This is a genomic window from Mycobacterium sp. 050134 (genome assembly GCF_036409085.1).
Taxonomy (GTDB): domain Bacteria; phylum Actinomycetota; class Actinomycetes; order Mycobacteriales; family Mycobacteriaceae; genus Mycobacterium.
The window spans coordinates 1-57,671 of sequence record NZ_JAZGLV010000021.1; the positions used below are offsets into that span (position 1 = coordinate 1).

At 66.9% G+C, this 57,671-nt stretch carries 49 protein-coding genes, 3 tRNA genes and 3 pseudogenes (1 of these 55 running past the window's edge); 26 read left to right on the forward strand and 29 right to left on the reverse strand.

From position 1 onward, the window contains the following. The 4 genes and pseudogenes from SKC42_RS21785 to SKC42_RS21800 form a co-directional block, all read right to left on the reverse strand. Positions 1-248 (reverse strand): annotated as a pseudogene (locus SKC42_RS21785) (transposase); the annotation flags it as partial. Between the two features lie 688 nt (positions 249-936). Continuing rightward, positions 937-2,493, reverse strand: a complete 1,557-nt coding sequence (locus tag SKC42_RS21790) for an ATP-dependent nuclease (RefSeq protein ID WP_330966341.1) — start codon at positions 2,491-2,493, stop codon at positions 937-939. Positions 2,494-2,663: 170 nt separating this feature from the next. After that, entirely contained in the window at positions 2,664-3,647 is a 984-nt protein-coding gene (locus SKC42_RS21795; RefSeq protein ID WP_330966342.1) for an abortive infection family protein, read from the reverse strand. A 188-nt stretch (positions 3,648-3,835) separates the two neighbouring features. Next, positions 3,836-3,918, reverse strand: a tRNA-Leu gene (locus SKC42_RS21800). A gap of 241 nt (positions 3,919-4,159) precedes the next feature. On the opposite strand from SKC42_RS21800, the gene SKC42_RS21805 reads away from it, so the two are divergent. The 7 genes from SKC42_RS21805 (at position 4,160) to pknB (ending at position 13,915) form a co-directional block, all read left to right on the forward strand. After that, positions 4,160-5,695 (forward strand): FhaA domain-containing protein, encoded by a 1,536-nt coding sequence (locus tag SKC42_RS21805; RefSeq protein ID WP_330966343.1) that lies wholly within the window; start codon positions 4,160-4,162, stop codon positions 5,693-5,695. A gap of 122 nt (positions 5,696-5,817) precedes the next feature. Next, a complete protein-coding gene (locus SKC42_RS21810; protein WP_330966344.1) occupies positions 5,818-6,285 on the forward strand; it encodes an FHA domain-containing protein FhaB/FipA in 468 nt (155 codons plus the stop codon). Then, positions 6,282-7,808 (forward strand): PP2C family protein-serine/threonine phosphatase, encoded by a 1,527-nt coding sequence (locus SKC42_RS21815; protein ID WP_330966345.1) that lies wholly within the window; start codon positions 6,282-6,284, stop codon positions 7,806-7,808. The genes SKC42_RS21810 and SKC42_RS21815 overlap by 4 nt, the downstream gene beginning before the upstream one ends. Beyond that, positions 7,805-9,214, forward strand: coding sequence for an FtsW/RodA/SpoVE family cell cycle protein (locus SKC42_RS21820; RefSeq protein WP_330966346.1), 1,410 nt, complete (start codon positions 7,805-7,807; stop codon positions 9,212-9,214). Before SKC42_RS21815 ends, SKC42_RS21820 begins: the two co-directional genes overlap by 4 nt. Continuing rightward, positions 9,211-10,689 (forward strand): D,D-transpeptidase PbpA, encoded by a 1,479-nt coding sequence (pbpA, locus tag SKC42_RS21825; RefSeq protein ID WP_330966347.1) that lies wholly within the window; start codon positions 9,211-9,213, stop codon positions 10,687-10,689. Before SKC42_RS21820 ends, pbpA begins: the two co-directional genes overlap by 4 nt. Then, complete coding sequence (locus SKC42_RS21830; protein WP_330966348.1) at positions 10,686-12,041, forward strand: serine/threonine-protein kinase; 1,356 nt, start codon at positions 10,686-10,688, stop codon at positions 12,039-12,041. Before pbpA ends, SKC42_RS21830 begins: the two co-directional genes overlap by 4 nt. Further along, entirely contained in the window at positions 12,038-13,915 is a 1,878-nt protein-coding gene (gene pknB / locus SKC42_RS21835) for a Stk1 family PASTA domain-containing Ser/Thr kinase (protein WP_330966349.1), read from the forward strand. Before SKC42_RS21830 ends, pknB begins: the two co-directional genes overlap by 4 nt. On the opposite strand, the gene SKC42_RS21840 is transcribed toward pknB, so the two are convergent. Next, entirely contained in the window at positions 13,893-14,579 is a 687-nt protein-coding gene (locus SKC42_RS21840; protein WP_330966350.1) for an aminodeoxychorismate/anthranilate synthase component II, read from the reverse strand. The two genes, pknB and SKC42_RS21840, sit on opposite strands and share 23 nt — an antisense overlap. 40 nt (positions 14,580-14,619) lie before the next feature. Next, positions 14,620-15,372, reverse strand: coding sequence for a DUF881 domain-containing protein (locus SKC42_RS21845; protein WP_330966351.1), 753 nt, complete (start codon positions 15,370-15,372; stop codon positions 14,620-14,622). A gap of 140 nt (positions 15,373-15,512) precedes the next feature. Here SKC42_RS21845 and crgA point away from each other — a divergent pair, with 140 nt between their 5' ends. Together crgA and SKC42_RS21855 are read left to right on the forward strand one after the other, a co-directional pair. Continuing rightward, positions 15,513-15,794: a cell division protein CrgA gene (gene crgA, locus SKC42_RS21850; RefSeq protein ID WP_085254179.1), complete on the forward strand. Its 282-nt coding sequence runs from the start codon at positions 15,513-15,515 to the stop codon at positions 15,792-15,794. Positions 15,795-15,949: 155 nt separating this feature from the next. Further along, on the forward strand, positions 15,950-16,375 hold the full coding sequence (locus tag SKC42_RS21855) for a PH domain-containing protein (RefSeq protein WP_330966352.1): 426 nt from the start codon (positions 15,950-15,952) through the stop codon (positions 16,373-16,375). Between the two features lie 7 nt (positions 16,376-16,382). Here the strand turns inward: SKC42_RS21855 and SKC42_RS21860 are convergent, their stop codons facing one another. Next, the gene (locus SKC42_RS21860) at positions 16,383-16,931 is read right to left on the reverse strand and encodes a peptidylprolyl isomerase (protein WP_330966353.1); all 549 of its coding nucleotides are present in this window, start codon (positions 16,929-16,931) and stop codon (positions 16,383-16,385) included. 135 nt (positions 16,932-17,066) lie between these two features. On the opposite strand from SKC42_RS21860, the gene cwsA reads away from it, so the two are divergent. The 6 genes from cwsA (at position 17,067) to SKC42_RS21890 (ending at position 21,889) form a co-directional block, all read left to right on the forward strand. After that, positions 17,067-17,501 (forward strand): cell wall synthesis protein CwsA, encoded by a 435-nt coding sequence (cwsA, locus tag SKC42_RS21865; protein ID WP_330966354.1) that lies wholly within the window; start codon positions 17,067-17,069, stop codon positions 17,499-17,501. Positions 17,502-18,606: 1,105 nt separating this feature from the next. Continuing rightward, on the forward strand, positions 18,607-19,359 hold the full coding sequence (locus tag SKC42_RS21870; protein ID WP_442932224.1) for an IS1634 family transposase: 753 nt from the start codon (positions 18,607-18,609) through the stop codon (positions 19,357-19,359). Then, on the forward strand, positions 19,316-19,723 hold the full coding sequence (locus SKC42_RS21875) for a hypothetical protein (protein WP_330966356.1): 408 nt from the start codon (positions 19,316-19,318) through the stop codon (positions 19,721-19,723). The genes SKC42_RS21870 and SKC42_RS21875 overlap by 44 nt, the downstream gene beginning before the upstream one ends. Next, complete coding sequence (locus SKC42_RS21880; RefSeq protein WP_330966357.1) at positions 19,624-20,184, forward strand: IS1634 family transposase; 561 nt, start codon at positions 19,624-19,626, stop codon at positions 20,182-20,184. Before SKC42_RS21875 ends, SKC42_RS21880 begins: the two co-directional genes overlap by 100 nt. A gap of 293 nt (positions 20,185-20,477) precedes the next feature. After that, positions 20,478-21,554: an EspA/EspE family type VII secretion system effector gene (locus tag SKC42_RS21885; protein ID WP_330966358.1), complete on the forward strand. Its 1,077-nt coding sequence runs from the start codon at positions 20,478-20,480 to the stop codon at positions 21,552-21,554. Positions 21,555-21,577: 23 nt separating this feature from the next. Beyond that, positions 21,578-21,889, forward strand: coding sequence for a type VII secretion target (locus SKC42_RS21890; RefSeq protein ID WP_330966359.1), 312 nt, complete (start codon positions 21,578-21,580; stop codon positions 21,887-21,889). A gap of 301 nt (positions 21,890-22,190) precedes the next feature. Here SKC42_RS21890 and SKC42_RS21900 read toward each other — a convergent pair. The 12 genes and pseudogenes from SKC42_RS21900 to dnaA form a co-directional block, all read right to left on the reverse strand. Further along, positions 22,191-22,295, reverse strand: a pseudogene (locus SKC42_RS21900) (reverse transcriptase domain-containing protein); the annotation flags it as partial. A 353-nt stretch (positions 22,296-22,648) separates the two neighbouring features. Beyond that, positions 22,649-23,032: a type II toxin-antitoxin system VapC family toxin gene (locus tag SKC42_RS21905; protein ID WP_330966360.1), complete on the reverse strand. Its 384-nt coding sequence runs from the start codon at positions 23,030-23,032 to the stop codon at positions 22,649-22,651. Further along, on the reverse strand, positions 23,029-23,169 hold the full coding sequence (locus tag SKC42_RS21910) for a hypothetical protein (protein WP_330966361.1): 141 nt from the start codon (positions 23,167-23,169) through the stop codon (positions 23,029-23,031). The genes SKC42_RS21905 and SKC42_RS21910 overlap by 4 nt, the downstream gene beginning before the upstream one ends. 1,052 nt (positions 23,170-24,221) lie before the next feature. Then, a tRNA-Ala gene (locus SKC42_RS21915) sits at positions 24,222-24,294 on the reverse strand. A 148-nt stretch (positions 24,295-24,442) separates the two neighbouring features. After that, a tRNA-Ile gene (locus tag SKC42_RS21920) sits at positions 24,443-24,516 on the reverse strand. 77 nt (positions 24,517-24,593) lie between these two features. Then, positions 24,594-25,445, reverse strand: a complete 852-nt coding sequence (locus SKC42_RS21925; RefSeq protein WP_330966362.1) for a DUF3566 domain-containing protein — start codon at positions 25,443-25,445, stop codon at positions 24,594-24,596. A 123-nt stretch (positions 25,446-25,568) separates the two neighbouring features. Continuing rightward, positions 25,569-28,088 (reverse strand): DNA gyrase subunit A, encoded by a 2,520-nt coding sequence (gene gyrA / locus SKC42_RS21930; protein ID WP_330966363.1) that lies wholly within the window; start codon positions 28,086-28,088, stop codon positions 25,569-25,571. 39 nt (positions 28,089-28,127) lie between these two features. Then, entirely contained in the window at positions 28,128-30,140 is a 2,013-nt protein-coding gene (gene gyrB, locus SKC42_RS21935; protein ID WP_330966364.1) for a DNA topoisomerase (ATP-hydrolyzing) subunit B, read from the reverse strand. Between the two features lie 246 nt (positions 30,141-30,386). Then, complete coding sequence (locus SKC42_RS21940) at positions 30,387-30,932, reverse strand: DUF721 family protein (RefSeq protein ID WP_330966365.1); 546 nt, start codon at positions 30,930-30,932, stop codon at positions 30,387-30,389. Next, positions 30,929-32,086, reverse strand: coding sequence for a DNA replication/repair protein RecF (gene recF, locus SKC42_RS21945; RefSeq protein WP_330966366.1), 1,158 nt, complete (start codon positions 32,084-32,086; stop codon positions 30,929-30,931). The genes SKC42_RS21940 and recF overlap by 4 nt, the downstream gene beginning before the upstream one ends. Then, on the reverse strand, positions 32,087-33,286 hold the full coding sequence (dnaN, locus tag SKC42_RS21950) for a DNA polymerase III subunit beta (RefSeq protein WP_330966367.1): 1,200 nt from the start codon (positions 33,284-33,286) through the stop codon (positions 32,087-32,089). Between the two features lie 475 nt (positions 33,287-33,761). Beyond that, positions 33,762-35,288 carry a chromosomal replication initiator protein DnaA gene (gene dnaA / locus SKC42_RS21955; RefSeq protein WP_330966368.1) on the reverse strand — a complete coding sequence of 509 codons (1,527 nt, stop codon included), beginning with the start codon at positions 35,286-35,288 and terminating at the stop codon, positions 33,762-33,764. A gap of 623 nt (positions 35,289-35,911) precedes the next feature. Here dnaA and rpmH point away from each other — a divergent pair. The 9 genes and pseudogenes from rpmH to SKC42_RS22000 all read left to right on the forward strand — a co-directional run bounded on the left by rpmH (position 35,912) and on the right by SKC42_RS22000 (position 42,272). After that, positions 35,912-36,055: a 50S ribosomal protein L34 gene (gene rpmH / locus SKC42_RS21960; RefSeq protein ID WP_085254171.1), complete on the forward strand. Its 144-nt coding sequence runs from the start codon at positions 35,912-35,914 to the stop codon at positions 36,053-36,055. A 20-nt stretch (positions 36,056-36,075) separates the two neighbouring features. Next, on the forward strand, positions 36,076-36,438 hold the full coding sequence (gene rnpA / locus SKC42_RS21965; RefSeq protein ID WP_330966369.1) for a ribonuclease P protein component: 363 nt from the start codon (positions 36,076-36,078) through the stop codon (positions 36,436-36,438). Between the two features lie 14 nt (positions 36,439-36,452). Next, positions 36,453-36,770, forward strand: a complete 318-nt coding sequence (yidD, locus tag SKC42_RS21970) for a membrane protein insertion efficiency factor YidD (RefSeq protein WP_442932221.1) — start codon at positions 36,453-36,455, stop codon at positions 36,768-36,770. Then, entirely contained in the window at positions 36,754-37,857 is a 1,104-nt protein-coding gene (gene yidC / locus SKC42_RS21975) for a membrane protein insertase YidC (RefSeq protein ID WP_330966370.1), read from the forward strand. The genes yidD and yidC overlap by 17 nt, the downstream gene beginning before the upstream one ends. A gap of 74 nt (positions 37,858-37,931) precedes the next feature. After that, positions 37,932-38,510, forward strand: coding sequence for a Jag family protein (locus SKC42_RS21980; protein ID WP_330966371.1), 579 nt, complete (start codon positions 37,932-37,934; stop codon positions 38,508-38,510). A 50-nt stretch (positions 38,511-38,560) separates the two neighbouring features. Continuing rightward, on the forward strand, positions 38,561-39,304 hold the full coding sequence (rsmG, locus tag SKC42_RS21985; RefSeq protein ID WP_330966372.1) for a 16S rRNA (guanine(527)-N(7))-methyltransferase RsmG: 744 nt from the start codon (positions 38,561-38,563) through the stop codon (positions 39,302-39,304). After that, positions 39,301-40,277 (forward strand): annotated as a pseudogene (locus tag SKC42_RS21990) (ParA family protein). Before rsmG ends, SKC42_RS21990 begins: the two are co-directional and overlap by 4 nt. Further along, positions 40,274-41,257: a ParB/RepB/Spo0J family partition protein gene (locus SKC42_RS21995; RefSeq protein ID WP_330966374.1), complete on the forward strand. Its 984-nt coding sequence runs from the start codon at positions 40,274-40,276 to the stop codon at positions 41,255-41,257. Before SKC42_RS21990 ends, SKC42_RS21995 begins: the two are co-directional and overlap by 4 nt. Before the next feature lie 265 nt (positions 41,258-41,522). After that, positions 41,523-42,272, forward strand: a complete 750-nt coding sequence (locus SKC42_RS22000; RefSeq protein WP_330966375.1) for an acetyltransferase — start codon at positions 41,523-41,525, stop codon at positions 42,270-42,272. On the opposite strand, the gene SKC42_RS22005 is transcribed toward SKC42_RS22000, so the two are convergent. From SKC42_RS22005 to SKC42_RS22040, 8 genes are all read right to left on the reverse strand, one after another. Further along, positions 42,269-43,489 (reverse strand): N-acetylmuramoyl-L-alanine amidase, encoded by a 1,221-nt coding sequence (locus tag SKC42_RS22005; protein WP_330966376.1) that lies wholly within the window; start codon positions 43,487-43,489, stop codon positions 42,269-42,271. The genes SKC42_RS22000 and SKC42_RS22005 overlap by 4 nt on opposite strands. Positions 43,490-43,622: 133 nt before the next feature. Then, positions 43,623-43,976 (reverse strand): thioredoxin, encoded by a 354-nt coding sequence (gene trxA, locus SKC42_RS22010; RefSeq protein WP_085254161.1) that lies wholly within the window; start codon positions 43,974-43,976, stop codon positions 43,623-43,625. Continuing rightward, the gene (trxB, locus tag SKC42_RS22015) at positions 43,973-44,983 is read right to left on the reverse strand and encodes a thioredoxin-disulfide reductase (RefSeq protein WP_330966377.1); all 1,011 of its coding nucleotides are present in this window, start codon (positions 44,981-44,983) and stop codon (positions 43,973-43,975) included. The genes trxA and trxB overlap by 4 nt, the downstream gene beginning before the upstream one ends. 81 nt (positions 44,984-45,064) lie before the next feature. Continuing rightward, positions 45,065-45,832, reverse strand: a complete 768-nt coding sequence (locus tag SKC42_RS22020) for a hypothetical protein (protein ID WP_330966378.1) — start codon at positions 45,830-45,832, stop codon at positions 45,065-45,067. Between the two features lie 44 nt (positions 45,833-45,876). Continuing rightward, entirely contained in the window at positions 45,877-46,449 is a 573-nt protein-coding gene (gene sigM, locus SKC42_RS22025; protein ID WP_330966379.1) for an RNA polymerase sigma factor SigM, read from the reverse strand. A 64-nt stretch (positions 46,450-46,513) separates the two neighbouring features. Next, positions 46,514-50,002, reverse strand: a complete 3,489-nt coding sequence (locus SKC42_RS22030; protein ID WP_442932225.1) for a lipid II flippase MurJ — start codon at positions 50,000-50,002, stop codon at positions 46,514-46,516. Between the two features lie 161 nt (positions 50,003-50,163). Beyond that, on the reverse strand, positions 50,164-52,575 hold the full coding sequence (locus SKC42_RS22035) for a hypothetical protein (RefSeq protein ID WP_330966381.1): 2,412 nt from the start codon (positions 52,573-52,575) through the stop codon (positions 50,164-50,166). Next, positions 52,572-53,303 (reverse strand): NUDIX hydrolase, encoded by a 732-nt coding sequence (locus SKC42_RS22040; RefSeq protein WP_330966382.1) that lies wholly within the window; start codon positions 53,301-53,303, stop codon positions 52,572-52,574. Before SKC42_RS22040 ends, SKC42_RS22035 begins: the two co-directional genes overlap by 4 nt. Positions 53,304-53,443: 140 nt before the next feature. On the opposite strand from SKC42_RS22040, the gene SKC42_RS22045 reads away from it, so the two are divergent. Next, positions 53,444-54,895 carry a CCA tRNA nucleotidyltransferase gene (locus tag SKC42_RS22045; protein ID WP_330966383.1) on the forward strand — a complete coding sequence of 484 codons (1,452 nt, stop codon included), beginning with the start codon at positions 53,444-53,446 and terminating at the stop codon, positions 54,893-54,895. 19 nt (positions 54,896-54,914) lie between these two features. Next, positions 54,915-55,421 (forward strand): pullulanase, encoded by a 507-nt coding sequence (locus tag SKC42_RS22050; RefSeq protein ID WP_330966384.1) that lies wholly within the window; start codon positions 54,915-54,917, stop codon positions 55,419-55,421. 8 nt (positions 55,422-55,429) lie between these two features. On the opposite strand, the gene SKC42_RS22055 is transcribed toward SKC42_RS22050, so the two are convergent. Together SKC42_RS22055 and SKC42_RS22060 are read right to left on the reverse strand one after the other, a co-directional pair. Beyond that, positions 55,430-57,292 (reverse strand): putative alpha/beta hydrolase, encoded by a 1,863-nt coding sequence (locus tag SKC42_RS22055; protein ID WP_330966385.1) that lies wholly within the window; start codon positions 57,290-57,292, stop codon positions 55,430-55,432. Positions 57,293-57,450: 158 nt separating this feature from the next. Next, positions 57,451-57,671, reverse strand: the 3' portion of a protein-coding gene (locus SKC42_RS22060; RefSeq protein WP_330966386.1) for a DUF2563 family protein. Its footprint extends 121 nt past the window's final position; the window shows 221 of its 342 coding nt (coding positions 122-342); the start codon falls outside the window, past its right edge; it ends in the stop codon at positions 57,451-57,453.

Genomic DNA, 57,671 nt, shown 5'->3' on the forward strand with positions numbered 1-57,671 from the left:
GTCGAGGGCCTGGTTGGCGACCAGCTTCTTGAGGCGGGCGTTCTCGGCTTCGAGGTCCTTGAGTCGTTTGGCGTCGTTGGCCTTCATGCCGCCGTACTGAGCTGCCAGCGATGCCAGGTTGATTCCGCGATCTCCAGGTGCCGGCACACCTCGGCGAGTTCCTGGCCGGTCCCGAGCAGCTTATTGCCCTCGGCCAGCTTGCGGATGATCTGATCCGGCGTATGCCGCCGGCGCTTGTTCGATGCCATGTCGTTGGTGATTCTTCCTGCCCGAACATCCGGGCAACAAAGTCCCACAACAACTGGACCACTCCAGAGGGCTCACCTCACTGGCAACGATCACAACGCAGAAACACCCCGTGCTCGGTTGCTGGGCGGACGATCCCCGCCCGATGCCAGATGCGCTGCCAAACGAGCTTCTCTATCGGGAAATGCTGGGATGGACCGAGTTTGGCTGATCTGCACAACACAAACGGTTCCACTCACTCGTGTACTCCCAGTGGTTCGCCTACATGCACGCGATTTGGACGAACAGTTTCAGAGATACGAGATTCCTTACGTCCACCGCAAGGCGTAGCCGACGAGACGACCGAGGAGAAGGCTTGGAGTGGAGCTTCAGGGTGTCGCCGAGACAACTACCTGCTAGCAGCCAGTGACGAGGTAGAGCAGATCGCGGCGGCTCGGGTCCACCCGTCCGACCGCAGTTAGCTCGGACCTTAGACCCGATGCGACGCCACAAGTCCAGCACCACCGCGGTGCCGGAGAGGCCTAATTCGCCCAAGACAAGCAACGATTGGGCTCAAATCTTTAGTTTTGAGACGTCCGCCACCAGAGCCAACTCTTCACCAATTTCTCTTCATTGGGTACTGGCGACGGCGCCCATACAGCGAGCGGAGTCACCGTCGAAGTGAGCCAATCGTTCGATCCGGACGCCCGATTACCCTGTCGCTTTCATAGGTAGCTGATCTTGAATTGGATCGAGGAGATCTCGTATCTCATCTTCCCGCAGCTGCGCCCATAGCCCGATAAATGCGTTCGCTACGACGAGCTCGGCAGTGAGGTCCAGGTCGTCTCCGATCTGCCGGAAGATAATGTGGCGATCGAGATTGGTCATCCCTCGCTCGCGCACGACCTTTTTCACACGTTCTTGTTCACTTGTGGGCAGGTTCAGCGCGGCGGTGAGCTTAGCCGCGACGCTGTCTAGGTCGCTAACAACCGCATCAAAAATGTGTGCTTCCGGATCGCCTGTCCCAGGGAACGCGTAGACGTGGGTGTCCGGATCGGCCTTTTCTGATTTATCTCCGTCGAGGAACGCGATGCTTTCATAGGTGCGTGTGGGATCAGAACGGCGTGCGTCGTGAACCTTCAGGACCTGTTCTGCGCCACCGATTCCGTATACCACGATCGCGCCGATATCCGCACCGTAGTGTCTCAATGCTCCCGTAATTGCATTCTTTGCAAACTCATCCTCGACAAACACTGCGACGCTTGCGGGCACCTCGCCGGTGATGGTACGGAGTGCCTCAATATTAAGTGCCCCTTGGAGAACATCTCCGTCAAATGCAGCCCATACAGCTTCGGTGGGCAGCGCTGCTATGGCTTCTGCCGAATGCGTTGTAAATATGATCTGGCACTTTTTGCGTATCGCGGTCTCAAGAAGGTAGTCAACGAGTCTGCGCACGGCGACCGGATGCAATCCATTTTCGACCTCTTCGATCAAAATCAAACTGTTTTCAGCCGCCTTTTCTATTCCGCTAACGATGCGTACGATACTTGCCTGGCCAGCTCCGAAATGGAATTCGGTGTAGCTGTTGGTCGAGCCAGTGTCCTTTGCCGTGTATAAGGTGGCGCGGGTAGTGACGTCGAGCTCCATGTAGCTATCAACCGGCTTGCCCAGAATCGACTGGACCGCACTCGTCACTTTGTCCGAAAGATTAACTTGGCTCAGGGCCTTAAATTTTGCTCCTCGTGCGATCTTCAGATCGGACCTCTCAGTCGCCGGCACTGTCCTTGTGACGCCGAATACCAGCACCTCCCTCTCAAATGGCCGGCGGTTCCATTTAGAACTGGGAAAGTTGGCACTTCTACGAACTTCAGATGCGGCGTCGAGCGCCTTGTCAATCACACCGTGTTCGATGGACCACCGGACCATACTGCTGTCGTACCGACCACTCTTTGCGAAGAATCGGCTCGGTTCTACGGACTTGTAGGCAAGAGCTGCTGCCCCGAGCACAGTTGTCTTGCCGCCGCCGTTGGGTCCTATTAGGGCAGTAACAGGGAAATCGAATCTGACTTCTTTATCGGTGAAACCCCTTACGTTTCTAAGAATAACCCTGCGGAGATACTTTCCGTAGTTGCTATTCGCCACTTTCTGGGCGAGGGCTCGCATTTCACTCGGACTTATTTCGGACATGATGCAAACCCTAACCAATAATCCCGGATCGGTAGCGCGGCGGATGGTGGAAATCTTTCGTGCAGCCCCGCGCGCTCTCACCGGTGATCAGGGTACGACCCCTTCAACTCGCTCGATTGATTTGAACCGAACTGTATATAGGCTGGCGCCGACAAGTGGCGAGCATCGCGCGAGGACAGCTCGCACCGCGCCACGCGACACGCAGTTCGAGGTCGTTCGCAGCGCACGAATGTCTCGGACGGCTTGCCGGTCTAGAACTGACCCGGATCGAAGAGACTGGTGATCTCAGTCCAGATCGGCTGCGCCGCAGGCGCGAATCGGGCCGTCAATGAGATAGCAGCGCTGTACAACCTCTGGTCGGCGCCCCAATCTAAGGTTGTGAACCTCTCGGTTCGAAGGAACTTCATCAGCTCGATCAGCTCTCCCGCTTGGCTCTCAACCGGTCCCAGCAGTACTGGAATCGTGGTTAGCGCCCATTCGTTAGTTCTCGCACATCCCGCCTCATCAAACAGAAGTCCGTAGACAACGCCCCGCCGATATCCACATGGCCATTGGTCCAGCGCGGACGACTCCGCGCATGCCTCTACCCCTTCGATGCGGACGTTGAATGTCTCACGCATCGCCCGAATTCCAACTGCACTTCCCAGCCTCTGCTGCATTGGTTCATCGAGTTCAGAGATGTTTGCGGCACGTAAGCGCTCGGCAAGCTGACCGCTGTAAAAGACTCCGCCACTAAGAAGTTCGTCGATGAGGGTCGTTGGTTGGCCGAAGATTAGCGGCCCGAGCCTCCGCAGGGCCCATCGTGTCCAGAGCATTGCCGCAGCCACCGCAACATCAACCATCTCTAGTTCGACCACCGGTTCACGCGCCCTGCCGTGGCCCGAGCCGTAAGAGTTGCGGATCTCGCGCAGACTTCGGACGATCTTCTTCGCCCCCTGTACGAGCGCTCGGAGCTCCGGATCCTGGCTGAGATCAGAACCGGGCTGACGTTCGAGGACACGATGTGCGCTTTCAATTGCCTCGCAGAAGTCCATGTTCGCCGGGGCGACATCGCCCCGCTCCGTGATGACTACCCGGGCGACCGACTCGGCGAGCTCTTTCGCCTGGCCGAGAATCAGCGACCGATCGCGGCCGTGGGCGAATGAGTCCTTCAGCCGGTCGCGGCGCGCCACGATCGCCTGCCACGCCCGCGCGTCGATCCCTACTGGTTGTGTCAGGTCGAAATCATCGGCCATATCGGGAGCATCGCACGAAACGGGCGCTGATCCGATCCAGGGTCCCACCAAGAGCCGGGACTTTGGACGGTAACTCCCCTGCATTGCCGTTCAAGAACCTGAACGAGCGCGCCGGCAACCAACACAAAGGTCACGACCTGTTTCGAGTTCGTGACCTTTAGCGCCGCAGTTCGTAGAACCGCTCAAAGTGGGCGAAGGGGGACTTGAACCCCCACGTCCCGAAGGACACTGGCACCTGAAGCCAGCGCGTCTGCCATTCCGCCACTCGCCCGGGGAAACAACCGAAGGACCATATCACTGTAATGGTCCCTTGGCCCAATCGCTCCAGGGGGGTCAGGGCCCGCTGGCCGAGGACCCGAAACCGCGTGAGCTGGGCATATGCGATTCTCAGAATTCCCGAGGTGCCGGTGGCTCGCGGTGTCCCGATACCATACTCAGGTGATACGACACGCCGTACGCCGTTTGCCTCGCGCCGGCCAGGCGGCGCGGTAAGTGCGGGCGAGCATTCACAGATGAGTAGCCAGCGGGGGATCGCCGCGCGCATCGAGCGCAGGCTCGAGGCGACGGTCGACAATGCGTTTGCCCGGGTGTTCGGCGGATCAGTCGTCCCACAAGAGATCGAAGGCCTGCTGCGCCGGGAAGCCGAGACGTGCGTCCGCTCACTGGGGAATCGCCTTTTGGCCCCCAACGAATACATCATTACCCTCGGTATGCACGACTTCGAGAAGGTGGGCGCCGACCCGGATCTCACGTCGGGCACTTTCGCCAGGTACTTGACTCACTACATCCGGGAACAGGGGTGGCAAACGTATGGTGAGGTGGTCGTCCGGTTCGAGCAGTCGTCGAACCTGCGCACCGGCCAGTACCGCACCCGTGGTGCTGTCAACCCCGATGTCCCGCCCCGCTCGTCGGCTGACGATTCCGTCCGGCCACAATCAATTCATGCGTTCGGCGCAGAACGAGGAGTAGCAATGACCGATAATCCGAGCTACCGCGGGGGTCCGGGGGCAGGACGGCCTGGCGACGAGTACTACGACGACCGCTACGGGCGCCCACAAGACGATCCGCGCGGCCAGGAGGCTCCCGGCGGGCCCGACCCTCGGGGTGGGTACACCCCCGAGCAGGGCGGCTACCCGCCGCAGCAAGGCTATCCGTCGCCCCGCCATCCCGAGCAGGGCGGTTATCCGGCTCCGGGCGGCTACCCCGAACAGCGCGGTTACCAGGAGGAGCCCGGCGGCTACCCGGCGCAGGGCGGCGGGTACCAGGACCAGCGCGGCTACTCCGAGCAGGCCCCCGGCGGCTACCCCCCGCCGTCCTACGAGCAGCGGCCCCCGGCGCCGGCCGGCTACGGCGGTCAGAGCGGCCAGGGCTATGACCCGAACTACCGCCCGGGCGGGGGCTACGGCCCGCCCGCCGGCGGTCAGCCCACTCCCCAGGGCTACGGCGGATACGGCGAATACGGCCGCGGTCCCGCCCGCCCGGACGAGGCCGGCTACGCACCCCCGGAACAGCGCCCCGCGTACCCCGAGCAGGGCGGCGGGTACGAGCAGGGCTACCAGCAGGGCGGCGACTACGGCCGTCAGGACTACGGCCAGGGCGACTACACCCAGTACGCCGAACCCGTCCCGGGCGGCTACGGCGCCCCCGGCGGGGGGTACCCCGAGCCGGGCAACCGTGACTACGAATACGGCCAGCCCGCGGATTACGGCCAGCCGGCCGGCGGCTACGGCGGGTACGGCCAGGGTGGGTACGGATCGGCCGGAACGACCGTCACCCTGCAGCTGGACGACGGCAGCGGCCGCACCTATCAGCTGCGCGACGGCTCCAACATCGTGGGCCGGGGGCAGGACGCGCAGTTCCGGTTGCCCGACACCGGGGTATCACGGCGTCACCTGGAGATCCGCTGGGACGGGCAGGTCGCGCTGCTCACCGACCTCAACTCGACGAACGGCACCACCGTCAACAACGCTCCCATCCAGGAATGGCAACTCGCCGACGGCGACGTTATCCGGTTGGGGCACTCGGAGATCATCGTCCGAATTCACTAAGGCCATGGGCTCGACGCTGCCGCGCTTCGCCCCGTGTCGACCGGCGTCAAAGTATCGTGACGTTGCTGATGTGCTCGGTGTCAGGAGCGCCACAGTGCATGCCAGGACGGAAAGGACGCCAGATGCAGGGACTAGTGCTGCAGCTGACGCGTGCCGGATTTTTAATGTTGCTATGGGTCTTCATCTGGTCGGTGCTGCGGATCTTGCGGACCGACATCTATGCGCCCACCGGGGCGGTGATGGTGCGCCGCGGCCTGACGTTGCGCAGCACGCTGCTGCCCTCACGCCAACGGAGACACGTCGCCCGGTATCTCGTGGTGACCGAGGGATCGCTGGCGGGCGCGCGCATCACGCTGAGCGGGCAGCCGGTGCTGATCGGGCGGGCTGACGACTCGACCCTGGTGCTGACCGACGACTACGCCTCGACGCGCCACGCCCGGCTGTCTCAGCGCGGGTCGGAATGGTACGTCGAGGATCTAGGATCGACCAACGGCACTTACCTCGACAGGGCGAAGGTGACGACCGCGGTACGAGTTCCGATAGGGACGCCGATTCGGATCGGCAAAACGGCGATCGAGTTGCGCCCGTGACGCTGGTCTTGCGATACGCCGCCCGCAGCGACCGCGGCCTCGTGCGCTCCAACAACGAGGACTCCGTGTACGCCGGCGCCCGCCTGCTCGCACTTGCCGACGGTATGGGCGGCCACGCCGCGGGCGAGGTGGCCTCCCAGCTGGTGATCGCCGCGCTGGCCCACCTCGACGACGACGAGCCCGGCGGCGACCTGCTCGGGAAGCTCGACTCGGCGGTTCGGTCCGGCAACGCAGCCATCGCCGCGCAGGTTGAGGCGGAGCCCGAACTCGAGGGCATGGGCACCACACTCACGGCAATCCTGTTCGCGGGCGACCGGATTGGTTTGGTGCACATCGGTGACTCGCGTGGCTATCTGCTGCGCGACGGCGAGCTCACCCAGATCACCAAGGACGACACGTTCGTCCAGACCCTGGTCGATGAAGGGCGAATCACCCGGGAAGAGGCCCACAGCCATCCCCAGCGGTCGCTGATCATGCGGGCCCTGACCGGTCACGAGGTCGAGCCGACGCTGACCATGCGGGAAGCCCGAGCGGGCGATCGCTACCTGCTCTGCTCGGACGGCCTGTCCGACCCCGTGAGCGACGAGACCATCCTCGAGGCCCTCCAGATCCCGGACGTCGCCGAAGCCGCCTACCGCCTCATCGAATTGGCGCTGCGCGGTGGCGGACCGGACAACGTCACCGTGGTGGTCGCCGACGTCGTCGACTACGACTACGGGCAAACCCAGCCGATCCTGGCCGGCGCCGTGTCGGGTGAGGACGACCAACTGACGCTGCCCAACACGTCGGCCGGCCGCGCGTCCGCTATCCGGCCCCGTGAAGAGGTCGCCAAACGCGTTCCGCCACAAGCCGAACCGCCGAGTCAGCCGCGATGGTCGGGGCGGCGGATGGCGGTCGTGGTCACGCTGGTGGTCCTGCTGGTGCTGGCGGGCCTCGCCATTGGCCGGGCGATCGTGCGCAGCAATTACTACGTCGCCGAATACAACGGCATGGTGTCGATCCTGCGCGGTATCCAGGGCTCCCTACTCGGGATGTCCTTGCACGACCCGTATTTGGTGGGCTGCCTCAACGCCGGCAACCAGCTGTCGACCATCAGTTACAAGGACACCGGGGCACCCCTCAATTGCCGGCTGATGCGACTGGAGGATCTCCGGCCCGCCGCGCGTGCCCAGGTGCAGGCGGGATTGCCCACCGGAAGCCTGGAAGATGCCATCAAGCAGCTGCATGAGCTCGCGGGCAGCAGCCTGTTGCCGCCCTGCCCACCGCCTCGCGCGACGTCGCCTCCGAGCCCGCCGGTCCCGGTAACCACCGGCGAGAAACCCGAGTCGACCCTCACCACGCCCCCGTCGTCCACCAATCCTCCCGCGGGCCCGCCCAACGTTTCCTCTCCGAGCGGAACCCCCTCCACCGCCAATGTGCCTGGCGCCCCGGGAACCATCACTTCGACCACGACCTCCACCTCGGTGCCCGGGCTGGCGCCCGCTCTGCCTCAGCCGGGCGTCGACTGCCGAGCGGTGGCATGACCACGCAGGTTCAGCCGCCGGTAGCGGTCACCCCCCCACTCCCGACTCGGCGCAACGCCGAACTGCTGCTGCTGTGCTTCGCCGCCCTGATCACCGTCGCCGCGCTGCTGATCGTGGAGGCCAACCAGGAACGTGATCTGAGCTGGAATCTGCCCAGCTACGGCCTGCTCTTCCTGGCCGCGTTCGCCGGCGCGCACCTGGCCATCCGGCGCTTCGCCCCCTACACCGACCCGCTGCTGCTGCCAATTGTGGCGTTGCTCAACGGACTTGGGCTGGTGATGATCCACCGGCTGGACCTCGTCACCAACCGCCTGAGCGGCCGCCACCACCCCAGTGCCACACAGCAGATGCTGTGGACCCTGGTCGGGGTCGCGGCGTTCGCGCTGGTGGTCACGTTTCTCAAAGATCACCGGCAACTGGCGCGCTACGGCTACATCTGTGGGGTCACCGGTCTGGTGCTGCTGGCGATTCCCGCGCTGCTGCCGGCCTCGATCTCCGAGCAGAACGGCGCCAAGATCTGGATCCGGTTGCCGGGCTTCTCGATTCAGCCGGCGGAGTTCTCGAAGATCCTGCTGCTGATCTTCTTCTCGGCGGTCCTGATCGCCAAGCGCCGGCTGTTCACCAGCGCTGGAAAACACGTTATGGGCATGACGCTGCCCCGCCCGCGAGACCTCGCGCCCCTGCTGGCGGCGTGGGCGATTTCGGTGGGCGTCATGGCTTTTGAGAAAGATCTCGGGACCTCGCTGCTGCTGTATGCGTCATTCCTCGTCGTCGTCTACCTCGCCACACAGCGATTCAGCTGGGTCGTCCTCGGTTTGGTGTTGTTTGCCGCGGGAAGCGTTGTCGCGTACTTCATTTTCGAGCACGTCCGGATCCGCGTGCAGACGTGGTGGGACCCGTTCGCCGATCCCGACGGCACCGGCTACCAGATGGTGCAATCGCTGTTCAGCTTCGCCACGGGCGGCATTTTCGGCACCGGGCTCGGCAACGGCCAGCCCGACACGGTACCGGCCGCGTCGACGGACTTCATCATCGCCGCGTTCGGTGAAGAGCTCGGACTGGTCGGGCTGGCCAGCATCCTGATGCTCTACACGATCGTCATCGTGCGCGGCATGCGCACGGCGATCGCGACGCGTGACAGCTTCGGCAAGCTGCTGGCCGCGGGCCTGGCGTCGACGCTGGCCATCCAGCTGTTCATCGTCGTCGGCGGCGTCACTCAGCTGATCCCGCTGACCGGCTTGACCACGCCGTGGATGTCCTACGGCGGATCGTCGTTGTTGGCCAACTACGTGCTGCTGGCCATCCTGGTGCGCATCTCGCACAGCGCCCGGCGGCCATTGCGCACCCGGGCCCGCGAGACGTCGCCGATCGCGGCGGCCAAGACCGAGGTGATCGAGCGGGTATGAACGCCTCCCTCCGCCGAATCTCGGTGACCGTGATGGCGTTGATTGTGCTGCTCCTGCTCAACGCCACGATGACGCAGGTGTTCGCGGCCGACGGGTTGCGGGCCGATCCCCGCAACCAGCGGGTGCTGCTCGACGAGTATTCGCGGCAGCGGGGCCAGATCGTCGCGGGCGGCCAGCTGCTGGCCTATTCGGTGGCGACCGACAACCGCTTTCGGTTTCTGCGGGTCTACCCCAACCCCGCCGTGTACGCCCCGGTCACGGGCTTCTATTCGCTGCGCTATTCCAGCTCCGGCCTCGAACGGGCGGAGGACCCGCTGCTGAACGGCTCCGACGAGCGGTTGTTCGGGCGCCGGTTGGCCGACTTCTTCACCGGGCGCGATCCGCGCGGCGGCAACGTCGACACCACGATCAACCCGCGGGTGCAGCAGGCCGCCTGGGACGCCATGCAGCAGGGCTGCGGCGGGCCGGCCTGCAAGGGTGCCGTGGTCGCCCTGGAGCCGTCCACCGGCAAGATCCTGGCGATGGTGTCCGCGCCCTCCTATGACCCCAACCTGCTCTCGTCGCACGACCCCGAGGTGCAGGCGCAGGCGTGGCAGCGGCTTCGCGACGACCCGGACAACCCGCTGACCAACCGCGCCATCTCGGAGACCTACCCGCCGGGGTCGACGTTCAAGGTGATCACCACCGCGGCGGCCCTGCAGGCCGGCGCCACCGATACCGAGCAGCTGACCTCCGCGGCGTCGATCCCGCTGCCCAATAGCACGGCAACGCTGGAGAACTACGGCGGAACCGCGTGCGGCAGCGAGCCGACGGTGTCGCTGAGGCAGGCGTTCGCCCTGTCGTGCAACACCGCTTTCGTCCAGCTGGGGCTGCTCACCGGGTCCGACGCGTTGCGCAACATGGCGCACTCGTTCGGCCTCGACAGCACACCCAGCGTGATTCCGCTGCAGGTCGCCGAATCGACCGTCGGCATCATCCCCGACGCCGCCGCCCTGGGGATGTCGAGTATCGGCCAGAAGGACGTCGCCCTGACGCCGCTGCAGAACGCTCAGATCGCCGCGACCATCGCCAATGGCGGGGTGACGATGCAGCCTTACCTCGTAAACAGCCTGAAGGGCCCAGACCTGGCAAATATCAGCACGACCGCTCCCTATCAGCAGCGCCGCGCGGTGTCGCCGCAGGTCGCCGCTAAGCTAACAGAGCTGATGGTCGGCGCCGAGAAGGTCGCGCAGCAGAAAGGGGCCATTCCCGGCGTGCAGATCGCATCCAAGACCGGTACCGCAGAGCATGGCACCGATCCGCGTAACACTCCGCCGCACGCGTGGTACATCGCGTTCGCACCCGCTAGCGCGCCGAAGGTTGCGGTGGCCGTGCTGGTGGAAAACGGGGGAGACCGCCTGTCCGCGACCGGCGGGGCGCTCGCCGCGCCGATCGGACGGGCCGTGATCGAGGCCGCGCTACAGGGAGGACCATGAGCCCGCGAGTTGGTGTGACGCTGTCAGGCAGGTATCGCCTGCAGCGCCTGATCGCCACCGGTGGCATGGGTCAAGTGTGGGAGGCCGTGGACAGCCGGCTGGGCCGGCGCGTCGCGGTCAAGGTGCTCAAGCAGGAGTTCTCGCAGGACCCGGAATTCATTGAACGGTTCCGCGCCGAGGCGCGCACCACCGCCATGCTCAACCACCCGGGGATAGCCCAGGTCCACGATTATGGCGAGAGCCAGCTGGACGGGGAGGGGCGCACCGCCTATCTCGTGATGGAGCTGGTCAACGGGGAGCCGCTGAACTCGGTGCTCAAGCGCACCGGACGTCTGTCCCTGCGGCACGCGCTGGACATGCTCGAGCAGACCGGGCGCGCGTTGCAGATCGCGCACACCGCCGGCCTCGTGCACCGCGACGTGAAGCCGGGAAACATCCTGATCACCCCCACCGGCCAGGTGAAGATCACCGACTTCGGTATCGCCAAGGCCGTCGACGCCGCCCCGGTCACCCAGACCGGCATGGTGATGGGGACCGCGCAGTACATCGCGCCCGAACAGGCGCTGGGGCACGAAGCCACCCCGGCGAGCGACGTCTATTCGTTGGGAGTCGTTGGCTACGAAGTGGTTTCGGGGCGTCGGCCGTTCACCGGTGACGGCGCGCTGACGGTGGCGATGAAGCACATCAAGGAGCCTCCGCCGCCGCTGCCCGCGGAGTTGCCGCCGAATGTGCGCGAACTCATCGAGATCACCCTGGTCAAGAACCCCGCCATGCGGTATCGCAGCGGCGGCCCCTTCGCCGATGCGGTGGCCGCCGTGCGCGCCGGCCGCCGCCCGCCGCGGCCCAGCCAGTCACCGCCCCCCGGCCGGGCGTCGCCGGCGGCCATTCCGTCCAGCCCGACCACCAGAGCGGCCGCCGTCCCCAGCACTCGCAGCGCGGCGCCGCGCCGGTCACGGCCATCCACCGGGGGCCATCGCCCACCCCCCGCGCGGCGCACGTTCTCGTCGGGCCAGCGCGCGCTGCTGTGGGCCGCCGGGGTGCTGGGGGCGCTGGCGATCATCATCGCCGTGCTCATCGTCATCAATTCCCGCGCCGACCAGCAACCGCAGCCCCCGACGGTCACCGACACCGGCGGCCCGCCGGCCTCGGCGCCACCCCCGACGAGCCGGACGCCAGCCGGATCGGCGCCGAGCTTGCGGCTGAATTGGACGGATCGGCCGGCGATGAGGGATTCTGGGCTTCACAGCGGGCCTTCCCAACTCGGCCCGAGAGACAACAGGGCCGTCGAACCTGTCTGGGCCGTTCCCGGGACGACCCACATGTCGTCGGCCCGACACGAGACACCGCCATGACCACCCCTCAGCACCTGTCCGACCGTTATGAACTGGGCGAAATCCTCGGCTTCGGGGGTATGTCCGAGGTTCATCTGGCCCGCGACCTCCGCTTGCACCGGGATGTCGCGGTGAAGGTGCTGCGCGCGGACCTGGCCCGCGACCCCAGCTTCTACCTGCGCTTCCGGCGCGAGGCGCAGAACGCCGCCGCGCTGAATCACCCGTCCATCGTGGCGGTGTACGACACCGGCGAGGCCGAAACACCCGCCGGTCCACTGCCTTACATCGTGATGGAGTACGTCGACGGCGTCACCTTGCGCGACATCGTGCACACCGACGGCCCGATGCCGCCCCGGCGGGCCATCGAAATCATTGCCGATGCCTGCCAAGCGCTGAACTTCAGCCACCAGAACGGCATCATCCATCGCGACGTCAAGCCGGCGAACATCATGATCAGCAGCACTAATGCGGTCAAGGTGATGGATTTCGGCATCGCCCGCGCGATCGCCGACAGCGGCAACAGCGTCACCCAGACCGCGGCCGTGATCGGCACCGCGCAGTACCTGTCACCCGAGCAGGCCCGCGGTGATTCGGTCGACGCCCGCTCGGACGTCTACTCGCTGGGCTGCGTGCTGTACGAAATCCTCACGGGCGAGCCGCCCTTCACGGGTGACTCGCCGGTGGCCGTCGCCTATCAACATGTGCGTGAAGACCCGGTGCCCCCGTCCACGCGGCACGCCGGCATCTCCGCGGACCTCGACGCCGTCGTCCTCAAGGCGCTGGCCAAGAATCCCGACAACCGCTACCAGACGGCCGCCGAGATGCGTGCCGATCTCGTGCGGGTGCACAACGGCGAGGCGCCCGAGGCACCGAAGGTCCTGACCGATGCCGAGCGCACGTCACTGCTGGCGTCCGGCCCGGGTCACGTGGGCCCGCGCGCCGACCCGCTGCCCCGTCAGGTCCTGAGCAGACCCGACGAGGATCGGGCCGGGGGATCGGTCGGGCGCTGGGTCGGTGTGGTCGCCGTGCTGGCGGTGCTGACGATCGTGGTCGTCATCGGGTTCAACACGTTCGGCGGTAGCACCCGGGACGTCCAGGTGCCGGACATGCGGGGTCAGGTTTCCGCTGACGCGATCGCCGCCCTGCAGAACCGGGGCTTCAAGACCCGGACGCTGCAGAAGCCCGACTCGGCGATCCCGCCGGACCACGTCATCAGCACTGACCCCGCCGCGAATTCGTCGGTGAGCGCGGGCGACGAGATCACCGTCAACGTCTCCACCGGCCCCGAGCAGCGCGAGGTGCCCGATGTGTCGTCGCTGAGTTACAGCGATGCGGTCAGCAAGCTCAAGGCTGCCGGGTTCAGTAAGTTCAAGCAGGCAACCTCGCCGTCCAGCCCGGAGTCGCTGGGCAAGGTGATCGGTACCAACCCGCCCGCCAATCAGACGTCGGCCATCACCAACGTGATCACCGTCATCGTCGGCTCCGGGCCCGAGACCAAGCAGGTCCCGGATGTGGCAGGGCAGACCGTCGACGTCGCCCAGAAGAACCTCGGCGTCTACGGCTTCAGCAAGATCAGTCAGGCGTCGGTGGACAGCACCCGCCCCGCCGGCGAGGTGATCGGCACCAACCCCCCCAAGGGGCAGACCGTTCCGGTGGACTCGGTCATCGAGATCCAGGTGTCCAAGGGCAACCAGTTCGTCATGCCGGACCTCACCGGTTCGTTCTGGACCGACGCCGAGCCTCGGTTGCGCGCGCTGGGCTGGACGGGAGTGCTGGACAAGGGCCCCGACGTCGATGCCGGCGGCTCCCAATCCCACCGGGTGGTGTATCAGAACCCGCCGGCCGGCGCCGGTTGCAACCGCGACGGGGTCATTACGCTGAAGTTCGGTCAGTAGCCGCCGGGTCGGCGGGGTAGTACGGCCGCACCGCGGCGCGGACCTCGTTTTCGAGACGGCGGATCAAAGTGTCGTCGCGGGCCCACCCGCAATACGTCAGCCAGTTCGCCAGCATCCGGTGCCCGCCCTCGGTCAGGATCGACTCGGGATGGAACTGGACGCCGTGAATCGGCAACTCGGAATGCCGCACGCCCATGATGACGCCGCTGCGGGTGCGCGCGGTGACCTCCAGCGCCGGCGGCAACGACTCCGGCAGGATGGTCAGGGAGTGGTAACGAGTCGCCGTGAACGGATCCGAAAGCCCTTGCAGCACACCGGTATTGGTGTGGAACACGCTGCTGGTCTTGCCGTGCAACAGCTCGGGCGCGCGGTCGACGGTGGCGCCGAACGCGACGCCGATCGCCTGGTGGCCGAGGCAGACGCCGAGCAGCGGGGTGCGCTCCGCCGCACACGCGCGGACCAGGCCGATCGAGGCGCCGGCGCGTTCCGGGGTGCCCGGGCCCGGACTCAACAGGACGCCGTCGAACTTCGCTGCGACGGCACGCTCATCGGCCAGGCGGGGGTCGTCGTTGCGCCAGACCTCGGCCTCGACGCCAAGCTGGCCGAGGTACTGCACCAGGTTGAACACGAAGCTGTCGTAGTTGTCGACGACCAGAATCCGCATCGTGCCAGGGTACCGCCCGAGCCGAGTGGGGCGATCGCGGTCAGTACCCAACCGGCCCCGACGGCTGCGCGTAGTGCATCCGGACGGGTTCGGTGTGACCGGTGATCTGCACGTCGGGCTTGACCTCTTCGCGGTAGCCGAGCCCGAACCGGACCACATACTGCTTGTAAAGGGTCACCAGGGGAGCGGCGGCCAGGGCGGCCTGCATGGCCGCGGCGTTGCCGATGGCGGTGATCGTGTACGGCGGGCTGTAGGTGCGGCCGTTCAGCAGCAGCGTGTTGCCAACGCAGCGCGGCACCGAGGTGGCGATGATCCGCTGGTCCTGCATCTGGATCGCCTCGGCCCCGGCGCTCCACAGCGCATTCAGGACGGCCTGGATGTCTTGCTGATGCACCACCAGGTCGTCGGGCGATGCATCGCGCGGGAAGCGCCCGTTGGCATCACGCTGGGCGTCCTCCAGGGTCACCACGAGGCCCGGGCCGTGGACGGGGTCCATGCCCGCGTCGCCGGCCAGCTCGGCCAACCGCCGCAGCATCGCCGTCAGCGTGGTGTCCGTGGAGCGGCCGTGCATGGTGTCGATCTTGTTGGCGAGCGCGTCGCGCTGGGCGTTGAGACGGTTCACCGCCGACTGCGCCTCGCGGACCAGGTCGACAAGGCGGGGCGCGTCGCTGCGGCGGATCTCCGACCCGCCCGACACTCCGTGCGTGGCGGCGAGCAGCAACCCCGCGAGGAGGCAGACCAGGGGGACACCGAAGCGCCACGGTGAGCGGCGGGTGCCGGCCGGTTGCCTCATCGGCTCTCCATTTCCTGGTCAGGGCGCCAGGTGGGTTAGTCTCGTAGCCAGGTTATTGCGTGCAACTGCAGCCGTTATCGTTGCACCCCGTCCCGCTGAGCGTGTTGTCGAGGCTTTTCCGAGATATCTCCGAGGTAATCATGCCGAAGTCCAAGGTCCGCAAGAAGAACGATTTCACCGCCGCCACCGTCAGCCGCACGCCGGTGAAGGTGAAGGTCGGGCCGTCGAGCGTGTGGTTCGTCGCGCTGTTCGTCGGGCTGATGCTGATCGGCCTCGTCTGGCTGATGGTGTTCCAGTTGGCCGCCGTCGGCACTCAAGCCCCGACGGCGCTGAACTGGATGGCCCAACTCGGCCCGTGGAACTACGCGATCGCGTTCGCTTTCATGATCACGGGATTGTTGCTCACGATGCGCTGGCACTGACCGCGGCCAGTGAGGTAATGAATTCATTTCTGCGCGCCACTTTTACTGGCCCAGCAACGTGCCGATATCGCAATCACACGCGTGTTATTTATCCCCACTGTTGATAGCGCTTGTGGATAACCGCATCGGCAGTGGTGGGGAGGGGTAGGGGACCCGTGCAGCAAACGCAGTGGCAGCCGCGAACGGCGGGTATCGCTGGTTGCGGGGTTGCGGGTCTGGCGATGGCTATCGCCTGTGTGACCGTCGTCACAGACCCGCCGGGCCGCATCCTGGCCGGGATTGCCGCGGGGGGTCTGCTGATGTTTGCGGGCGGCACATGGCGCGCTCGCCCGAAGCTGGCAATCACGCCGGACGGCCTCGCCCTGCGGGGGTGGTTCCGGACGCAGGTATTGCGGCGCTCCGACATCAAGATCATCCGAATCACCGAGTTCCGCCGCTACGCGCGCAAAGTCCGGCTGCTCGAGCTGGAGACGGTCGGCGGGGGACTGGTGCTGTTCTCCCGCTGGGACCTCGGGACGGACCCGCTGGAGGTGCTCGACGCGCTGACGGCCGCCGGCTATGCGGGCCGCAAACGCGACTGAGAGACGCTCAGGAGATCGTGATCGATTCGATGACGACCGGCTCGGTGGGACGGTCGTTACCGTCGGTCGCCGTCGTCGAGATGGCGTCGACCACCTTCTGCGACTCCGGGTCGGTGACTTCACCGAAGATCGTGTGGCGCCGGTTCAGGTGCGGCGTCTTGCCGACCGTGATGAAGAACTGCGATCCGTTGGTGCCCGGGCCCGCGTTCGCCATCGCCAGCAGGTACGGCTTGTCGAACTGCAACTCGGGGTGGAACTCGTCGGCGAACTTGTAGCCCGGGCCGCCCCGGCCGGTGCCGGTGGGGTCGCCGCCCTGGATCATGAAGCCCTCGATCACCCGGTGGAAGACCGCCCCGTCGTAGAACGGGCCCGACGAGCCGCCCGACGCGTTCTGCGTCGAGTATTCCTTCGTGCCCTGCGCCAGTCCAACGAAGTTGGCGACGGTCTTGGGCGCGTGGTTTCCGAACAGGGCGACTTTGATGTCGCCGCGGTTGGTGTGCAGCGTGGCGGTGGCGGTCTGGCTCGGGCTGTTGGTCACGACACGCAAGTCTGCCATCACTCGCGGGGCCGCCCGCACCGGGTGTCGGGCCGGCCGCCTCAGCTACCAAACACCGTGGGTGCGCGGGGGCCTCTAGGCTTCCCTGTCATGGCATTCTGATCGGCACTTGACGCGGGCACAGAAAGGCGACACATGAGCGCGATGAGCGAATCACGGTTGACCCCCCGACAGCGACTGGCCCGGGGCCTCGCTTACTCGGCCGTCGGACCCGTTGACATCACCCGGGGCGTGGTGGGCCTGGGCGTGAAGTCCGCGCAGTCGACCGCGGCGGAACTTCGCCGCCACTACCAAGAGGGGCGCCTGGCGCGCGAGATCGCCGCCGCACAAGAAGCGCTCGCGCAAGAACTTTCCGCCGCCCAAGAGGTCGTCGCCGGCCTGCCCCAGGCGTTGCAGGATGCCCGCCGGTCGCGGCGCCGCAGCAAGCGGCCGTGGGTGATCGCCGGGGCCGCCGTGGTCGTGCTCGGTGGCGGTGCGATTGCCTTCAGCGTCGTCCGGCGGTCGATGCGCCCCGAGCGTGAGGAGCAGTCCCCGCGCCCGCCCAGCGTCGAGGTGCAGCCCCGTCCCTGAGCGCCTCACTCCGCGTGGCTGACGATGTTGAGCACGTTGTTGTCTGGTGCCCGCTCGACAAAGCGGCAGACGCCCCGCGGTTCCGTCGCGTCGCGCGTCACGAACTGTAGCTGGGGCCGCGGCATCCGGGCTGGTGTAGTGCGCCACGCAGCCGAGGTTGGACTCCTCGGCGCTAAGCCCGAGGTAGTCGGTATAGGAGTGTGTGGCCGCGATGATGTCGGCTGCCCGTGGGTTGGCCGTGACCCGGATCGCGCGTATGGGGAGCCTTCTCGTGTTCAGTGGTGAGTGGGGGCGGATCAGGGCGGCGGCGAGCCGCGGTTGTCGCCGAAGGGTCACAGGTTGCCTTCGGGGTCTTATGTTGCGAATTTTGTTGCACGGTAATGAATTTGGGCAAGCTGGTGCACCGCGTCGGCGTCACGGCGTCACGCGCACGCCGCGCTCATAAAGGCGCCGCCGGATCTCCGGCCACGGTGTAGCCGCCGGCGGTGCCGGGCTCAGGGCGCGGCTGGGCGCCCGGCTTGTGGCTGCGCACCATGGTGCCGCCGCTGCCCTCGGGCCAGTGCCGTTTCGCATGGTCGATGGTGGCGGCCTCGCCTCGGTTAGATCTGTGTTCCTGAATGCGTCGGATCCTCGGCGCACGCATCGGAATTACCCACAGCCGTCGCTAATGCGGCGTCGACGGGGGCACGCTGGCCGCTCGACGTCCCGGCCGCCCCAAGGTGCCTGGACACCGGAACGCCGTCCCGAATGGAGGTTGTACGTGGGCCGCGCACCGGGGAACGCTCGCGCGAGGACGCCCCCGCTTCGCGACGGCCCACCGACTGCACCGACGGTCCTGGTCGGCTAACCACCCCGGTCCCCCTCACGTCAACGCGTGAGCTATCAAGCGCTGTCAACCCCGCGCTGCGCGGACCGGGCATTGAAGCTGTTGGCACGTCCGTGTCGACCTGAGTTAGGACACGTCTGTCGAGTTTCGGGGTCAGCAATGCTGTGAACTGCAGATTTACGTAACGCTGGCCTGGATTTGGCTTACTAACCGGGTGGGGTCCGGTGGGTGTTTGTGCGCAAGGTCCGCACCGCCTCGGGCGCGGTAGCAGTGCAGGTGATGCGCAAGTCGGGCCGCCGCGACGAGTTGGTCGAGCATGTCGGTTCAGCCCACACCGACGCCGAGCTGGGCGTTCTGCTCGAACAAGCCCGTCGGATCGCCACCGGCGATCAAGATGTCCTGGACTTCGAGGTGTCCGCCCGTGCTGCCCGTGTCGGTGATATCGCCGATTGGCGGACCGGCCCGCTGCGGTTGGCTGCCGGTGTGCCCAAAGGTGCCCCGGTGGCATCGGGGCGGACCGCGTCGACCAACTCGCGGCTGCTCTACGACGTGATCGGCGCGATCTACGACTGGGTCGGCTTCGACGTGATCGACGATGCGGTGTTCCGGGATTTGGTGATCGCGCGCATCGTCGAGCCGACCAGCAAGATCGATGCCCTGCGGGTGCTGGCCGATCTAGGCGCAGACACGGTGTCCTACAGGACGATTCAACGTCACCTCGCTAAGGTCAACACCGGTGACTACCGCTCGGTGATCGCCGCGAAGTGCTTCACCCACGCCGCGGACCGGGGCGGGCTGAGCTTATTGCTCTACGACGTGACGACCCTGTATGTCGAGGCCGAGAACGAAGACGACCTGCGCAAGGTGGGGTATTCTAAAGAACGACGCGTCGATCCTCAAATTGTGGTCGGGCTGCTGGTTGACCGTACTGGATTCCCTTTGGAGATCGGCTGTTTCGAGGGCAACACCGCCGAAACCCACCACTTTGGTGCCGATCATCACCGCCTTCGCCGCCCGCCACGACCTCACTGATACCCCGATGATCGTCGCCGCCGATGCCGGCATGCTCTGCGCATCGAATCTGAGTGCGCTCGATGAGGCCGGGTTGGGGTTCATCGTCGGCTCCCGCGCGGTGAAGGCACCGATCGACCTGGCCAGCCATTTCCATTGGAACGGCGACGTGTTCACCGACGGGCAGATCATCGACACCGTGACACGTCGGCACGCGAACACCAAGGTCAACGACACCACCAAGCGGGCCGAACCGGTCTGGAACGCCGGCGATCATGGCGGTGCGTGGCGGGCGATCTGGGCGTACTCGCCCCAAGAGGGCACGCCGCGACCAGAAGACCCTGCACGCCCAGCAGGCCCGCGCCAAAGCGGTCGTGGCCGGTGATCGGGCCGCGAAGTCGACCCGGTTCGTCAAGACCCACGCCGGTGACCGCGTTCTCGACGAGGCCGCCCTGGCCCGAGCGCAGTCCCTGGTCGGAGAAGGGCTACGTCACCAACCTCGACGTCACGGTCATGCCAGCTGCGGAAGTGATCACGAAGTACCACGACCTGTGGCACGTCGAACGGTCGTTTCGGATGTCGAAGACCGACCTCGAGGCCCGGCCGATGTTTCACCACACCCGCGAGGCCATCGAGGCACACCTAGCCATCGTGTTCACCGCGCTGGCCGTCGCACACTGCATCCAAGAACGCAGCGGCCTGGCCATCGCCAACGTCATCAAGAAGCTGCGTCCGCTGCGGTCGGCCACCATCACCATCAACGGCGCTACCCAGACCTTCCCGCCCGAAATTCCGCCAGCGCAAAGAGAAATCCTCACCGACCTCGGGATCAAGGTGGCTTACTAAGCCAAATGTCCTAACTCGATTCCGATGATAGGAAGTGAACGCGCTGGAACCTGGTAGCCGAACTTAGCCGCCAAGTCCGCGACATTCATAGACGTATTCAGACAATGTACGAGAACGCCAATAGCGGATACGACCGCCAAGTTGGCTACCACAATAGCCTCCAAGCAGCGCAACAGGCTCACTTGACACAGAGAGGCGCCGTAATTCACGCGGTTCCGATCGAGGGGCGGGTCGGCTACGCCGATGAAAGTCCTGCGCGAGAGGGGCGTTGCGGGGTGTTAGCGTCTTTAGCGATGACCGCACCTTCACCTTCACTTTTCAACCTACCTGATGGCTATCAGCTACCCGGCAGACTGCCGAGCGCGATCGTTCTCCTGGCTCTGACTACATTGGCAGGTCTCGATGAATTGGCCGGATTAGTGGCGCTCCCCGCCAACCTCGACCGGGTCAGTCCCCATGGAACAGTGCTTCCCGGTCCGTATAAGGGGGACTGTTTTGAGAAGAGATCGCAGCGCTTCACAGAAGTGGCTTCGCTGCTCAGCCATGCTGGTGTTCCGGGTTGGAGCGGTTCGGCAGCCAAGGCATATTCCGACATTTTGTTGCAAATGACCTACGCGGCACGCAACCTTGCGGCGTATGACGCCACGACGGCAGAGATCGTCAACGGGCAGGCCTCCATGGTCAATGTAGTTCACATCTTGATTGAAACCGAGGAAGATGCCTTGATCGTCCTCTTGGCCATGGTACTCGCTCTCGAATGTAGACCCGAGAGTATGCATTTGGCTTGGACTCTCGCTGTAACGTTTTCGGGGTTCGCGATAGCAGGTGCTGTTGGCGCTCTCATGGCTGCTTTAGAGCAATCTCGCCTTGCCGCGGATAGGGCGAATGCGCTGCAATACCGAGTTCCGGCGTGGTCGCTTCCTATCATCGGGGTTGAGTCCGCATCCTCTGCCGGTGTTCAGGCTGGTCGTGTTGGGGCGGGGTCTGATGGTGTCGCCGGCGATTCGGGCTTGGTTGTTGGTGGGGATGTGAGCACAGCAGCTTCGATGCCTGGTCCGGCCAGTGGGGGGTTGGCTGCGGTGGAAGGTTCAGACGTGGGTGCGGGGGGGACCGCGGTGGTGAGCCCGGCGTCCGGGCCGAGGCCGTCGGCGCAGTCGGCGAACCGTGCTGTGACGGGGACTTCGTTGCGGGACCGTTCTGCGGTGCGCGGCCCGCGTGTGGAGTCGGTGCGTGACGGGTCTGCTGGTTCCGCGCAGGTGGCGGGGGCGGCCGGGGCGTTGAGTGGTAAGCGCGCGCCATTGAATGCCGGGCTGGCCGAGGCTGCTGTGAGTGATGCCGATTCGCGCGCTGAGGATCTGGTGCACGCATGAACACAGACGTGAGGAGTGCGTTGATGACCGAAGTGACCGTCGAACCAGCCCAGCTCAAGGAAGCCGCTAAGTATTTGCGGCAAGCCGCCGAGCAGGCGGCTCAAGGGGTGAAGGCGACCGAAGAGGCCGACCTGCGGAGCACGCTGTACAAGACCCACGGTCCTATCAGTGGGTTGTCGAACGAGGCGGTCGCTGACCAGTCAAACGTGGGTGAGGATGCGGGTCGCGTTATCGAGAAGACCTGCCTGGCATTGGCCGCGGCCTTGGAGGCCGCCGCCGACCGCTACACCACGACCGACCACACCGCCAGCGCCGCGTTGAGCCAACCAAGCTAACCGCTGCCGGCGCGAACCTGTAAGGCCACGGGCGCGTGTTTCATCACGGCGCGCAATAAGTAGTGGGAGCGCATCGACTCTCTTGCGAAACGCCCGTTGCGGAAACCCCTCACACGGGCGAGAACGCCGACAAGTCATCAACGCTATGTGAGTGGTTTGTGAGTCCAGGCAGTTGGGTCGGCCTGGGGCCGCGGTACCCGGATTACTCGGGGTCCGTTTCCCCAGGCCGCCCGCCTAACCGGACGTGCGGCTCTCGCCGCGTCCGGCTCTCAACGGAATCTGCCGATGGCGTGGTTTGGGCAGCAGGCGCCCAAGGGACGGGGATCGCGTTGCCCCGGTAGCGGTAGCGTCTGATAGGCACGGCCGCGGAGTTGAATAGCGTGATCCCTTCGGCGCTGGTGGGGTGCAGTGGTTCAGCTGACATAATTAGATTCTATCGACGAAATCCTTTGCAGCACAAAGACTTCGAATCTGCAGCTCGGTAGGCATGGCGACCGCACCACCGCTTGGGAGCCTCAAATCATTCATAATCGGTTAAACGGTGTCGGCCCGGCGCGGGTCTGCGGAGCGTGAACGCGATCGCCTGCTCGATCAGCCCAAAAGATTAGAGCCCCACGCTTGCAGTCTGCGCCCGGTCCGCTAGCGTCCACGCCCCGCTGTCGAGCGCGGGCATGTTGTGGATCGCCGGATCCGGCGGATCAACCACGAAATCGACGCCGGAACTCGGGTTAAGCACCGACGGCATTTCGGTTCAGAGTCTCAGGTCAGGACCGGCACGCCACGTTTTGCAGCCTCCGCGGCCAGAGCCTTATCGAAGGTCGCAAGGCTTGCTCGATGCCGAATCGCCACGTCGAGGACGCAACAGTCCGGCAACTTCAGGCCGCTACTGGCGCGCAGCTCGGCGAGGCGTAGGGGTTCTTCGTGGTCGTGTGGCGCGACGGCGATGCCGGCGGCGCGAAGGTCGTCTCGCATCGATGCGCCCTGTCCTATCCGAACGCCGCCGACCAGCACTTCCGCCATGGTGATGGTGTGCGCGAGCATCTCGCCAGGTGCGCCGGCTAGGAGTACTTCGGTGGCCGCATGATGATGCGGATCGGCAGGATTCAAATGCGCAATGAGGACGCCCGCGTCCAGTGCGATCACGCGGGCCAGTCCGCTCTCAGTTCGGTGAGATAGTCAGGACTGAACGCTTGCGAGTAACGGCCGGCGCAGGCCAACACCGCGGCGCGGTGAGCCAGGTTCTCAGCGTGCTCGTCGTTCTCCAGCAGTTCGGCTCCCACCTCGACTAACCGCACAAGCAGCTTTGAGCGCGGCTCCCCGGGCCAGCGTTTCGCGGCCCGGTCCAAGGCGCGGGCAACGTCCGGTGTCTCTGTTACCTGATAGCGGGGACGCGTTGTTGGCACAGTTACAAGTGTACCACCGCTAGCAAGGTGATACACTTGTGTGCCTTGCTGTGGCGCGAGTCTTCCGCCGGCGGCTGCTGCCGCAGGGTGGGCGTCCTGCAGTTTTACATCAATGGCTGCGCGCCGCTGGTCCGGCGCAGTGTGTCATGCACCCCATGGGGCTCGGCGACGGCCGCCGGGTCGAACCCATCCGTGGCCCCGTTCCGCCCGGCAATCCGGGCGGTCGCGTGCTCGGATCACATCAGCATCCTTACCGTCTTGGGTGACCGGTCGACTTCCCTCCGGAACAAGGTGCTGAGGTGCCGGGCGCTAATCCGGGTCCGGTTGGCGACCGTCGCCCACTGAGGCGCGCCCGCGGCTAAGTTCGAGCAACCGCCAGCCATGCGGAACCTCGGGACGCACCGTCGCCCGGTCATGGCATTGGCGCGCGTCAGCGAAATGGTCGATGATCACAGCGATGGCGTTCGGCCAATCCGCGTTGCGGCCACCCGCTCGAGTAGCTCGATGGCGTGCCGCCGCAGTATGTCCTGGCGTCGAAGTTGGCTGTGACCAGTTCGGCTGCGGGTCTCCCGAGGAGAGTGTGCGCGGCGAGCGGATGCACCGCAAGCTGCACGCCGGACGGCCCTCGGTGCTGTCGGACGTGCGCCGCCGTTATCCGCAAGCCGCTGAGGAGCAGGGGAAGTGGGGTGGGCCGCGACCCGCGCCTGCGGGTTGGTGGCCGTCCGCACCCCGTCGTAGAGGCTCACGATGAAGGTGAGCTTGGCCGACGGCATGCCACGGTGCGCGCGGGCGGATCCGCCGGCGCGATATCCGACGATCGAGGCCACGCCCGCCGGGCGCATTGACGAGCTCGCAGATTTGCGGCGGTTCAGGGCTAACGACCATTTCATGCTAGGCGCGGAGCGTTCGGGGACGAAGAATTTGTCTTGTGGAGCCTAGGGGAATCGAACCCCTGACACCCGCCTTGCAAAGGCGGTGCTCTACCAACTGAGCTAAGGCCCCTCACGCTGTACAGATGGTTGACCGGGGGAGTCGTCCACCGCCACGTGCCAGACCTCGACCCCGCGTCGGGACACCACCAGCACCGCCACCGCAACCACGGCCAGTGGCACTGCAAGTCTCACGCAACGTCTTGACGGGCACATGGTTGTGGGCCTAGGAGGACTCGAACCTCCGACCTCTTCGTTATCAGCGAAGCGCTCTAACCGCCTGAGCTATAGGCCCGTAACGCGCATACGGCCGAGCGACGAGATTACCGCAACCGGCGCCCCATCCCCAAAACCGCTGTAGTTCACCCCAGCCTAGTCGCGATCGGCCAAGGTCACCTCGATGCCGCCGATGAGGTCGGTGGTGAGGTTGTAGACGAACGCGGCGATCGTCGCCATGGCGGTCAACAGGACAATATTGACCAAACCGATCAGGACCGCGCCACCGAAGATCGTCCCACTGGAAACCAGCTCGCCGCTGCTGCCGCTGGTGTTGTTCAGCAGGTCACCGACGTTGCTGTTCAACTTCGCCCACACACCCATGCCGCCGAGCACCAGGTAGAGAAACGCCACGGCGATCATCCACACGAAGAACAGCGCCACCGACAGCAGCAGCGACACCTTCAGCGTGCTCCACGGGTCGATCCGGCGGATCTGCATGCTCGCCCGGACCGGTCCGCGGGCCCGCCGAGACACGTTGAGGCGGCCTTCCCGAGGTTCGCGCGCCTCGGACCCCGTCGAGCGAGCCGATCCCGACGTGGCGGATGCCTCAGGGCTACGTTCCGGAGCGGTCTTGCGCTGCGCGGCCCGTGGAATCGGCCCGGATAGGTCCGGCAATTCGCTGGCGTAGGCCTCCGCGGGCGGGCCGTCGCCACGCGACGGCGTCACCTGGGTGGCCGGGGACGCCGAGCTCCCGGAGATGAAGCGGTTCAGCCGTGCGTCGGCGCCCGCGGGGCGCACGTCAGACTGCGGATCACCCGGCCGATGCGGGGCCTGGGATGCCCGCCCGCCCCCCCACTGCCGCTGCGACGACTCCGCGGCGTCCTGAGTCCGGCCCGCCTGGGGCGGCGTCGCGCGGTGCGCGCCCCCCCGATCGACCGAACCATCCCCGTTCCCATGAAAGCTGTCGCCCGTCTTGGGGGCGCCCGGCTCGTTCGGTGAGGTCACCCCGACTCCTTACATCTCCTGCGCGAACCTTGCCAAGGCCACAGCACTCCCGCGTCTGATCGGGCCGAGTCTAGTTGCACCGACTCCCGAGCGGCCCACCGCTTGCCCGCATCGTTACCGGGCCTAGCTGGTCGACTCCCCGGTCTCGTCGGTTTCACTAACGACCTCTTCCGCGCTTTCCTCGGCGTTACGAGCGATGGCCAGCAGCGTTACACCCTCGCCCAGGTTCATCAACCGAACGCCCTTGGTCTGCCTGCCCGCCTTGCGGACCTGGCGTGCTGCCGTGCGGATGACGCCTCCCCCGGAGGTGATGGCGTACAGCTCGCTGTCGTCGTCGACGATCAGCGCTCCGACGAGCCTGCCGCGCCGGCGGTCGTACATGACCGTCAGCACCCCCTTGCCGCCGCGGCCCTGCACCGGATACTCCTCGATCGCGGTCCGCTTGGCGTACCCGCCGGACGTCGCGACCAGCAGATAGGTGCCTTCCCGCACGACGTTCAGTGATAACAGCTGGTCGTCGGCGTTGAATCGCATGCCCTGCACGCCCGAGGTGGCCCGGCCCATCGGCCGCAGCGCCTCGTCGGTCGCCGAGAACCGGATGGACTGGCCGTTCGCCGAGACCAGCAGCAGGTCGTCCTCCGACGAACACAGCACCGCGCCGACGAGCTCGTCGTTGTCGCGCAGGTTGATCGCCACGATCCCCCCGGAGCGGTTCGAATCGAAGTCGGTCAGCCTGGACTTCTTGACCAGCCCGTTCTTGGTGGCCAGCACCAGATACGGCGCGTCTTCGTACCCGCGGATCTGGATGACCTGGGCGATGCGCTCCTCCGGCTGGAAGGCCAGCAGGTTCGCGACGTGCTGGCCGCGGGCCGTCCGCGAGGCCTCGGGCAGCTCGTAAGCCTTGGCCCGGTAGACCCGCCCCTGCGTGGTGAAAAACAGGATCCAGTCGTGGGTCGAGGACACGAAGAAGTGCGCAACGATGTCGTCCTGCTTGAGTCCGGCGCCTTGCACGCCCTTGCCGCCGCGCTTCTGGCTGCGATACAGGTCGGTCTTGGTGCGCTTGGCGTAGCCCGTTTCGGTGATGGTGACCACGACGTCCTCGCGGGCGATCAGGTCCTCGTCGTTGACCTCGCCGTCGGCCGCGATGATCCTGGTGCGACGGTCGTCGCCGTGCTTGTCGACGATCTCGCGCAGCTCGTCGCGCACGATGGCGCGCTGGCGCTCCGGCTTGGCGAGGATGTCCTCGAGGTCGGCGATCTCGGCCTCGATCTTCGCCAGGTCGTCGATGATGCGCTGCCGTTCCAGGGCCGCCAGGCGGCGCAGCTGCATGTCGAGGATCGCCTGCGCCTGAATCTCATCGATGTCGAGCAGCTCGATCAGGCCCGCACGGGCGATGTCGACGGTCTGCGACGCGCGGATCAAGGCGATGACCTCGTCCAGAGCGTCAAGCGCCTTGACTAGACCGCGCAAGATGTGCGCGCGCTCGTTCGCCTTGCGCAGCCGATAGGTGGTGCGGCGAACGATCACATCGAGTTGGTGCTCGACGTAGTAGCGGATCATCTGGTCGAGCCGCAGGGTGCGCGGCACCCCGTCGACGATCGACAGCATGTTCGCGCCGAAGCTGGTCTGCAGCTGGGTGTGCTTGTAGAGGTTGTTCAGCACCACCTTGGCCACCGCGTCTCGCTTGATCTCCACAACGATCCGCAGGCCGACTCGGTCGCTGCTCTGGTCCTCGATGTTGGAGATGCCGGCCAGCCGGCCGTCGCGGACCTGCTCGGCGATCGAGGTGATGAAGTTGTCGTGGTTGACCTGATACGGCAGCTCGGTGATCACCAGCGAGGTGCGTCCGCGCGAATCCTCTTCTACCTCAACGACTCCGCGCATCCGGATCGAGCCGCGGCCGGTGGTGTAGGCGTCGTGGATGCCTTGTGATCCGACGATCAGGCCGTGGGTCGGGAAGTCCGGGCCCTTGACGCGCTCACAGACGGCGGCCAGGGTGGCTTCCTCGTCGGCCTCGTGATTCTCCAGGCACCAGTACACCGCCTCGGCCAGTTCACGAAGGTTGTGCGGCGGGATGTTGGTGGCCATCCCGACCGCAATGCCACCCGAGCCGTTGGCCAGCAGGTTGGGGAACCGGCTGGGCAGCACCGTCGGCTCCTGAACGCGGCCGTCGTAGTTGGGGATGAAATCGACTGTCTCCTCGTCGATTTCACGCAGCATCTCCATGGCGAGCGGGGTGAGGCGCGCCTCCGTGTACCTCATCGCGGCTGGCGGGTCGTTACCCGGCGAGCCGAAGTTGCCCTGGCCGTCGACCAGCGGGTAACGCAACGACCACGGCTGCGCCATGCGCACCAAGGTGTCGTAGATCGAGGCATCGCCGTGCGGGTGGTAGTTGCCCATCGTCTCCGCGACCGACCGCGCCGACTTGGCGTGGCTGCGGTCCGGGCGGAAACCGGAGTCGTACATGGCGTACAACACCCGGCGGTGCACCGGCTTGAGCCCGTCGCGCACTTCCGGAAGCGCGCGGCCCACGATGACGCTCATCGCGTAATCGATGTAGCTGCGCTGCATCTCCTGCTGGATGTCGACCGGTTCGATGCGGTCGCCGGCTTCGTCGCCCGGAGGCAGCGTGGTGTCAGTCATGTATTCCTCGTTTGCATCGAGCTACGCGTGTCTGATCGATCAGACGTCCAGGAAGCGAACGTCCTTGGCATTGCGGGTGATGAAGCTTCGGCGGGCGTCGACGTCCTCGCCCATCAGGATGGAGAACAGTTCGTCGGCGGCAGCCGCGTCGTCCAGCGTGACCTGACGCAGCACCCGCACCGACGGGTCCATCGTGGTCTCCCACAATTCTTTTGCGTCCATCTCACCCAGACCCTTGTAGCGCTGGATGCCGTCTTCTTTGTTGATCTTCTTGCCGGCCTTGAGCCCCGCTTCCAGCAGCCCGTCCCGCTCGCGGTCGGAGTAGGCGAACTCGGGGTCGGTCCGCTGCCACTTCAGCTTGTACAGCGGCGGCTGCGCCAGGAACACGTGGCCGTTCTCGATCAACGGGCGCATGAACCGGAACAGCAGCGTCAGCAGCAGGGTCGAGATGTGCTGGCCATCCACGTCGGCGTCAGCCATCAACACGATCTTGTGGTAACGCAGCTTGGTCAGGTCGAACTCGTCGTGAATCCCGGTGCCCAGCGCGGTGATGATCGCCTGGACTTCGGTGTTCTTCAGCACCCGGTCGATACGGGCCTTCTCCACGTTGATGATCTTGCCGCGCAGCGGGAGAATGGCCTGGAACATCGAATCGCGACCACTCTTGGCCGAGCCACCGGCCGAATCACCCTCGACCACATACAGTTCCGACTTTCGGGGGTCGGTCGAGCGGCAGTCGGCGAGCTTGCCCGGCAACCCACCGAGGTCCGTCGCGCTCTTGCGCCGCACCAACTCACGCGCCTTGCGCGCGGCGATCCGTGCCTGCGCCGACGAAACCGCCTTGTTGACCACGACTTTCGCATCCGCGGGGTTAGCTTCGAACCAGTGTGTGAGTTGTTCATTGCAGACCCTCTGCACGAACGACTTGACTTCGGTGTTACCCAGCTTCGTCTTCGTCTGGCCCTCGAACTGAGGTTGCGAGACCTTGACGGAGATGACCGCGGCCAGACCCTCCCGGATGTCGTCACCGGTGAGGTTGGGATCCTTGTCCTTCAGCAACTTCTTGTCTTTGGCGTACTTGTTCACCACGGTCGTCAGGGCGCTACGAAATCCCTCTTCGTGGGTGCCACCCTCGTGGGTGTTGATGGTGTTGGCGAAGGTGTGCACGGATTCTGAGTATCCGCCGTTCCACTGCATCGCCACCTCGACCTCGTGGCCCTCGCCCCTGCCGTCGAAACCGATGATGCTCTGCTGGATCGGGCTCTTGGTGCGGTTGATGTGCTTGACGAAGTCCACCAGGCCGCCGGGGTAATGGAAGGTGCGGTGCTTCACCTTGTGCGGCGCAACCGTTTCCGCGGCCTTCTCTTCCGCGGACTTCGGGGCCTCGGCAGTATCGCTGACGACCTCGTCGACGACTTCCTCTTTGGTCACTCGCTCGTCGGTCAGCTCGATGGTGAGGCCCTTGTTCAGGAATGCCATCTCCTGCAGCCGACGGGCCACCGTCTCGAAGTCGTAGTCGGTGGTCTCGAAGATATTCGGATCGGCCCAGAAGCGGATGGTGGTGCCCGTCTTCTTCGTCTTCTCGCCTTGCTTGAGGACGCCGGGGACCGAGTTGGTGTACACCTGGGACCATTCGTATCCGTCTCGACTGATGTCGGCTTCGAGACGGGAGGACAGCGCGTTCACGACTGAGACACCCACGCCGTGCAGCCCACCGGACACCTGATAGGCGCCCTCTTCGAACTTGCCGCCCGCGTGCAGGACCGTCATCACCACGTCGACGGTCGGCACGCCCGTGGCGTGCATCTCCACCGGGATACCGCGACCGTCGTCGCCGACCTCGACGCCGCCGTCGTCGAGCAACCGGACCGTCACCTTGGTCGCGAAGCCCGCCATCGCTTCGTCGACCGCGTTGTCCACCACCTCCCAGACCAGATGGTGCAAACCCCGCTCACCGGTAGATCCGATATACATACCGGGGCGTTTGCGGACCGCCTCCAGCCCTTCGAGGACCTTGATTGAATCAGCGCCGTACTGGTTTTTGGCAGCCACGTTCGGAATGCTCTCCTTGGGGTTACGTGCAGCGGTCCGATCACCGCCTCGGTCGCACCCCAACACTCTACCGTGATCGAGGCTTGGCACCGATTTTCTGGGCGTGTTTCTGCCGGGCTAACCGCGCCGTGCGCACGATTTCTTTATTTAGGCCGTGTCCTGACGCTAGTCGGAGTCATCCGTTACCTTCTAGCGGCTCTCAGCGGCCTGTTAATGCAGGGCGCTCTGGGGATCGCCGACACGGGTTCAGCCGTAGGTGTCGCGGGGACCGCGCCCGGCGATGTGGCGCGGGCCTTTCCGCCACGACGGCGCCGTCGGGCCGGTGATTTTCAGCGAGGTCACCACCCCGTCGCCCACCGCCGCCGCAATCTTGGCCAACAGTTGCGCCTGGATCATCCGCAGCTGCGTGGCCCAGGCCGTCGACTCCGCCGCGACACTGAGTACCCCCTCGCTCAGGCCGGTCGGCGTGGCGTGGTCGGCGATTTGATGGCCCACCACCGTGGTCCACTGTCCGAGCACCGTCCCCTCGGCCACGCGGCCCGACCAGCCGCGTTTTTTCGCGATATCGCGCGTCAACCGGCCCAAGGGTTGGGGGTCACGGACATCCGGCCCGGGGCCCGACCAGCTTCTCCGCTGCCCCGCAACGCGGCGCGGAGCCGGCGCCACCGCTCGGCCGCGCCCGGCGTCCTTACCCTGCGCCCGCGCCGCCGCGCGCGCCTCCTCAAGCGTGCGCCGCACCAGATCAATGCCCTTGAGGCCGCTCGGCAGTGCGGTCTCTTCGCCGTCGGTCACGAACGCACCGTCGAAAGCGGGCCCGAGTTGTCGTCGCGCATTTCGATGTGGACCCGCCGCGCCGACCAACCCTCGGGAATGTCTTCTTCGACCGCCGCGGTCACCAGGACCTGCTCCGCCGATTCCGCCACGGTGGCCAGCGCGCGCCGCCGAGCGGCGTCGAGTTCGGCGAAGACGTCGTCCAGTAACAACACCGGCTCGCTGCCCTCCTCCCGTAACAACTCGTACGCCGCCAGCCGCAGCGCCACCGCGAATGACCACGATTCACCATGGCTGGCAAAGCCTTTCGCCGGTTGATCACCCAGGCGCAACTCCAAGTCGTCGCGGTGCGGACCCACCAGGCACATCCCGCGTTCCAATTCCGCCGCCCGGCGGGCCCCGAGCGCCGCAAGTAAGGAGGCTTCCAGAAATTCCCGGTCCGCACCCACGAGATCCGCCGGACCGTCGGCCCCGAGGCTGGACCGGTAGGCGATCGACGCCGGGCGGGATCCGGGAGCCAGGAGTTGGTAAGCCTTTTCGACGTCGGGCGCGAGCTCTTTCACCAAATCCATGCGCGCGGCCATCAGCTGGGCGCCGTGCTCGGCCAGCCGGCTGTCCCATACGTCCAGCGTGTCGAGGGCGCCGGGGTCGGCGCGGTGCCGTACCCCGGAGATGGACTTCAACAGCGCGGTGCGCTGCCGCAGCACCTTGTCGTAATCGGCCCGCACCCCAGCGACCGACGGTCGGCGCACCGTCGCCAAGTCATCGAGGTACCGCCGGCGATCCGCCGGATCACCTCGAACCAGGGCCAAATCCTCCGGGGCGAACAACACGGCGCGCAGCACCCCGACCACCTCGCGGGTGCTGCGCACCGGCGACCGGTTCAACCTCGCCTTGTTGGCCCGGCCGGCTGCAATTTCCAAATCGACTGCGCATTCCCGGCCCTCGTTTACCACGATCGTCGAAACGATCGCCCTGTCGGCACCGGCCCGGATGAGTGGCACGTCGTTCCCCACCCGATGCGACGACAAAGTTGTCGAATACCACAAGGCCTCAACAAGATTCGTTTTCCCGAAGCCGTTGGGGCCGACGAAGACCGTCCGGCCCGGCTCCAATTCGAGGTCGGCGTGCGCCCAGGACCGAAAATCACGCAGTCCCAAATGCCGGAGGTACACCTAGCCAGGCAACCGGACGGGCATCAGCAGGTAAACGTAGTCGGTCGGCGAAGCCGCGAACGGGCCGCTGCCCGCCGGCGGCGCGTCATCGTCGGACGCCGGACGCAGCAAGGCCGGCTTGCCGGGAGTGGTGAAACCGAACGACACCCGCTCGGAGCGCACCGAGGCCAGGCCGTCGGTCAAATACGTCGGGTTGAACGCAATCGTCAGCGGTTCGCCGACGAAATCGACCGCAAGGTCCTCCTCGGCCCGGCCCACATCGTCGGCGCCGGCGGACAACCGCAGCGTGCCGTCGGCGAATTCCATCCGAACCTGGGCACCACGGTCGGCGACCAGCGCGACCAGCTTGATGGCCTCGGCGAGTTCCGCCACGTTGATCGTGGCGACCGCGGTGTGCTCGGCTGGCAGCAACTGCCGAAACTTCGGAAACTCTGCGTCCAGCAACCGGGTGGTGCTCCGCTTACCATTGCCACTGATGCCTAGCAGGCCCTCCTTGCCCACCCCGCTACCCGCACCCAGAGCCAGCCGGACGTCTGAGCCGTCGGTACCGGTCCGCGCGGCTTCAGCCAGCGTCTTTGCCGGTACCAGCACCGCGGCCTCGATGTCCGGCGATGACGCCGACCATGTAAGTTCGCGAACCGCCAACCGGAATCGGTCCGTAGCCGCCAAAACGACAGTGTTACCGGAAATCTCGACCCTGATCCCCGTCAGCATAGGAAGGGTGTCATCCCGGCCCGCCGCCACAGCGACCTGGCTGATCGCTTCGGCGAACAGGTCCGCCGGTAGGGTGCCGGTCTCCTCTGGCAGCGAGGGCAGCGTCGGGTAATCCTCGACCGCCATCGTCGGGAGTGAAAACCGGGCACTCCCACAGGTCAAGGCGACGCGGTTGCCGTCGACGTGAAAGTCGACGGGCTTGTTCGGCAGCGCCCGCGTGATGTCGGACAACAGCCGACCCGATACCAAAACGCTTCCCGGAGAAGCGATTTCGGCCGCAACCTGCGCCTCGGCGGAAACCTCGTAGTCGAAGCCGGAGATGGTCAGACCCTCGTCCGAGCCGGACAACAAAACTCCGGACAGGACGGGAACCGCCGGCCTCGTCGGGAGGTTTCGCGCCACCCACGACACCGCGTCGGCGAAGGACTCGCGCACCAACCGAAACTTCAAGTCGGTGAGACCAGCTGTTGTCGTCGCCGCGTCCATAACGTCCCTTCACCTGCCCAGAGCGTTCACCGATTCGGTGACCAGTCCCCCGCGTCAGTGCGGGGAGTCGAAGAACAACCGTAGAGCTTTGGAGCCCATCTTGAAAGCTAATCGAGAACGCCGACAACCCGGGTCTGAGAGGGGTTGCTTGCGCTGTGTGCACCAAGGTTCCCCAGGGCCGTTCTTCGAAGAGAAACCCATGGAGAGATCTCAGTAATAGTAATAAGGACTGTGGACGCTGGGGACAACGCCGCCCCGGTGCAGCTAGGGGACTCCGCGCGCTGTGGATGACGCCGTGGACAACTATGTGCCGTCCGGTTGGCGGCTGGGGATGAGCGCGGGCTGTGTGCGCAACGGCCGATGATGCACCGACATTTGGTTGCGTTGTACACAGCGCTGCACACAGGGTCCGGCTGTGACTGGTGTGACATAGGTGTCGGAAGTTTTTCGAAAAGAGTTGGCAGGAGCCTTGGAATCAGCGCTTAGAACGCTGACGAATGCGAGTGGTGAGTTCCTTGACGTGATCGAACACCTCACGCCGCTCGGCCATCTCGGACAGGATCTTGCGCTGCGCGTACATCACGGTGGTGTGGTCGCGGCCGAACGCTTGGCCGATCTTGGGCAACGACAGATCGGTGAGCTCGCGACACAGATACATTGCGATCTGGCGCGACTGAGCCAATGCCCGGGTCTTGCCGGGCCCGCGTAGTTCTTCGACGGTGGTGTCGAAGTACTCAGCCGTCGCGGCCATGATGGTCGCCGAACTGATCTGCATCGTGCTGGCATCGGCGATCAGGTCGCGGAGCACGATCTCGGCGAGCGCCTTGTCGATCGGAGCCTTATTGAGCGAGGCGAAGGCGGTAACCCGGATGAGCGCGCCTTCGAGCTCGCGGATGTTGCGTTCGATGCTGCTGGCGATCAGCTCGAGGACATCGTCGGGCACGGCAAGCCGCTCCATCTGTGCCTTCTTGCGCAGGATGGCGATGCGGGTCTCCAGCTCGGGTGGCTGGACATCGGTGATCAGGCCCCATTCGAATCGTGTTCTGAGCCGGTCCTCGAGTGTGGCGAGCTGCTTGGGCGGGCGATCCGAGGAGATGACGATCTGCTTGTTGGCGTTGTGCAAGGTGTTGAAGGTATGGAAGAACTCCTCCTGGATACCTTCTTTGCCCTCGATGAATTGGATGTCGTCCACCAGGAGCACGTCGACGTCGCGGTAGCTCCGCTTGAACGCGACCTTCCGATCGTCACGAAGTGAGTTGATGAAGTCGTTGGTGAATTCCTCGGTCGACACGTACTTGACCCGCATGCCGGGAAACAGTCGTTGCGCGTAGTTGCCGGCGGCGTGCAACAGGTGCGTCTTGCCGAGGCCGGACTCACCCCAGATGAAGAGGGGGTTGTAGGCGCGGGCGGGGGCTTCGGCGATGGCCAGGGCGGCGGCGTGGGCGAACCGGTTGGATGCGCCGATCACGAACGTGTCGAAGGTGTACCGGCGATTGAGGCTGGCTTCGGCGGTGACGACGGGGTCGGCATTGCGCGCGCGTTCGGTGAAGTAATGGGGCCAACTGTGTTCGGGCCCCGCAGCTTCCCCGTTCTCCTCGGCGTCGTCGTGTTCCATCGCGGGGTCGTCGGGCGTCGCCTCCGGTTGCGGGTAAACCTCGGCGGCGGGGAAGGATGCGTCGTCAGCGTCCTCGGCGGGTGGCGCGATCCGGACTCCCAGCTGGATCTGCTGGCCGAGCCGGCGACTCAGCGCGTCGGTGATGGGCGCTCGCAGATGCCGTTCGATTTCGTTCTGCACGAAGCTGCTCGGAACCGAGAGCAAAGCGAAGCCCTCGACGATGGTCAGAGGCTGAACGAGATTCAGCCAGGCGCGCTGCTGTGGTGTGAGCGGGGTAATGAGGGTAGTGCGGTTGGCGGAGGCGCTGTCCGCGGTGGCGTCGCCGTTGAGCTCGGATACGACGGCGTTCCACACAGTGGTGAAACCTGAACCGGGGTCATCGGTCAACGACGCATCTCCCTGGTTCTCACACATCTCGGGTCGTCATACGAACAAATATCAAACGACGCTAGGTCGACGAAGCAACTGTCCACATAGTTATGCACAGATGTGGACAGGATGATGGTAAGCGAACCGCAGCCTATCGGCGACGGCACGCAATCTCCTTGCTGAAGAAAAACCATGGAGGTGGTCTACGCAGCTAGTGGACCCGCCATCCTCACTTCGTTGTCGAGCGCCGTTCCAGTCTAAAACGACCTTGGCAGAAGCTAACAGTTTTCCGTGCGGCTGCCAACCGTTCCGTTGCATTCCAACCGAGTTGTTTAGGGTCAGGTGGGCCTGGTTCGGCTCACTCGGAAGCGGGGTGTGCGGACGCTCACGATACACCGCGTGACGCGAACAGGGTATTCGAGTGGGGGCGTTGGCACAGGCCAGGTTTGACCAAGCCAACGCGCGTCAGTACCCTCAAACAGTCGCCCGAACGTCGGCGATACGGCTGCGACCCGGGGTGACGTGCCCGGGGACCGCGCCGGCCAGCGAGCGGGAACCACTCCCGACCGATCTGCAGACTACATGTCTGAGCGGTCGGGTGGCTGGGACTACTTGATGCGAGACACAACGAGGAGAACGTCGTGGCCAAGGGCAAGCGGACCTTCCAGCCGAACAACCGGCGCCGAGCCCGCGTGCACGGTTTCCGCCTGCGGATGCGGACCCGCGCGGGGCGTGCGATCGTGTCGACGCGGCGCCGCAAGGGCCGCCGCTCTCTTACTGCCTGATCGCCATACCGGGTTCTGCCGTGCTTCGCGCACGCAACCGTATGAGGCGGTCAACTGAGTTTGACGCGACGGTGAAGTATGGGCTGCGCGCTGCGCAGCCCGACTTGGTGCTCCACTTTCGTCGTGCCGGCGACGGTGCCGAGGTCGACGCGCCCCACGTGGGATTGATCATCGCCAAGCCGGTGGGTACCGCGGTGGAACGGCACCGGGTGGCCCGTCGGTTGCGGCACGTGGCCCGGCCCATGCTCGGGGAGCTCGACCGATCCGATCGACTGGTGATCCGGGCGCTGCCGAGTAGTCGCAATGTGTCGTCGGCGCAATTGGAGCATCAGCTGCGTCGCGCGTTGCGGCGGGTGCTCCGGTCGGCGGGAACGGATCGGTGACCGCGCCGACGGGAGTGAGTGCGGCAGTCGAGACCGCGGGCACCGCGACGGCGCGGGTAGTGGTCTACCTCATCCAGCTCTACCGGCATATGGTGTCGCCTTTGCGACCGGCGACATGCCGCTTCGTTCCGACGTGTAGCCAGTACGCCGTCGATGCGTTGACCGAGTACGGCTTGGTCCGGGGGAGCTGCCTGGCGGCGGCCCGCCTTGCGAAGTGCGGACCGTGGCACCGGGGAGGGTGGGACCCGATACCGGATCGCGACAACTGTGACCACATGAACGGCGCCCGGGCCTTGCCGGGGGTCCGAGGGGAGAGTGAATCCGTTGTTTGATTTTTTCAGTCTTGACTTCGTCTACTACCCGGTGTCGTGGATCATGTGGGCCTGGTACAAGCTCTTCGCGGCCGTGCTCGGACCGTCGAATTTCTTCGCGTGGGCGCTGGCGGTGATGTTCCTCGTCTTCACTCTGCGGGCGCTGTTGTACAAGCCGTTCGTGCGGCAGATTCGGACGACGCGCCAGATGCAGGAGCTGCAACCGCAGATCAAGGCGCTGCAAAAGAAGTACGGCAAGGACCGGCAGCGGATGGCGCTCGAGATGCAGAAGCTGCAGCGCGAGCACGGCTTCAACCCCATCCTGGGCTGCCTGCCGATGCTCGCGCAGATCCCGGTGTTCCTCGGCCTCTATCACGTGCTTCGGTCGTTCAACCGCACCACAGGTGGGTTCGGTCAGCCGCACCTGTCGGTGGCCCAGAACCGCGCGACCGGTAACTACGTCTTCACGCCAGCCGACGTCGGCCACTTCTTGGACGCCAACCTTTTCGGTGCGCCCATCGGTGCGTCGATGACACAGCATGCCGGGCTCGACGCCTTCACTGTTTACAGTCTCCCGGCGGTGATCGCGGTGGGAGCGCCGGTGATGATCATGGCCGGCATCGCGACGTACTTCAACAGCCGCGCGTCGGTGGCACGGCAGAGTCCCGAGGCGGCGGCCAACCCTCAAACCGCGATGATGAATAAGCTCGCCCTATACGTTTTCCCGCTGGGTGTCGTTGTTGGCGGGCCGTTCCTCCCGCTCGCGATCATCCTGTACTGGTTCTCGAACAACATCTGGACCTTCGGTCAGCAGCATTACGTGTTCGGGATGATCGAGAAAGAGGAAGAGGCAAAGAAGCAAGAAGTGATCGCGCGGCGGGCGGCCAATGCGCCGGCACCTGGCGCCAAGCCGAAGCGCGAACCGAAGGCAACCGCGCCGGGTGGGAACGGCGCGAAAGCCGACGATGGTGACGCGGCGGACGCTGCGAACACGTCCGAGGCCGAAGCCGTGGAAACGGAAACGACGGCTCGGCCGGAGGGGCCTGGCGGCGCGGCGGTGAACCGGTCCCCGCGCCCCGGCGCGCGGCCAAGACGGCGCAAACGCTGATTAGGCCGAAATTCTTTGGGCCGCTGGCATAGGCGGCCCCAGTAGGGCAGAGACCCGTGGAGGGAGAAATAGACATGACAGACGCCGACACCACCGAGCGCGACTACGACGCGGACCTCGACTCCGCTGAGTCGGCCGAGCAGGCCGAAGTTGCGGGTGCCGAGGATGGCGCCGACGGCTTCGACGACGCCGAGGAGCGCCTGGTCGCCGAGGGGGAGATCGCCGGCGACTACCTCGAAGAGTTGTTGGACCTGTTGGATTTCGACGGCGACATCGATCTGGATGTTGAGGGCAACCGCGCGGTCGTGAGCATCGACGGGAGCGACGACCTGAACAAGTTGGTGGGCCGGGGTGGCGAGGTGCTGGACGCCTTGCAGGAACTGACCCGGTTGGCGGTGCACCAGAAGACCGGTGTGCGCAGCCGACTGATGCTCGACATCGCGAGCTGGCGGCGCCGGCGTCGGGAGGAGCTCGCGGCGCTGGGCGACAAGGTGGCCCGCCGTGTGCTGCAGACGGGGGAGCGCGAGGAGCTGAGGCCGATGACGCCGTTCGAGCGGAAGATCGTCCACGACGCGGTGGCGGCGGTTTCGGGAGTGCACAGCGAAAGCGAGGGCGTCGAACCGTCGCGCCGGGTCGTTGTGCTGCACGACTAGAGGCGGCGAGTTACAGACGTGTAGTTCACCATCGGCGTGGACGGGCGGGAATGTTTCACGTGAAACATAGCGAGCCGGACGAGCGTGGAGAGGCGGCCGCGTTCGTGGGCCCCGCACCCGGCGCGGCCACTATTCTGTTCGGTCCGCGGCTGGACATCGCCGAACGCTACGCCGAGCTCCTTGCCGGCGCCGGTGTCGAGCGTGGGCTGCTGGGTCCGCGCGAAGTCCCCCGCCTGTGGGAGCGCCACGTACTCAATAGCGCCGCGATCGAGGCGATCCTCGAATCGGGGGAGCGCATCGTCGACATCGGCAGCGGAGCAGGGCTCCCCGGCATTCCGCTGGCGATCGCGCGTCCCGACCTGAAGGTCGCCCTGCTCGAACCACTCCTGCGGCGAAGCGAATTTCTCAAGGAGGTCGTCGCCGAACTAGGGTTAGCCGTCGAGGTGGTGCGTGGACGGGCGGAGGAGCCTTGGGTCCGCGAGCAGCTGGGTGAGAGGGATGCGGCGGTGTCTCGAGCGGTGGCGGCGTTGGACAAGCTGACGAAGTGGAGCATGCCGTTGATACTGCCGGGCGGGCGAATGATCGCACTGAAAGGCGACCGCGCCCCCGAGGAACTGGAACAGCATCGGCGTGTGATGGCGGCGGCGGGCGCGGTTGATGCCAGGGTGGTCAGATGTGGCGCGGAATATTTGCAGCCCCCCGCAACCGTAGTTGTGGCCCGGCGCGGACGGCCGGAGCGCCGGGCATCGGCACGCCGGGCATCGGCACGGACAGCGAAGGGCAGAAAGCTATGAGCGCGCCAAAAGACCGACCCATCGGGCAGACCCCGACGCCGACTGTCACGCCAGAACCCGGCCCAGCCGATGTTTCACGTGAAACATCGCAGGAGTTCGACACCCCGATCGGGGCCGCCGCCGAACGGGCGATGCGGGTGCTGCACACCACCTACGAGCCCCTGCGCAGGCCGGGACACCGACGGACGTTCACGATCGCGAACCAGAAAGGTGGAGTCGGTAAAACCACCACCGCGGTCAACCTTGCCGCGGCGCTTGCCGTGCAAGGACTCAAGACCCTCGTCATCGACCTCGATCCTCAGGGCAATGCAAGCACGGCGCTCGGCATCGCGGACCGGCAGTCGGGCACCCCGTCGTCGTATGAAGTCCTCATCGGTGAGGTATCCCTCAGGGACGCGATCAGACCCAGCCCGCACAGCCAACGGCTGTTCTGCGTCCCGGCGACCATCGATCTCGCCGGCGCCGAGATCGAGTTGGTCAGCATGGTGGCCCGGGAGAACCGGCTCCGCACGGCGCTCTCCGAGCTCGACGATCTCGACTTCGACTACGTCTTCATCGACTGCCCGCCATCGCTTGGGTTGTTGACGATCAACGCCCTCGTCGCGGCCCCGGAAGTACTGATCCCGATTCAGTGCGAGTACTACGCGCTCGAGGGCGTGTCGCAGCTGATGCGCAATATCGAAATGGTGAAGGCCCACCTCAATCCGCAGCTGGAAGTTAGCACCGTCGTGCTCACCATGTACGACGGTCGCACGAAGCTCGCCGATCAAGTTGCCGAAGAAGTGCGCCGCTACTTCGGGACCAAGGTGCTGCGAACCGTGATTCCGCGCAGCGTCAAGGTCTCAGAGGCGCCGGGCTACAGCATGACGATCATCGACTATGACCCTGGCTCGCGGGGGGCGATGAGCTACCTGGACGCGAGCCGCGAGCTCGCCGAGCGCGATCACCACCATTCCTGAAGGGACGATCATGACGCAGCCGTTACGCAAGAAGGGCGGCCTTGGCCGCGGTCTCGCTTCGCTGATCCCAACCGGCCCGGCGGATAGCGACTCCGGGCCGGCGACGCTGGGCCCGCGGATGGGGGACGCGGCGGCCGACGTGCTCATCGGGGGAGCGGTCCAGCAGGCGGCGGACGTCGGCGCGGTGTACCGGGAGATCGCGCCGGCTGACATCGAACGGAACCCGCGACAGCCAAGGCAGGTCTTCGACGAAGAAGCGCTGTCCGAGCTGGTCCACTCGATTCGGGAGTTCGGCCTGTTGCAGCCGATCGTGGTGCGCGCCGTGACGGCCGCCCCGGGCGGCGCCCGCTATCAAATCGTGATGGGGGAGCGGCGCTGGCGGGCGGCCCAGGAGGCCGGACTGACTACGATTCCCGCCATCGTCCGCGAAACCGGCGATGACAACTTGCTGCGCGACGCCCTGCTCGAGAACATCCACCGCGTACAGCTGAACCCGTTGGAAGAGGCGGCCGCATACCAGCAACTGCTGGACGAGTTCGATGTCACCCACGACGAACTGGCGTCGCGCATCGGCCGGTCTCGGCCGCTGATCACGAACATGATCCGCTTGCTCAAGCTGCCGATCCCGGTGCAGCGTCGCGTGGCCGCCGGTGTCTTGTCCGCCGGCCACGCCCGTGCGCTGCTGTCGCTGGAAGCGGGTCCGGAGGCGCAGGAGGAACTGGCGAGCCGCATCGTGGCGGAGGGATTGTCGGTGCGGGCCACGGAGGAGGCCGTCACTTTGGCCAACCGCGGCGGCTCACCCAGCCCGGCTCCGCAGCGGCGCAAGCCGATTCAGATGCCGGGCCTGCAGGACGTCGCGGAGCGGTTGTCCAACGCCTACGACACCCGGGTGACGGTCAGCCTCGGCAAGCGCAAGGGCAGGATCGTGGTCGAGTTCGGCTCCGTCGACGACCTCCAGCGAATCGTGGACATGATGGCCGCGCCCGACGCCTGAACCACCACATGGTGTAATTACGTCACTGTGACGCCCGGGGCTCCCGGGATGTCGGCGATCGCCGGGCCTGATGGCTCGGGGGCGGAAAGTGGTGCGAGGCAATCGTTTTCAATCTGGCCGCCAATCATCGGCTTGGCGGCCGCCGCAGACGGGGGATTGGCCCAAGTCACCCCGCAAAAGCTGGCCTCAGTCGGATCAACTCTCCTATCCTGGAGGGGTTGCTGGTTGCAATCGGCTGCAGTACCGCTCGGAGGCCAGGAGGCTAGTGTCCGCTCGAATCATGCCGCTGCGGCTCGAGGATTTCGAGCAGCTTCCCAAGCACGCACGCCGGTGCGTCTTCTGGGAGGTTGATCCGGCGACGCTCGGAAACCAGGACCACCTTGCCGACCCGGAATTCGAAAAGGAAGCCTGGCTGTCCATGGTCATGCTGGAGTGGGGTTCGTGTGGTCAGGTCGCGACCGCGGTTCCCGACGAGCGCACGCAGGCCGAGCCGCCCTGCCTCGGCTACATCCTCTACGCGCCGCCGCGTGCGGTGCCGCGCGCGCAACGGTTCCCCACGGCGCCGGTGTCGGCGGATGCGGTGTTGCTGACGTCGATGGGCGTCGAGCCCGGGCAAGCCGCCGACGATCTGCCGCACGGGCTCATCGCCCGAGTCATCGACGAGTTGGTCCGCCGCGGTGTCCGGGCGCTCGAGGCCTTCGGCCGTACCCCGGCGGCCTCGGAATTACTCGACCTCCGCGCCGCGGATCCGGACGTGCGGCCCGTCCTGGAGGCGCTCAACGACTGCTCGGTGGATCACTGTGTGATCGACGCCGAGTTCTTGCAGGACGCGGGCTTCGTCGTGGTGGCTCCGCACGCCTATTTCCCGCGGCTTCGGCTGGAACTGGACAAGGGCCTCGGCTGGAAGGCGGAGGTCGAGGCCGCCCTCGAACGCCTGTTGGAAAACGCTCAGCTGCAGCAGCCGGTCGGCGCGGGGTCCGCGACCGCAACGGTGAAGACCACTCAGGACGGTTAAGAACCGCCGAGCCGGCCGGATCGTTCCACGGACAGTTCGTGAGCCAGTAACTCCGCGAAGGTGAAAGTGCCTGTGGGCCGGTCGTTCTTGCCCAGCAGGTACAGGCGCTTGACCGCGGCGAGGATGCCTTCGGCGATCGCATCACGCGCTTGCGTCGAGATCAGCATGGCGCGGTCGCGTGGATTGGTGATGTAGCCGACATCCACTTGGACCGTTGGCATTCGAGTCAGCCGCAGCAGATCCCACGTGCGGCCATGGGTCCGGCAGTCACTCAATCCCGTGCGGGCCACGACTTCCCGTTGAATGAAGTCGGCCAGGTTGCGTCCGATAGTGGACACCGACCCGTGCGAGTTGCCGAAATGAAACGAGGCAACGCCGTTCGCCGCGGGACTCGCCTGATTCTCGCAGCGGAGGCTGATCATGAGGTCGGCGCCGACGTTGTTGGCGGTCGCTGCGCGCTCGGCGTCCGAGGGGCTGCGGTTGGCCGGCCGGGACAGGAAGGTCTCCATCCCGATGGCGGTCATCCGACCTTCGAGGCGGCTGGCCAAGTCCCACAACACATCCGCTTCGCTGATCGGGCCGTGCGGACCCTGCGCGATCAGACCATGGTCCGTGCCGCCGCGACCCGGATCGATGATGATGCGCTTGCCCGACAGCTTGGGGCCGGAGCGGCGAACCAGCTCCTCTTCGCGGATCGCGTGGGGGGAGCCGCCTGACACCCGCGAACTCAGAAAATACAAGGAGCGCAACGTTTCCGGGCCGCAGATGCCGTCGGCGGCAAGCCCGTACTCGCGCTGATACGACATCAGGGCGTTGTGGGTCTGCAGGCCGAAGTAGCCGTCGACCAGGCCGGTGTAGAAACCGAGATCCTGTAGCCGGGCCTGCAGCGTGGCGACATCGTCACCGTAGAGCGGTGCTCCGAATTGGTGATAAAGCGTGCGCGCGCCGAGCCGGTAGGAGGCTTCCTTCAAGGCGCGGTAGGTGGCCTCACCGACGAGCCCGTCGACCAGCAGACCGCGGTGCTGCTGGAAGGCCCGCACCGCCTGGTCGAGTTCGGTGTCGAACAGTTCGGCGGCTACATGCTGGCCAGTCGCCAGGCCCTCGTCGGGGCTCTCGAGCATCCCCAGCGTGGCCAGCGTTGCCCGGATCTCGGTCACGGCAGCGCTGCGGTCACCACAGCGCAGCGCGTCGCCGCGTTCACGGCGCGGACTCGACATACCAAGGGCCCTCCGGGACAAACTGACCAGCTGACATCCTGGCGCCAGCTAACCGTTATTGTCGCAGACGCTTCTCAATTTCGGGAAAACCCCAGGCCAACCGCGGGGCGTGGTGCGTCGACGCGAACGTGGTTCAGGTGAGGTTCGGAACCGCGTCGGAGAGTTCGCGCAGCAGCGCCGCCTTGCCCTTGGCGCCGACGATCCGCTTCACGGGCTGGCCGTCCTTGAAGAGGATCATCGTGGGGATCGACACCACCTGAAAGTCGCGCGCCGTCTCGGGGTTTGCATCCACGTCGAGCTTGGCGACCGTGAGCTGGCCGGCCCGCTCGCTGGCGATTTCCTCGAGGACCGGCGCCACCATCTTGCACGGTCCACACCACGTCGCCCAGAAGTCAACCAGCACAGGCGTATTGCTCGATAGCACCTCGGTAGAGAACGATGCGTCGGAGACTTCTATTGTCGCGCCGGACTTTTCGCCGTCCGTCATTGTGGTGCTCCAATCAATGTGTCGGTACTGCCGGGAAATTCGGTTGCGTCGCCCTGCGCGGCCGCGCTGGCCGACTCGTGTTCCGCCAGCCAGCGCTCCGCGTCGATGGCCGCGGCGCAGCCGCTGCCCGCCGCGGTGATCGCCTGGCGATAGGTGTGGTCGACCAGGTCGCCGGCGGCGAAAACACCGTCCAGCGAAGTGCTAGTGGTGCGGCCCTGTACCAGGACGTAGCCCTCCGGGTCGACGTCGAGGACGTCACGCACCAGCCCCGAACGGGGCTCGTGGCCGATGGCGACGAATACGCCGGTCACGGGGATGGTGGTCTCCTCACCAGTGACGGTGTGGCGCAACCGCAGTCCGGTCACGGTTTCCTGCCCCTCGACCGACGTGACGGCCTGGTTGGTGAGGAACGTGATCTTGTCGTTGGCGCGGGCACGGTCGAGCATGATCTTCGACGCCCGGAACTCATCGCGGCGGTGCACCAGCGTCACGCTGCGGGCAAACCGGGTCAGGAACAAGGCTTCTTCCATGGCCGAGTCGCCACCCCCCACCACGGCGATGTCCTGCTCGCGGAAGAAGAACCCGTCGCAGGTGGCACAGGAGCTCACGCCGCGTCCCAGCAACTCCTGTTCACCGGCGACGCCGAGATAGCGGGCTGCGGCACCCATCGCCAGGATGACCGCCCGGGCGCGGTGGGTCTCCCCGTCGGCGGTCACCACGGACTTGACCGCACCCTCGAGCGAGACGGACTCGATGTCCTCCATCCGCAAGTCGGCGCCGAAACGCAGCGCCTGCTCGCGCATCTGGTCCATCAGCTCCGGACCCGTGATGCCGTCGCGGAAGCCAGGAAAATTCTCCACCTCGGTGGTGGTCATCAGCGCGCCGCCGAAAGCGGTCCCCTCGAAGACGAGAGGCGCCAGCTGGGCGCGGGCGGTGTACAGAGCCGCGGTGTATCCGGCGGGACCCGAACCGATGATGATCACGTCGTGAACAGTGTCGCCAGTCATACGAGCCTTTCGGAAGAATGATCTTCGGATTCGTGTAAACGTCAGCGTAGGCGCGGGTGTTCCCGCGCGCGCCGCGCCACCCTAGGACCGGGGTACCTGAGTGTTGGCCAGCAGGCCGGTGTCGGCCGCGCTGCAGTTCGACGCGACCGCGAATACCGACAGGGTGTCGGGCGTGTCGCCCGGCAGGATCAGCAGCTCGCCGGGACGGGCGTTGATCTCGATCGGCCGGGCGCCCAGGACGCGGGTGGACGCCGGGTAGCCCAGCCCGCTGAGGCAGGACGCACGGTGGGCCGGGTCGGCGAGCGGGCCGTAGTCCGGGGCCCGCCCGATCAGCGCCGCGATCTCGGCCTGCGACAGCGGGATCACCATCGGCGGAGTCGATACCGTGATGTGCTCGGCCGTCGTGGGGGTACTCGGCGCGGGCGCCGGCTCGTCGAGCAGGGCCGCCGTCCCGAACCCGACGGCGGCCAGGACCGCGCAGAGACCGGCCGCGACCGCGGCGAGTCGGGCGGGCCGTATGTGCGGGCGGGCGGAATGGGTGACGGTGGCGACGCCGGTTCCCGGGTGGGCCGCCAGGGCGGCCGTGATCTTGGTCGCAACCTCCGGCGAGACGTCGGGTGCGGCCGCCGGGTCCGCGCCGGCATCGGCGACGTCGCGGCGCACCTGGTCCAGGGCACGCAGCACGCTCTTGGCTTGCGGGTCGGCCCGGACCCGCCGGCGGACCCGTGCGGCGGACTCGTCGTCGAGCAGTCCGGCCTGCAGGTCGGCGAGCAACTCGACCGTCAACCCCGGCTCCGCTCCGGCGTTGCCGGGGTTCGGGTCGTCATCGGCGGCGTCGTTTGCACCCATCCGCCCCAGTGTCCGATATGCGCCGGGGGTTGGCGAGGGCGGTGTCAGCTCAGATCGGTGGGATGGCCGGCGTCGAGATAGCCGAGCAATTCGGCGAGCCTGACCCGGGCGCGGGCGCACCGGCTCTTCACGGTGCCCTCGGCGACGCCCAGCAGCGCGGCGGTGTCCGCCACCGAGTAGCCCTGCATGTCGACGGCGACCACCGCGGCGCGTTGCTCGACGGGCAGGCGCATGAGCGCGCGGTGCACGAGGATCGCGGTGTCCACCTGGGCCGTCCGGTCGGCGACCGTGTGGACGTCTTCGAGCGGTGCCGTCGGGTGGGTCCGCGCGCGGCGGAGCCGGTCGAGGCAAGCGTTGACCACGATGCGGTGCAGCCAGCTGCCGACCGCGGCGTCGTGCCGGAAGGAGCCCGCGCCGCGGTGCGCCGACAGCATCGCGTCCTGCAGGGCGTCTTCGGCGTCCTCGGGGGAGCGGGTGGTCAGCCTGGCCAGCCGGTGCAGCTGGCGCTGGTGGCGGTGAAACAGCTCGCCGAACGCGTACCGGTCGCCGGCGACATGGGCCGCCAGCAGTTCGGCGTCGCTGCGTTCCCGCTGGAAGACGTGTCGCCCGAGACCCACGGCCGGACAGTAACCAACCGGGTGTCGCGCGGCACTTCACCGCCGCCCCCGCCTGTGAGCGTTGTCAGGACGCGGCCTGAACGGTGATTTCCGAAATGGCGGCCTTGCTCTTGCCGTCGGTGGTGCCCAGGGTGGCGATCCACACCAGCAGGTTGGAGGTCGGGGCCGCGGACTTGACCGCGATGGTGTTGTGGCCCGGCTTGAGCGTCGTGGCCGGCGCCAGCACGGTGGTGTCCTCCAGTCGCGACGGCGTCGGGGTGGAGGACGAGCGGATCTCGACCTTGGTGCCGGTGCTGGAGATGTCAATGTTCACCGCCCCGACCACGGTGGGGGTGGGCAGTTGCAGCATCAGGCCCTCGCCGGTTTTGAAGCTGGGGAACGGGACCGGATCGGTGTAGGTGTCGCTTTCCCAGGAGGTGGTCGGGTTGCCGTCGATCGCCTGCCCCGCCTGGCCCGGATTGTCGGCCTCACCGTCGGGGGAGAAGACGGTGGCCTTCGTCGGTTTGACGGTGCTGCCGGCGCGGGCCGAACCGACGGCCGAGGACGTCGTCGAGGACGACGGGCCGTTCAATCCGAGCTCGTCCTTATTGAGGCCGCCGCCGAGGTTGCCGAAGATCTTGCTCACCACCGAGGCGAGCACCAGCAGCGCGACCACGATCACGACCAGCCCGGCGCCAAGGCCGATCAGCAGGTTGCGGCGGCGCCGGGCATAGGCCGCACTGTCGCGCGCGGGCGTCGTCCGCGGCGATGGCGGCGGCGCAGAATCGTCGATCGGGCCGAGCACCTCGGTGCGGTCGGCCACCGCGGTCGCCTGCTGCAGCAGGTTCAAAAGCGTTGACGCGCTGCGTATTCCGCCGTCTTCCTGGACCGCGCGTACGGCGACGGCGGAGATCTGGAACGGGACGTCGCGGTCGACGGCCATGGGTTCGACGGGGTTGCCGGTGGCGTCCCGCTCGGCCGGCGCCAACCCGCTGCGCACCCCGGACTCGGGCAGGGGCCACCGGTTGACCAGCAGGGCGTAGAGCGCGGCGCCGATCCCGCGGATGTCGTCCTGCGGGTTGGCGTCGGGCATGGTCGCCGGGTAGGCGAGCACCACGTCGCCCTCGATGCTGACGCGAACCCGGTTGGGGTGGTCGATCGACAGGGCCACGCCCGCGCGGTGGGCCGCTTCGGCGGCGGCGGCCAGCGACTGCATCGCCCTGACGGCGCCCACGGGCGACGGCGAGGTGTCGGCCACCTCCTGCAGCGATCCACCGCGGATCCACTCGGACACCACCAGGCCGCCGTGGGCGGTATGGACGACGTCGAGCACGCGCGCGATGCCGGGTTTGTCGATCCGGCTCAGCCGCAGCGTGCGGGCGAGGATGTCCTGGAGCACCTCCTTGGGCAGCGCGCCGTCGGGGTCGACAAAGGTGAGGGCCACCTGCCGGTCCAGGGCGGTGTCAAGCGCCTGCCAGAACTGCAGGGGCGGAGCGCCGCCGTGGAAGACCAGCAGGCGGTATCGGCCGCTGGCGATCCGGGCGCCGGGGACCAGGTGCACGTCGTCCGCGGGGGCCGCCGGTTCGGGGCCGCGCTCACGGGGGGCGTCGAACGGCAGGGGGCCGCGCGGCGCGTCGGCCGAAAGACCGCCGTTCAGCGGATCGGGCGGGCGCGAAGTGGGCTGCGCGTCCTCGCGCTCGGCCCGGGTGTCGGGTTGGAAATCGTCGGCAACCGGCCGCTGCCGTTGGACGCCGGAAACTGAACCGGATCCGACGCCGGATCCAGCGCCCTCCACTGGGTGGTCGGTCACCTCCGGTCCTTTCGTTATGGGGGCGCGCTCCGGAGGCCTTCCCGGAGATCCATGCCGGGTCGGCTGCCAAACCGCATTGACCCCCGGCGGGGACGAATTCCTCTGCTCAGGGTACGTGACCCGGCGGGGGTCGGACGATCGATCCGGCACACCCCAGGACCGGCCCGGCTGGGGTGCCGCGGCGCGCCCGCGGATGCGACGCCGGGCGGCGTCCAGCGCCGCCCGTGCCTCCGGGACCTGCGCGCGCAACATCACCGCGACCGTAATCGGCAGCATGATCGCCGCCAGGATGACCAGCCGCAGCAAAGACCCGGCGCCGCCCCCGTGCGCGGTCAGCCGGCCGAGCATCAGCAGGCGGTCTGCGATGTGGGCGACCAAGCCGGCCGCCATGGAGGCGGCGATCGTTACCAGGATCGTGCGCACCTCGCCGACGCCGAGCAGGTGTCCACCGGCGGGCAGCAGGGCGCGTCGCAGCAGGCAGTAGCCGACGACGGCGCCGGCCAGGAAGCCGACCCCGTTGGCCGACCCGAGGAGTCCGGCCACCAGCTTGTGGTCGCCGGTCAGGTGCGGCGAAAGCACGGAACCGGCGATCTTGACCGCGGTGATGACCAAGATGATGACGATCGGGGTCCAGGGCTGCTCGCGCGCATAGAAGACCCGCAGCTGCAGCAGTACCAGCCCGTAGGGGATGAGCGTGAACGCCGACAGCGCGATCGCGGCGCCCAGGTAGCCGGCGTCGACCCCGCCGAATTGCCCGTAGGCGAACAGTGCGCTGCCGATCGCCGGTCCACCGACGGTCATGAACGCCACGATCGGGATGAGCGTGATCAGGGTCAGGCGGGTCGCCAGCGAGAGGTCGGCGAGAACCGCCTTGGTGTCGTCGGCGGCGGCGTTGCGGCTCAGCCGCGGCATGACGACAGTTAGCACCGTGACCCCGATCATGCCGAACGGCAGCATGAGGACCAGCCAGGTGTAGTTGTAGATGGCGGGCCCGGACGCCGCCGCGGTGCTGGCGATCTGATTCCCGACCACCAGCCCGAGCTGGCTGATCAGCACGTAGAGGACCATCGCGGCGGCCATCGCGCCGAAGCGTTTGAGTCGGGCGTCGATTCCCCACAGGGGCCGCAGGCTGACGTGCTGGCGTTGGAGGGCGACCAGCAGCATCGCGGTCTGGGCGAACACTCCCAGCGTAGTGCCGATGCCGAGAACCAGGAGCTTGGTGTTGCCCATCCGGACGGGATCGACCGACAGCTCGCCGGGCACGGCCAGGTAGACGCCCAGCGTGATCAGCGCAACGACGTTGTTGACGACGGGCGCCCACGCCGTTGGCCCGAACACGTTGCGGGTGTTGAGGATCGCCATGAACACCGACGTCAGCCCGTAGGCCAGCACCTGCGGCAGGAGCAGGTAGGCGAAGGCGGTCGTGAGCGCCTCGTTGACCTGGGGGTGGCGGCCCAGCATCAGCCGCACCAGCAGCGGCGCAGCCAGCACCGAGATCGCCGTCGCAACCACCAGCAGCGTCGTCGTCAGCGTGACGAGGCGCCGCACGAACGCCGCACCGCCGTCGGGGTCGCTCTGCTCCGCGCGCGCTAGCACCGGCACGAAGATCGCGGTGAACGTCGCCTCCAGGACGAGCGCCGCGACCAGATTGGGCAGCTGGTTGGCCACCGAGAAAGCGCTGGACAGCGCCGCCCCGAGGATCGCGGCCAGCACCACGATCCGCGCGAAGCCGGTGAGCCGGCTGACCAGCGTCGCCAGCGCCATCGCCCACGACCGCGACACCAGGGCCGCGTCGGACAGCTCGGGCCGGCGGCGGTCGATCCCCGCCGGGACGGGGGGCAGCGGACCGGTCGGCGGTGACTTACGGTCACGCCGCGGCTGGGGCAGGCGCCGTTGCGGCGGCTGCGCCTGCGGATACGCGGGGTTCATACTCGATGCTCGTGATTCACCCGGTGGTCGAGCTCGTCGTGCGCCTCGCCGGGTCGCCGGACGGGCCGGACGTCGTGCGGGTCCGGGCGGTCGAGATCGGCGCGGTCGGGTTGGCCGCGGAAGCGGTGCCACAGTCGCCGCCCGGCCAGCAGCACCAGGACGGCCGCGGCCGACAGCGTGATGGCGAACAGCACCTTGCCGTAGGCGTTCGAGTGCACCGACAGGCGCACGGGGTCACCCAGCCGCATGCCGTCCGGCGTCCGCAGCGTGACGTCGATCGCGACGCGCTGAGTGAAGTTCACTTCGATCGGCACCCGCAGCGGCAGGTAGCCCGGGGGCAGCTCGATGACGCCGAGATCGGTGACCGTCATGCCCGGTGGGGCGTCGACCTGCAGGCGGACGCGGATCGGGACGGCGAGCCCGTTGTGCAGCGCCAACGGCAGCGGGCTGTGCTCGGTGGCCAGGGTGTAGGAGCCGCCCGGGTTGACGATCGTGACCGCGCCGAACAGGTCGTTGATCGTGGCGCCGACCACAGCCAGGCGCTGCTGCGCCAGCCCGTTGCGGGTGTCGGGGGGTTCCGACTGGCTCAACGCGCGCAGCATGTCCTCGCGCAGCGGGGCGGTGTACTGCGCTCCGGTCAAGCCGGTGCGTTCGTCGGTGTTGAGCGCCGACGTCAGGCCCCACAGGCGGCCGACCTGTCCGGCGATGCCGGCGGTGACCTCGTCGCTGAAGTTGCCGCGTGACGAGGGAGGGGCGCCGGCCGGTTCCTGCGGCCCGGTGCGGGAAGCGGCCTCCGCGATCACGGCGGGCAGGGGGCGGGGCACCCCCAACCCGGAATGGATGGTGGTGGCCAGCGCGGTCAGGATGACTTGAGCGTCTTCGGCCCGCAGCGTCCAGGTCGCGGGCGGGACCAGCAGCTCGGTCCGGGGCGCATCGTCGCGCTGCAGCGGATGCCAGAACATCGAGCCGAGGGCGTCCTGGCGCCGTGCGGTCGCCGAATCGTGGGTGAGCCGGACGGTCAGCGACGAGTCCAGGTAGGTGGGGACGACCGGGTTGTTCCCTACGCCGGCCAGCGCGGCGCCGACGGCCGGATCGAACGGCGCGACCACGACCTGTGGGGATAGCCGCTGGGGCGCGGTGTCCACGACTTCGGAGGCATCGCTGTTCGAGTCCTGGGCGGACAGTTCGGCCGCGGCGACGGCGACCGTGCTGTCCGCAGCGCTCAACAGGTTGATCGTGCGGTTGGTCAACGGCCCGTCGGGCAGCAGCGTGGCGCCGCGGGTGGAGGCGACCCCGAGGATGTGGTCGACGATCGTGCCGGCGTTGCTGGTGGCGGTCGCGCTCAGACCCGGGTCGTTGACGCGCTGCAAAGCGTCCAGGTCCGCCTGCGCGTAGGGCAGGGGCGCTACGCAGATTCGGTGGGCGAGTGCCCGCAGCCGGTTCAGCCATTCGGTGGCCGCGGCCTGGCCGGTTCCCGGGTGAGTCGGGGTCCCGGGTTGCTGGGCGGGCCCCTCCGGGGAGTTGGACACGACGTACCCGGCGGTCATCGCGTTCACCGTCACCAGCAGGTCAGGGTCGACGGCCACACACATCGCGCGGCCGACGGCGCCGTCGGGGTCCACGTCGTGCCCGGTGGCGACCTCCGCCGCCGACAGCAAGGTGTCCAGCCGGCCGCCGGTGGCCAACGACGTGGCCAGGTCGTCGTCGACGAGCCGGACGGGGATCGTGCCGCCGGGCACCCCCGGGGCGAGCCGCGGCCGGTCGGCGAGCGGCCACAGCATCGTGACCCACACGGGTTTGGAGGTGTCCGGCGCGACGGCGGATTCCAGGTCGTCGGCCTTGTCGGGCGGGACGCCGACGACGGGCAGGAGGAACCGCGCGTTGTCGAGCCGGGCGGGCGCCCCGTAGTCGGGTGTGCCGTTCACGTTGACCAGCACCGGATAGATCCCTGGTTTGTCGACGCTCAGCGAGGGCTTGGCCAGGGAGCGCAGCGGCGCGGTCAGGGTGAAGCCCGCCTCCTGGCCGCGCTGGAGCTCGGGGGACACGGTCAGGAAGTCGGCGGCAGCCTGGTACTGGTCGGTGCTGCCGTCGAGGGAGGTGCGCAGGCCGGCCGAGCCGGTGACGGCGCCCGCGTGCTCGAGGCGAACCATCACGTCGCGGACGGGCCGATCGCCGATGTTGGTGACCATGCCGCTGACGGTGACGAGGGGCTGGCTCGTGGTGGTGACGACGTCGGGGGTGACCTGGTCGATGCGGACGCGGACGAACGGGGTGGCGCCGGGCTCGCCCGCGGAAGCGTGCGGCGTGACGGCACCGAAGGGCGCGATAAGCATGGTGAGGATGCCGACGATGCCGAGCACCGCGGCGAGGCGCACGAAGCCGGCCCAGCAGAGTTGCGGCGCAGTCACGACCCCGGCCCGTAGCCGTTCTTCCGGCCCGCGGCCGGGTCGGAATGACGGGTGCGCGAGTGCGTTTGCGGGCGTCTGCGGGGCGCGGACGCGGGCAGCGGCGGCAGCGCGGCGGGGCCGTCATTCTGCAGCTTGTCGATGAGCTCGTGCGCCACCTGGGCCAGCCGGCGTTCGTCGGCATAGGCCAGCCGCGACGGCAGCTCGTGGATCGGAACCCAGGCGACCTCGGCGACCTCGAGGTCCTCGTCGCACAGCTCGCCGCCGGAGAAGCGCATGAGGTAGTGGTGCACCGTCTTGTGCACCCGCCGCCCGTCGGTCACGAACCAATAGTCGATCCGCCCCAGCGCGGCCAGCACGCTGCCGCGGATCCCGGTCTCCTCGGCGACCTCTCTGATGGCGGTCTGTTCGGCGGTCTCGCCCATCTCGATATGGCCCTTGGGCAGCGACCACAGCATCCGCCCGCGCCGATCGATGCGTCCGATGAGGGCGGCCACCTGCTCGTTGCGCGGCCCGTCGAGGCCGTCGATCACCAGCCCGCCCGCGGAGGTTTCGTGCACGGTTCGCAGGCGCTCGGGCTCGCGTCGGGACCTGCGCGGGCGGCGGGGCTTGGCGGCGGCGGATTCGGCGGTCGGCTGGCCGCTCACGAGGTTGTCGGTCGAACCGGCGGCGCCGCGCCCGCGGCGCCGACCCCGGCGCCGACGCGGTTTCGCTTGTTCGCCGTCCGACACCCAAGCGATAGTAGCTGGCACGGGCCCGTCTTCAGGAGACGCTCGCCGCTCGCCAGTGCTGCCGCCATATAGAGGTATACCCGCGGCCGCACCTCCCGGCCTGCGTCGCCCCCGGAAGCTACCCACTAGGCTGATCGAACGTGCCCGACGCCCCTGAAGCCGAAGTGGAGCTGCTGGCCGCAGCCGCGGTCGCCCTGAATCAGCGCGCCCCCATGCTGCGCGAGCTGGGGTCGGCTTTCGATGCGGCGGGTCACCAGTTGTATCTCGTCGGCGGTTCGGTGCGCGACGCCGTGCTGGGCAGGCTCAGTCCTGACCTCGACTTCACCACCGACGCCCGCCCCGAGCAGGTCCACGAGATAGTCCGGCACTGGGCGGATGCCGTGTGGGACACGGGGATCGAGTTCGGCACCGTCGGCGTTGGCAAGGACGGGCACCGTCTGGAGATCACGACTTTTCGCGCTGACGCCTACGACCAGGTGTCCCGCCATCCGGAGGTGCGGTTCGGCGACCGCCTCGAGGACGACCTGGTGCGACGCGACTTCACCGTCAACGCGATGGCCGTGCGGATCACGCCGAAGGGGCCCGGCGACTTCCTGGACCCGCTGGGCGGTCTGGCCGCACTGCGCGAGGGGTTGCTCGACACCCCGGCAGCCCCTGGGGTGTCGTTCGGTGACGACCCGCTGCGGATGCTGCGGGCCGCGCGGTTCGTGTCGCAGCTGGGCTTCACCGTCGCCCCGCGAGTGCTGGAGGCCATCGAGGAGATGGCTCCGCAGCTGGCGCGGATCAGCGCCGAGCGGGTGGCCACCGAGCTGGACAAGCTGCTGCTCGGCGCGGATGCGGTCGCCGGCATCGACCTGCTGGTGCAGACCGGGATGGGCGAGGTGGTGTTGCCCGAGGTCGGCGGCATGCAGATGGCGATCGACGAACACCACCAGCACAAGGACGTCTACCAGCATTCGCTGACCGTGCTGCGTCAGGCGATCGCCCTGGAAGACGACGGGCCCGATTTGGTGCTGCGCTGGGCGGCGTTGCTGCACGACATCGGCAAGCCGGCCACGAGGCGGCACGAAGCCAACGGCGGGGTGAGCTTTCATCACCATGAGGTGGTCGGGGCGAAGATGGTGCGAAAGCGATTGCGCGCCTTGAAGTATTCGAAGCAGATGGTCGATGACGTCTCGCAGCTGGTGTATCTGCACCTGCGGTTCCACGGCTACGGCGAGGGCAAGTGGACCGACTCGGCCGTGCGCCGTTACGTCACCGACGCCGGGCCGCTGCTGCCCAAGCTGCACAAGCTGGTCCGCGCCGATTGCACCACCCGCAACAAGCGGCGGGCCGCGCGGCTGCAGGCCAGCTACGACCGCCTGGAGGCGCGGATCGACGAACTGGCCGCCCAGGAGGATCTGGCGCGGGTGCGGCCCGATCTGGACGGCAACCAGATCATGGAGCTGCTCGGCATCCCGGCCGGCCCGCAGGTCGGCGAGGCGTGGCGGTTTCTGAAGGAGCTTCGGCTGGACCGCGGGCCGTTGACCAACGAAGAGGCGACCGACGAGTTGTTGGCGTGGTGGCGGTCGCGGGGGAACCCGGGGGAGTAGCCGGCGCGTCTGATCGGTCATGGACTACTGCCTTGCGGGTGACGGCGGCGCGGCGATCTGGCACGGACGGCCCGATCTGGACTTGGACGGGGACGGGCGTTTCGACGCGGTCGCGTTGGATTTCGACGGCGATGGCCTGCGTGACGACGCGATGGCCGACCTCGACGGCGACGGGGTCGTCGACCACGTCTTGCTCGACCTCGACAACGACGGGACCCCGGAGGCGTCCTTCACCGACGACGGGACGGGCACCTGGGGGGTGGCCGTCGACCGGGGCGGGCAGCTGCGGTGGTTCGGACTCGACGGCGTCGAGCACACCGGCGGTCCACTGGTCGACTTCGACGGGCAGGGCCATCCCGATGATCGGCTTGTGGACAGCGACGGCGACGGGGTGGCCGACCGGGTGCTGTGTGCCGGTGCGGACGGCGTGACCGGGTACGTCGACACCGACGGGGACGGGCACTGGAACGTGAAGTTGACCGACGCCGACGGTGACGGGCTGGCCGACGGGGCGAGCGCGCTGTAACCGGTTCATTAGTCCTGCGGGCCACTGTGGCGGTGCCCGGTGGTGGCGCGGCGGAAGGCTTCCGGGTCCACCCAGTCGCCCATGCCGTACTCGCCGCGATGGCGCGCGGTCATGCCGTCGTGCTGGAGGGCGTCGCCATGGCCGGAGGCGATGTCGGCGATGCTGAACAGGGCCTCGGAACCCTCGTCGAAGTAATGCAGATGGTCATCGATGGGATTGACTGAACCGAGCGGGATTTCGGCCTTGAAGCGGGTGGAACCGTAGCCGTCGGTGGCGGGGTCACCTCCGAGCCCGCCAAGGAACGGCCCGAGCAAACCGGGACCGGTCACGCGGGCGGGGGACCGGGTGACCGGATCCGCCGAGGCGGTGCCGACATACACGTGCCCACCGGTGGCTAGATGGAAGTCGGACACCGAGCGCGCAAGGTCGGTGCCGGGTGAGCCGACGAGGGCCACGTCGTCGGCGCGCATCCCGTAAGCCGCCGCCGCGTCGGCGACAGTGGTGGACCCGTAGGAATGCCCGACGACGGTCATGTGCGCGGGCGCTCCGATATGTGTGGCGCGCAGGCCGTTGACGTCGGCGGCCAACCGCTGCGCGCCGGCACGCGCCATGTTCGGGTGCCAGAGGCCTGGGTCGTACCAGGCGTCGGGGGCGTCGTAACCGACCCACGAGATGACCGCCGTCTTCTTATTCCATTCGGCGCGTGCCGATTCCGCGTAGACGCGCCGGCCGGCGGGGTCGGTCAGCGTCCCGTCGCGCACGTTGGAACCCAGACCCGGCACGAGGACGGCGGTGTTGGCCGCGGTGTCGGGGTCGCCCAGGGCGATGGCGGCGGCGCCCTTCCCGCCGAAAGCGTCGGGTTGATACTTCAACAGAAGGACGTCCGGCCGACTGTCCTGGTTGTCGGTGGCCCTGGCGAGGCCGTCTCGGGCGCGCCGGGCGTTGGTGTAGCGGGTGAGTTCTATTGGTGTGAGACCATATTCGGTGGGGTTCGCGGCGATGTCATCAACGGTGACGTCGCGTTTCGTCGCGGTGTCCTCGACGCGGTGAAGGTCGGCGTTCATCGCGGCGGTGTTGGCCCGGTCGCGGGTCTGCACCGGGATGCCGTTGAGGTTGCCGAGCTCTCGCGGGTGGTCGCCGACCACTTGGTCTTGTTGTTCTTGGTCGAGGGATTTCCACCACCGGTTGACACCTTCGGGGCCGGTCTCCGGCGATGGAAGGTCGACAGCGTTTCCGCTGAACGACCCTTCGGAGTCTCGGATGGCCGTCGGGTCGTAGCCCTCAGTGCGCAGAGTGGTCAGCGAATGGTTCAGGGACCCTTCGTATTCGGCTCGGATCTTGTGCAGCACACGCAGTGCGGATTGCGCGTGTTCTATGGCGTCGCGTTCGAGCGCGGAGATGAGTGCGTCGAGCGCGGGCTGGTCGGCCTCGGTGAGGGTGCGATCGTCTTCCATGCTGAGGGCCCGGCCCAGTTGCCGATCGATATCCTGCAGCTGCGCTTCCAGTGTGTTGATCGATGTTGCTCCGTCGCATTGCGCGATTGCCAGCGCGGCAGCGATGTTCTCCAGCTCGACGCCGATCTTGGGTAGCTGGTCCGATTGCCTCCCGAGTTCCGTTGTCACTCGGTGTACTTCGTCCGAGTCGTTGATCGGGTGATCACCCGGTGCGCCGTTCCACGCCGCTTCGAACCGGCGCCGGGCTTGGTCGAAGGCTGTGCTGGCGTCCTGGGTGCAGCGCCCGCCGGCGTAGAAAGCTTGGGCGAGGCCGGCGATCTCCCCGGGCCGCCCGGTCTGCAGGCCGGCATTGACGAACCACGGGTCACCGCCAGCTTCCGCGATCAGCAGCGCGGCGCTGATGTGCCGGAGTTCCATTGCGCCGCTGCTGTTCCGGGTTTGGTGCGCTTCCTCGTGTGACTAGTCGCGTCGCCGTAGTGGGACGTTGGGGCGATGATCACCGCAGACCTCCTGAATTGGAGGCGACGGTACTGGGAGCGCTGAGCTGATGGTCAATTCAGCGTGCTCTGATCCGGTTAGGGGGCCGACGGACCTGTGGATAGCCGGGTCGCGGACCCATCCCGCACCATCCGCATCTCGGTGGCGTTGTTGTTGTCCATCTCGGTGAAGCCGGCAGCGACCTGATGCGCCTTGCCGCCGACGTCGGTGAGCGTCTGCTGGTGGGCTTTCAGGTTGGCGACGTGCCGGGTATGGGCCGCGCTGACAGCCGCGTGGAACTCCTGGGCCGCCGCGAATT

What these genes read in the sequence shown, in the direction of transcription:
- SKC42_RS22050 (WP_330966384.1), top strand. Translation starts at nt 54,915, where the DNA reads ATGGACTACTGCCTTGCGGGTGACGGCGGCGCGGCGATCTGGCACGGA.
- trxA (WP_085254161.1), bottom strand. Translation starts at nt 43,976, where the DNA reads ATGACGGACGGCGAAAAGTCCGGCGCGACAATAGAAGTCTCCGACGCA.
- SKC42_RS21840 (WP_330966350.1), bottom strand. Translation starts at nt 14,579, where the DNA reads ATGCGGATTCTGGTCGTCGACAACTACGACAGCTTCGTGTTCAACCTG.
- crgA (WP_085254179.1), top strand. Translation starts at nt 15,513, where the DNA reads ATGCCGAAGTCCAAGGTCCGCAAGAAGAACGATTTCACCGCCGCCACC.
- SKC42_RS21795 (WP_330966342.1), bottom strand. Translation starts at nt 3,647, where the DNA reads ATGGCCGATGATTTCGACCTGACACAACCAGTAGGGATCGACGCGCGG.
- SKC42_RS21890 (WP_330966359.1), top strand. Translation starts at nt 21,578, where the DNA reads ATGACCGAAGTGACCGTCGAACCAGCCCAGCTCAAGGAAGCCGCTAAG.
- dnaN (WP_330966367.1), bottom strand. Translation starts at nt 33,286, where the DNA reads ATGGACGCGGCGACGACAACAGCTGGTCTCACCGACTTGAAGTTTCGG.
- SKC42_RS22020 (WP_330966378.1), bottom strand. Translation starts at nt 45,832, where the DNA reads ATGGGTGCAAACGACGCCGCCGATGACGACCCGAACCCCGGCAACGCC.
- gyrA (WP_330966363.1), bottom strand. Translation starts at nt 28,088, where the DNA reads ATGACTGACACCACGCTGCCTCCGGGCGACGAAGCCGGCGACCGCATC.
- SKC42_RS22030 (WP_442932225.1), bottom strand. Translation starts at nt 50,002, where the DNA reads ATGGCGCTGGCGACGCTGGTCAGCCGGCTCACCGGCTTCGCGCGGATC.
- cwsA (WP_330966354.1), top strand. Translation starts at nt 17,067, where the DNA reads ATGAGCGCGATGAGCGAATCACGGTTGACCCCCCGACAGCGACTGGCC.
- SKC42_RS21810 (WP_330966344.1), top strand. Translation starts at nt 5,818, where the DNA reads ATGCAGGGACTAGTGCTGCAGCTGACGCGTGCCGGATTTTTAATGTTG.
- SKC42_RS21830 (WP_330966348.1), top strand. Translation starts at nt 10,686, where the DNA reads ATGAGCCCGCGAGTTGGTGTGACGCTGTCAGGCAGGTATCGCCTGCAG.
- trxB (WP_330966377.1), bottom strand. Translation starts at nt 44,983, where the DNA reads ATGACTGGCGACACTGTTCACGACGTGATCATCATCGGTTCGGGTCCC.
- SKC42_RS21980 (WP_330966371.1), top strand. Translation starts at nt 37,932, where the DNA reads ATGACAGACGCCGACACCACCGAGCGCGACTACGACGCGGACCTCGAC.
- SKC42_RS21860 (WP_330966353.1), bottom strand. Translation starts at nt 16,931, where the DNA reads ATGGCAGACTTGCGTGTCGTGACCAACAGCCCGAGCCAGACCGCCACC.
- SKC42_RS22055 (WP_330966385.1), bottom strand. Translation starts at nt 57,292, where the DNA reads ATGGAACTCCGGCACATCAGCGCCGCGCTGCTGATCGCGGAAGCTGGC.
- SKC42_RS21870 (WP_442932224.1), top strand. Translation starts at nt 18,607, where the DNA reads ATGCGCAAGTCGGGCCGCCGCGACGAGTTGGTCGAGCATGTCGGTTCA.
- SKC42_RS22005 (WP_330966376.1), bottom strand. Translation starts at nt 43,489, where the DNA reads ATGTCGAGTCCGCGCCGTGAACGCGGCGACGCGCTGCGCTGTGGTGAC.
- pknB (WP_330966349.1), top strand. Translation starts at nt 12,038, where the DNA reads ATGACCACCCCTCAGCACCTGTCCGACCGTTATGAACTGGGCGAAATC.
- rsmG (WP_330966372.1), top strand. Translation starts at nt 38,561, where the DNA reads ATGTTTCACGTGAAACATAGCGAGCCGGACGAGCGTGGAGAGGCGGCC.
- SKC42_RS21820 (WP_330966346.1), top strand. Translation starts at nt 7,805, where the DNA reads ATGACCACGCAGGTTCAGCCGCCGGTAGCGGTCACCCCCCCACTCCCG.
- SKC42_RS21995 (WP_330966374.1), top strand. Translation starts at nt 40,274, where the DNA reads ATGACGCAGCCGTTACGCAAGAAGGGCGGCCTTGGCCGCGGTCTCGCT.
- SKC42_RS21805 (WP_330966343.1), top strand. Translation starts at nt 4,160, where the DNA reads ATGAGTAGCCAGCGGGGGATCGCCGCGCGCATCGAGCGCAGGCTCGAG.
- SKC42_RS21885 (WP_330966358.1), top strand. Translation starts at nt 20,478, where the DNA reads ATGACCGCACCTTCACCTTCACTTTTCAACCTACCTGATGGCTATCAG.
- SKC42_RS21845 (WP_330966351.1), bottom strand. Translation starts at nt 15,372, where the DNA reads ATGAGGCAACCGGCCGGCACCCGCCGCTCACCGTGGCGCTTCGGTGTC.
- pbpA (WP_330966347.1), top strand. Translation starts at nt 9,211, where the DNA reads ATGAACGCCTCCCTCCGCCGAATCTCGGTGACCGTGATGGCGTTGATT.